Here is a 57671-nt window from a genome sequence, read left to right on the forward strand (position 1 = left end):
CCGTCATAATCGCCTCTTTGAACCCGTTTGAACCGGTAATCTCACAAATCTCGCTCTAAACCCTTCGCGCTGCCGAACTTTCGTTTCATAATGCGGGTCCTTATTTCTCCATCTTGTTATGTCTCTTTTGCTTCGATGTTGTCTAATGTCCCGCGGTGATTCTCAATCGGTTTCTGCTGACGCTGGTTCTGCCGGTGAGAGTGTAGATGCTGCGCTGTCGGAACTGCCGGCTTCGATTGAACAGGCGATGGCCGGCGATCAGTTTCGGTTTTCACAACGACTGCGGTCAATTCGACAGGCGAAAAAAAGCAAGAAGCCGTTCGATAAAAATTTGAAGCGGCTGCGCGACGAACTGAAAAAGTCCATGGACCGTCGCGCGGCGCGTTTGAAGCAGTGTCCGCAGATTACCTTTGACAAGAGCCTGCCGATTCATGAAGAATTGGAGACAATCAAACAAACGATTGAAGAGAATCAAGTCGTCATTGTTTGTGGCGAAACCGGGTCGGGAAAATCGACGCAACTTCCCAAGCTCTTGCTGTCAATGGGGCGTGGTATTGGTGGTTTGATTGGTCACACGCAACCCCGCCGCATCGCCGCTCGTTCGGTTTGTGCGCGGATCTCTGAAGAACTGGGACGCGAACAGGGAACCGCCTGCGGCTTTAAGATACGATTCACGGACACCACGAATCCGAATACCTATATTAAGTTGATGACCGACGGGATTCTGCTGGCGGAGACACAGACCGACCGATTCTTGAATCAATACGATACGATTATTATTGACGAAGCCCACGAACGTTCGTTGAACATTGATTTTCTACTCGGGTTTCTGAAACGTCTGCTTCCCAAACGTAAAGACCTGCGGGTGATTATCACCTCTGCCACCATCGACGCAGATCGCTTCAGCGAACATTTTTCGACAAGAGATAAGCCAGCGCCAATCCTGAATGTATCCGGCAGAACGTATCCGGTGGAAATTCGCTATCGTCCTCTTGATGTAGAACCGAAGGCACAAAATCAATCGAAGTCACAGGGGAATGGGGCCGACGAACAATCGTTGCTGGCAGAGGCGGTAAATGAGTTGGCGGCCATTGATGAGGGTGACATTCTGATCTTTGTGCCAACGGAATGGGATATCCGCGAGACGGCTAAGCTTCTGCGGGGGCGTTCAATCATTGGCGACGATGGGGCACGCCAAACAGAAATCGTGCCCTTATATGGCAGGCTGTCGACGGCGGAACAGAACAAGGTCTTCCGCCCCTCTTCGTATCGGCGGATTGTAATCGCGACCAACGTTGCCGAATCGTCGATCACAGTGCCCGGCATTCGGTATGTGATTGATACCGGCTTGGCGCGCATCAGTCGTTATTCGAGTCGCTCGCAAGTGCAGCGTCTGCCGATAGAAGCGGTCTCGCAAGCGTCAGCGAATCAGCGGGCGGGACGCTGTGGTCGCGTCGCACCTGGGATTTGTATTCGACTCTATAGTGAAACCGACTTTAACAGCCGCGACGAATTTACTCCACCGGAAATTCTGCGAACCAATCTGGCTTCCGTCATTCTGCAGACACTGACGATGAAACTGGGAGCCATTGAAGAGTTTCCCTTTATTGATCCACCCAAACCGGTCGCCATTCGCGATGGTTACAATACGTTATTTGAACTGGGGGCGATTGACTCACATCATCGATTGACTGACATCGGCAGGCAACTGAGTCGCTTACCCGTTGACCCTCGCATTGCCCGGATGATATTAGCGGCTCATGATGAAAATTGTCTACATGAAATCCTGATTATCGCAGCGGCCCTGGAGTTGCAAGACCCGCGCGAGCGACCGATTGACAAACAGCAGGCAGCCGATGAAGCACATTTGCAGTTCCGCGATCCTGATTCTGATTTTCTCAGTTATCTCAAACTCTGGGACTTTTATCACAAGTTGAAAGAGGATCTTTCGCAGAGTCGGCTGCGCAAGGCATGTGTGCAGAATTTTTTGTCCTACAATCGATTGCGGGAGTGGGCGGACATCTTTCGTCAGTTGAGACAGCTGGTGGAAGAGACAGGTTTAAAAATTCATCCTCGCAAGGATGATTCGGCATCCATCCACCGCGCTCTGTTACCCGGATTTCTTTCGAATATCGCCATGCGTTCCGATACGAACGAATACACGGGATCGGGTCAGCAAAAATATTTTCTCTGGCCCGGTTCGGGAGTCTTTGAGAAAAAGCCGAAATGGATTATCTCGGCGGAACTGATTGAGACCAGCAAACGCTATGCACGCACGGTCGCGAAGATTTCACCCAACTGGATCGAACCAGCGGCCGCTCATCTGGTGAAAAAAAGCTGGAGTGATCCACGTTGGAATGGAGACGCTGCCTCGGCAGTCGCAACAGAAAAAGTGACCCTGTTTGGACTGACGATTGTTCCCAGGCGATCGGTGCATTACGGAAAAATTAATCCCGATCAATCACGGACTTTAATGCTGCAATACGGACTCATCGAAGGGGACATCAATCTGAAGATCGATTTTCTGACTCACAATCAGAATTTTCTGGAAGCCCTCGAACAGCAGCAGGCTAAGTCGCGGCGTTACGATTTGATTCCCTCGCAGGAACAGCAGTTTGCGTTTTATGATGAGCGAATCCCCACGGATGTCTTCGATGGTGTCAGTTTAAAAAAGTGGTGGAAGGTCGCCAGCCGCAAAACGCCAACTCTGCTCAACATGCGACTGGAAGACTTCTTCGAAGAACAAGCTCAGGACGTCGACGAAACGGAATTTCCTAATGCACTCAACATGGGAAAAATGCAGTTTCCACTGGAATATCATCTGGAGCCCGGCGCTGAAGAAGATGGTGTTACGGTTTCGATACCGCAGGAGAGTTTGAATCAGCTTTCTCCGCATCGATTGGGGTGGCTGGTGCCCGGTCTGTTGGAAGAAAAAGTCGCCGCGATGATCAAGGCGTTACCGAAGTCGGTACGTCGTATGCTGGTACCGGCTCCAGAAACGGCACGACAGGTGGTTAGCAAGCTGGAGTTCGGCAAGGGGTCGTTTGAAGAGACGGTCGCCGAGATGCTGTCACAGATTTCGGGTGAACCGATCACGGCCGATCAGTTTGAAATTCAGCGTTTGCCGCATCACTTGCAGATGAATATTCGCGTGCTTGATCAGCAGGGTGAAACTATTGCCAGCAAGCGTAACCTGACAGAGTTGCGTCAGAAATTTGGTTCCAAGGCGGCCGACAGTTTTTCTTCGCTTTCCGATGATCACTGGAGTCAGAGTGGATTAACGGACTGGACGTTCGGCGACTTTCCGGCAGAGGTTCAAGTTCAGCACGATCGTCTTTCACTCACCGGTTTTCCGAGTTTACTGGATGAAGGCAAGTCGGTTGCCCTCTGTTTACGCGATGCCCCCGAGCGAGCCGCTTATGAAACACGCTTCGGGCTGAGGCGCCTGTTTGTTCTCGCTGAACATCGTAAGTTGAAATCGCAGGTGGATCACTTGCCCGGCCTAAGTCAGATGGCGCTGTATGCGACTTCTATTGGCGGGATCAATTTCAAAGAACAGTTAATCGAATTGCTGGCGGAACGCACATTATTTGGTCAGAAAGAACGGCTTCCGCGCAGCGAAGCGCAATATCGACAGTTGGTCAAAGAATGGCGTAATCAAATTCCCGTAGCGGCACAAGATTTAGCCAGCCTGTTGCCTGAATTGCTTGAAAAGTATCATCGCATCAAGGTGGCTTTGGATAAAACCAAAGTACCCGCCTGGAATGAACCGTTGCATGATATGCGGGCACAATTGAAAGCGATGATCAACGATCGCTTTCTGGTCAGCACACCTTATCCCTGGTTACAGCAGTTTCCTCGATACCTTGAGGGCATCGAGATTCGCCTGGGAAAACTGGGAGGCGCTGGTCTGAAACGCGATCTCGGTAATATCCGAAGTATTTCACGTTACTTCGAACAATATTCCCAACGTGCCCGACAACACCATGAACGCGAGATTATCGATCCGCAGTTAATTAAATTTCGTTGGATGCTGGAAGAATATCGTATCTCACTCTTTGCGCAGAAACTGGGAACGGCTCTTAAAATATCCCCCAAAATTCTGGACCAGCAATGGGCTGCTGTGCGAGATTGAGTCATTTATTCTTTCTTCACCTTTTCATGGCCTTTACGTTTTTCATTAATGAACTCACGGCGTTTACGAGATGACTCGCGCATCCTGTTCAGTTGCATGCGTTGTTGTTTGGAGAGCGGTCCCAGGCCAAGCTCTCGAATTTCTCCAGGCAACAGGCTGACGGATGCGCCGGGTATCGAGAAGCTTCCCCCGTCCTGACCGCTAAAACTACGAGAGATCGTTGTTCGATTGATCGGTGGAATCTGTTGATACTGAAAGCCCTCTGCTTGAACCGATTTGGGCAGGTCGCTCCAATATTGGTTAAAGATGATTTCCGGCCAGGCTTCTGTTGCCTCTATTTGTGTCCTGAGAGACACGGTTTGTGTTTCGTTCGGCACTTCATCTATATTTGTTTTTAATCCCGACCAGGGCAACAGCTTGAGTTTTTTGTCTGGCTGAATCCAATCGCTTCTGTTGAGAGAAAAACCTTCTTTGGGATGTAAGGCAACGATGTAATACCACGGGTTCTTTGGCGGATATAACTCAAACTGACCATTCGAGTCTGAAAGGGTCATAATATGCTCAAGTCGGTTGCGGATTCGTCCCTGTATGAGGGCCATATGATAAGATTTGTAAGAGATCGACTTGTCGACAGGTTTGATCAATACCACTTCGGCCCCTTCCACTGGTTCTCCTTTTGAGTTGAGAATTGTGCCCGTGAATTTCAGGGCAGTATCAGGTCGCAGATCGTCAACCGTTTTAATGTGGTCATATCGAAAATCGGTCCGTGGCCAAAGGCTCCCTTCGCTATGGCCACCGAGTTTAAATTTACGATGCAACTCCCAGATTTTTGCTTTTGTTGTCTTATATAGACCCGCTTCCGTGGCCCCTCTGGTAATGTAAAATGCGGGTCTGACTGATGAGGGATCAGGCATCGCTGCAAATTTCTGTTCGAGTTCTTTCCAAGTGATGATCTGATTTCCATTCAGTAACAAAACATGTTTTGCTACGACGATCGGTAACTTTTCGGGAGAAACATGCTTCACTGGAGTCGGTGTTTCGCTGTTTTCCTGAGTCGTTTTTTTCTCGGATAGCGTGTTAATAGTTTCCGAAGGGTAAAGTGGCAAGTCTTTCAACTCGACCCATTCGAATTCACGTTTCTGGAATTCAAAGTGGTCGAAGTTTTTCAGTTCAAGATTTCTGAAATACCATCTTGTCTGATGAACGGGTGCTGTACCACCTGCGTATTGTTGTGCAGATTTTGAAGCAGTATGAGTTTTACCCTGGGAATCAACGGCGATCACACGAACGTCACTTTTTTGTAAACTGTGTGTCACAACTGTGACGAGCTCTTCTTTTTTAGTGTTAGGATTTTTCTTAATAAATGCTCCCGAAAAAATAATGCCCTGGTTATCTCTTGTAGCGGTAGAACTGGCATTGGAGTTTGCTTCACTGACTGTCGTCCACTGACTACTGGCGACTCCGACACTCAGGTCAAATGATTTCGTTCCTTTGCGAGTGTTGAAGATCTGTGAACGATAGCCAGGTGGGCTTTCCACTCCATCGAGAACGACTTCACCGTTCGCGGATGAACCTGTGTTGAATAGTTTCCATTTGACAGAGGAACCGTCGGGGAGTTCAGAAATTCGAAATACTAGTTGTCTACCAATCTGGTTCTCGCTGACTGCGACTGTAGCTCCTTGTATGTGATAGGGAATAGAAGGTTGTAAAATGCCTTCAGAATTCCACCAGCGCTGTGGTTTTTCGTTATATGTGCCAATCGATAAAACTTCCACTTTACTGCCAAAGGAAAATGGCTTTGTGGATTTGTCAGTGGTTGCGATCTTATTTTTTTGCGGAATAGGTTCTGGAGACTGGTTAACTTTAGCGTAGGTGGACCAGAGTGCGGGGCCACATACAAATAACAAAGCTGTGGCGGCAATTGATAACGCCATGCTGCGAGAAAATCGAATGGGCTCTCGGAGTGGCTCCCCGAAGAGTCTTGCCACGCGACGCCGTACTTCGGATGGGGAGCGGCCACTGGCTGCCAGCGATGCAAGGTCAGGAATGATGACATCGTTGGGTTTTGAAAGTTCAACGACTCTTAACAGAGCCGTCGCGTATTGTACTCGCCGTTCAAGAGGGAGATGAGGTTCTTCCTGGCACGTGATTTCATCACAACAAAATTCACGTAACACGCTGATACGTCGGCTGAGGTACCAGAGGGCCGGATTGAAAAACAGGATGGTCTCTGCGAGCCGTTGCAGTAAATTGACCCACATGTCATAGCGTCTGATGTGAGCTAATTCATGAATCAGAATCATCTCCAGCTCATCCGTTGTCAGACCACTTAGGATGGAAGCCGGCATAAGGATCATTGGCCGAATCAGTCCGATGACGGTTGGGATCATGATTTGCTCAGTATAGGTCAATGTGGGAACGATTTTCATGGACCATTGATTGGCTAAGGATTGCAATGATTCGACAAGCGGTCCTTCTTTGATAACCATTGCTTGCGCACCAAGCTGATTTGCTTTGATCATTGCTAAACCTAATCGTGCCAGCATAATAACGACACCCGCAAGATAGAAGGCAACAACCCAGGGCATGTACTGCAACCATTCGAATAACAGCCCGTTTGATGAATGTGCAGCGAGTGAAGCCTCGCTGGTGGAAGTATTTTCTGTCGGTTTGTTATGTGCCAATGGTAGTCCACTTGCTTGTGATTTTGCGGGAGGAGCCAGGGCTGTCTTGTCAGGTGTCAGTCTAGGTGATGTTACTAGAGAATCTTCAGTTGCTTTTATGCTCACGGTAGATTGTTCAGGGACGTCAACAACATCCAGCACAAGAAACGTGATCGGTATTGCCAGCAGGCCAACAAGCAGCGCTGCTACATTCATGGTATAGCTGGTTTCAACTGTTCGGTTTTTCCAGATCAAGCCGCTGCACCAGACAATGAATAACAGACCCGCCATTTGCCAGACAGAATGTACTAACGTCAGACAAATTCTCGTACTCAATGCAGGATCGATGAAATTTTGCCAGATCATTTCGACTGCTCCTTTGCCTTGCGGGTAATCAGTTTTCGTAGCGCTGCGAGTTCGTTGGTATCGACCTCGGCTGTTTCGAGAAGATTGAGCATCATTGCGGAAGGTGAGCCATCAAATAATCGGGACAATAAATCTCCCATGATGTTGCTCGCAATATTTTCTTTTTGCACCTTTGGTGAGAATAAAAACGACTTACCTTGCTTTTGTCGTTTTAAATATCCTTTTTGGTGCATGATATTGAGGATCGTGATCACAGAACTATGCGCCAAAGGTCGTTGTGCCTCTGATTCCAACTTGGCTCGAACATCGCGAACCGGGAGAGGTGAATCATCCCACAAAATTTTAAGGATCTCGAGTTCAAGTGCTGTGGGGTGTTCTGATACGGGACGAGCCATTGTCTTTTCCTGTGATACTGTGAGGACGGTATGAATCGTCAAAAGGAAGCCCTCACTGGTCGAGTTTCAGCGGTTTCTGAAAAAGAACATTTAATTAATTAGATGAAACTAACATGAATGAAATTCGTTGTCAATAAAATCTTCTAATTAATTAAAAGAATGTTCGTTGAAATGACGCACGGATGTTTCTTTGTCGTCCACTCAATGTAACGATTAAATGGTCCGAGGTTTGAACTCTTGAGACGTCCACTAGGCCTTAAATGAAAAGATCCGGCGTTATTTTGACGTTTATTAATGAAAAGTGGCCGGGTAACTCATCTTACCCGTTCATCCTGTCTTCCTTTAGATGACGTTCGTATCAAGTCGGATAATGAGTTGGTCATTTTCTTTGCATGTCCCAAGTTCTATGACTGTCATGTAGTTAGGGTTCGACTTCAATCTTCGCTGTGCCTCATCGATATCTGAGTCATAATAGTCGTCTCGACACAAGAGTCGTCGAAATATTTGCATTTCCAAGATCGCGCCGCCTTCCCACGTACCATCAAATGGGTCGTTCGTCACATCCTCCCCTCCGTAATCAGTCCAGATCATATCGGATAAGCGTTCAACTTCACGTTTTAACGTAATTTGAGACACGCAATCGCAAATCAATTCATAACAAGTTCGCCATTTTTCGAGTTGTTCTAAACTAGGCAAGGATCTTCCTTTTAGACTGAATAATTCCACTTATGGTGATTATAAGTAATCGTACTTAACTGCTCTATTCTGCCACTAAAGAGGCTCCGTCAGTTGTTAAGTTTATGAAACAGTTATTAAATATGTACCCGAATCAATTGACTGGCTAATACGTGTTACCCGGTCACTTTTTTAAAGAGTATCTCTTGAGTGTCAATTTAGTAATAGGAAAAGATATGATTTGATGGGACAGCGCACGAGTAACGTTGATTTAAAATTCCACCACAACGACAATTTGGACATCTTATTTTTCTTTTCTGTCTGTTGCTGATTTAAGTGACTTCATCAGTTCAGCGTTTGACTCTCTATCCAAGGCAACATTAATCTCATTTTGTGAAACCGGCATTGACTCCGCAAGCTTATTGTCATGAAACACGCGACCACGGATGATAATGCGAATTCCATTAGGGATTGCGAATTTATCCAATTGATTTAAACTTTCACAATAAATATGTGTTCCACATGTGGGACAGGTAACTGACACAAACGAAGCCCCCATTATTTCACCTGTGCGATTTACAGTTCCTTCTATACAAACCCATTTTTCGTCGGTATTTTCTATTTCATGGAAACGATGAGTGTCCACAAAAGCGGCTCCTCTAATTGCAGTTGGTCGTGGTCCATCCGTAATTGATACAAGCTTCTCTCGTTTTGGGGCAGTGACCGGTGTTAGAGTGGGCGACTTTGACTGTGATTGTCCGCAACCAGTAAAGGAAGATACGGTGATCATCAATATGAGACATAGTATTTGATTGGTTGTGTTCATTCATAGTCCTCTCTTTTGTGGACTAACGCGTAGACAGTGAATTAACGTAAGGTATTGTAGCTGTAAGTGTTTCTCGAATATATCACTTCAATCCCAAAAAAGAAAAATGACCGGGTCATGTTCGTTTACCAGGCAAATCACAGTGATCCCATAAATGAAAAGTGTCTGGTAAATCATTATTTACCGCTCACTTTTAACATTCAATAAAAAGCTATAGCATCCAAGCTGCTTATAATATTGCGATTCTCAAATTGGATACACGTGTCTTGCTCAGGCCTGTGGCTCGCGTGCACCATTCATTGTCGCCCGTTGAGAATGTTGGGATCAGCGCCAAGCTCCGCTTCAGTTATCAGCGGCACTTTTGGGTAAGGCAGCAACGGGTTGCTAGCAACGCGATGGTATTTATCAGCGATCAACGATGATGCCTTTGCATAAACCCTATATATTTCGGCGTCATCAGGACGATTTTCGGCGATAGCCTTTTGTTGCTCGTTTTTGTGTTTGACAGAAAGTTGTCGATAGTGAGTACCCCATCCACAACAGAAGTCAGACTTGTTCCATAGTGTGAGTCCGATATAGCTCGCGTACATCACCGCTCCAAAAAGCGTAAGTATAATGACTCGGACTTGAAAGGTTGGCATAAAAAACCTGAGTGAATTATGTCGACTGAATTATCTAAACTGAGAATCCCTATTGTATTCGTTCAGATCTTCTATTGCCATTCAATTACCTCAATTTCCTGTGTCCGGTAAATTATCGGGCGTGTTGAAAAATCCCTACCTTTTACCGGACACTTTTTATGCGCGGCTGGGAGAAACTGTTATCCGAGTAACGAATATTGCCTGGGTATTGATTTTTATTCAGGTCTTAGTCGTATTAAAAACCTGCTGCTTAAATGAGTTAAGCGAATTTTGATTCTCGGGATGAATTTTTCATTCACATGAGAATCGAATTCCGGTAATCGATAGCGTTAATGTAAGCTCTTAGAAAAACGAACCTTTTCTGGCTTGATCCGCCTGTGCGGTTTTGTAACTCGGTTGATTTCACCGAAGCAGTTTTCGCGCAATCAATAACGTCCGTGGTGTTTCGGACTAACCCGCGCCGAATCTTCGCGCCGAAGGGCACAAGCCTAAATGTCAGCTCAATTCGGTTGAGATAGCATGGCTTGATGGGTTTTCAACAACCTTGTTTTATAAGTCAAAAAGCTCTCCAGAATAAATTCACCCTTCGGGTGATAAATGAGAGCCGACTCGAATTTCTGTATTCCGGTTCCTGCCTCCTCAGTCAATTCCGTGCGACATCCGGGAGAATTTTCAAGGATTGTTCGATCTCTATTCGTATTTGTTTTGGGAGATTTGGGAACAGCGACAAATTGTTTCTCTATGTATGTGAATAAAGGTTGTTGTATTCATACAGATCAATGCTTATTGTTGGAGTTAAAGTTTTGCAGTGCGTATAATATAGTGCTATCTCAAAAATACACGATTATTATAAATAGTAAACTGTATATTTCATTATTGAAATTTGGAGGAATCTGGCGAAATGACTGAAGACGTAATTGAGATTCCGTCTGATTCTTCAAGAAAAAAGACATCGCATTGGTTCATCAGATTACCAGCACTGGCGGCAGGTGTCGTAGCGGGCTACCTGTTGTATCTCTCGTTAGCAAACCACGGCCTTCCCGCCGGATGCGGTGAAGGTTCCGGCTGTGAAGAAGTTCTCACCAGTCGCTGGTCACAGGTATTCGGTATCCCGGTGAGTGGTCCGGCTGTTTTGATTTATTTGACTATTATCTCTACAACGTTTTTCATCGGTCCACATACTAAACCTGATTGTGCTTGGAAGGCGCAGTCATTGCTGCTTCTGCTTGCTGCGACTGTGATAATTGCAGCTGTTTGGTTCATCGGATTGCAATTGATTGTTGTTGGTTCGATTTGCCCCTGGTGCATGGCTGATCATACTCTCGGCCTGCTGACCGCAACGGCGATTTTCTGGAAAGTTCCAATTCGGACTGGAAGCGTCTCCGCGGGCGACTCGGCTCCTGCTTCGGCAATTCCTTTCGGGCATATTTTGCGTTTGGGCGGGATAGCTTTTCTGTTGGTTGGCGGGTTGATTGTTTCTCAGGCCTTTGGACCGTATGAAGGGCCGCAGTTACAGCGATTACCTCCGGGAGAAAACGCTGATACCGGACCGGGTGTCGACCGAATGATTTCGATTCTGGACGGAAAGTTGCAGTTTTCTCCACACAAAGCTCCCATGCTTGGTTCCCCGGACGCTCCAAAGTTACTTGTGTTACTGTTCGATTATTGTTGTCCGCATTGTCGGGCGACCCACGGGTATTTGAGGAACGGGATGCAAAGATATGAAGATCAGTTGGGTGTTGTTTTAATGCCGATGCCGCTCAACAGTGAGTGCAATCCATTCTGGGAGCATACAGAATCTCGGTTTGAGAATTCCTGTGAATTGGCAAAGCTGGCTTTGGCGGTTTGGAAAGCCGATCCGTTATCTTTTCACAGTTTCGACGTCTGGTTATTTGAATCCGAAATGCCACGCAATCCGGCTGAGGCACGAAAGAAAGCGGAAGAACTAGTATCACGGGAAGGGTTGCAAAATGCGCTTGCGGATCAGTGGATCGAAGACTGGATTCGACAGGATGTGACCGCCTATCACGACAGCCAGGCGGAGCGGATTCCTGTAATCATATCTCCCGGATTCACTACAATTGTGGGACGAACTGAAAGCCAGGAACAACTTTTTACGCTTCTCGAAAAGGAACTGGGGATTCAACCGGTCAATGAATCAACATTTTCAAACGACAAATTGAAAAAAATAAAATAAACTTTTGATCCGTTTTGATGTAAAAGACATAATGGTTGAGAAAGCAGGTTGATCTGTATTAAATCTCTCTCATGATACTAAGTTAGATACCACAGAAATGGATTGCTGAAATAATGCATAAAGAACTCACTCCACTTCCAGACAACGATCTGGAGCTTCTCGAAAAAGCCCATCAAACATATCGAGAATTGGAAGCGGAAATCGGAAAAGTCATCATTGGTCAGAATGAAACCGTACGCTCGATTCTGACGACCGTGTTCTCCCAGGGGCACACATTAATTATCGGCGTGCCGGGACTGGCAAAGACCCTACTGGTGAAAACATTGTCGCAGGTGTTATCGTGGAGTTTTAAACGTATTCAGTTCACTCCTGATATGATGCCCGCGGACATTATCGGGATGGAGTTGTTGCAGGAAGATCCGACAACGGGTACACGGACGATGAAGTTCGTTAGAGGTCCGTTGTTTGCACATGTTGTCCTGGCGGACGAGATCAACCGGACACCGCCGAAGACACAGTCGGCCTTGTTGGAAGCAATGCAGGAATATAAGGTAACCAGCATGGGCGAGCAGCACCAGTTGCAACGCCCATTTATCGTATTTGCCACACAAAACCCGATCGAACAGGAAGGAACATACCCGCTTCCAGAAGCGCAGCTTGACCGGTTTATGTTCAGTCTATGGATGGAGTACCCTTCAGTGGAGGAAGAGGAAAATATTGTGCTGTCCACGACGGAAGAGCATGAACCGACAGTCCAATCTGTCTGTTCACTGGAGGATGTGAAGTCCTATCAACAACTGGTTCGTCGAGTGCCCGTGTCACGTCATGTCGTGAGTTATGCCGTCGCCTTAGCTCGAAAAACGCGTCCCGAATTACCGGAAGCGGATCAATACGTTCGTGACTACATCTCCTGGGGTGCCGGTCCACGTGCCAGTCAGCACATGATTCTTGGAGCAAAAGCGCTTGCAGTCCTGGATGGAGAGCCGACGGTTTCAGCACAACACATCAGACAGGTCGCTCCTTTAGTGTTACGTCATCGCGTGATGCCTAACTATAACGCGAGTGGCGAGGGAATTGATTCCGATGCCATTGTCCGGCATGTTTTGGATCAGCCAGCGGAGCCGATTTATGTCGAGTAAATCATCCACCCCGCGAACGCAACGATCCAAAAAAATGAACCGTAAATATTTGCGTGTGCAGGATCTGCGCCGGTTCAGTCATCTGACGTTTTCCCCAAGAAAGATCATTGAAGGACAGTATTCGGGGCAGCATGCGACACCGCAGCGCGGCCAAAGCGTCGAGTTTCGCGACTATCGGCAATATATTCCCGGCGACGACGTCGGAAGTATCGATTGGAAGGTGTTCGGGCGCAGCGACAAGCTGTTTATTAAAATGTATGAACATCAGTCGGATCTGAGAGTTAATCTGCTTGTGGATGCCTCGGCGTCGATGGCTTACCACGGTGTGACCGCGCCTCAACAAATCATTCCTTCGCGCCGCTCGAAATCCGCTTCTTCAGTTACAAGCAAGTATGATTATGCGTGTTCTCTGGCTGGTGCGATTGCTTTCCTTCTGATCAAGCAACATGATCGGGTTTCGATTACTTTTGCTCGTGAGGGTCTGAAGAAATTTATGCGCGCCAATAATTCGATGCAGCATCTCTCCGAGATATTGACTTTGATGGAGAGTACCCGCCCACACGGAACCGGAAACCTTCCAGACGCGATTCGAGATCTTGTTGGTAAGGTGGGACGCCGCGATTTGCTGATTGTTTTCAGCGATCTCCTGGATGATCGGAATGAAATAATGAAAGCATTGTCTATGTGTTTGCATCGTGGGGGAGAAGTGATTCTGTTTCACGTTCTGCATGCTGACGAGCTTCGTTTGCCGGATGTTGAGCATGGCGTGTTTATCGATAGTGAATCGGGGGCAAAGCTTCGTCTCAACGTTTCGGATATCCGATCGGCTTACCAAAAGGAGATGAAAGAGTTCCTCGATGGATGGTCAAAAATGGTTAAGTCCAACGCGATTGATTACTCGTTGTGTTCGACCTCTGACCCGTACTGGAAATCTCTCGAGCGTTATTTGACCGGTCGGGCCGCGCGGGTCTGATACCGTTTGAAGGATGACGGGCCGAGTGAAATGTAATGGCAGGGTCTTATGGAGTTTCTTGCATTGATTGAGTTGACAACACCGGCCATGCTGGCCGGTCTCGGATTGCTATCACTACCGTTGATTGCGCATTTGATGAACCGTCACGCTCGCCGGCGTATTGTTTTTCCAACGTTGCAATTTTTGCGAAAGTCGGTGGCAACTCAGTCGAAGTTGTATCGTCTGCGCCGCTGGATTTTACTGGCGCTGCGGAGCCTGACGGTGGCGTTGATTGTGATGGCGTTTTCGCGTCCGGTCTGGCTGGACGCTGACTCAGATCAATTGTCCTCCAGTGATCGGGCAGCCGTTGTGCTTCTGATCGATACCAGTGCATCCACGGCTCAACAGACCGATGGCGTGTCTCTGATTCATAGTCTTCGCGTTTCGGCCGACCGGATCCTGGATTCGCTTAAGATGGAAACGGATGTGGCTAATATCGTTTATGCGGATGCGAAACCCAGTGCCACCTTCCCCCGGCTAAGTCCCAATTTCCCCGTGATGCGCGAGGAACTTAGCAAAATCGAGGCCACCTATGAGCGTGCCGATATGCAAGGTGCCATCGCGCTGGCGGGCGAAATGCTTGCGAAACATGAAGGAGAGCGACGGCTGATGATTTTATCCGATCTCCAGCAAACTAACTGGCAGGACGTTGTGCAGAGCGGAGATGCAGGAAAATCGTTACCTCCCAATACTCGCGTCACGGTCGTTGATGTGGAGGAAGCTCCTACCGAGAATATTTCGCTTTCTGATCCGCATTTTTATCCATCTCAACCACTAATCGGCCAGCGGGTTCAGTTGGTTGTGCATGTGCGAAATTCCTCGAAAAGGCAAAAGCAGGTTCGAATCGATGTCACCGTTGATGCGGTAGAGGTGTCCAACCAGACGGTGACGCTGGCTGCCGGTGAACATCGGGATGTGTTTTTTGAGACCATCCTGGACGGGGACGGCGATCATGAAATCTTGTTTGAGATTCCGGGTGACTCCTTATCGGTGGACAACCGCGCGTATTTGGTGGTTCGGACACGAAATCGACTACCGGTTGTGATTGTGAGTGATGACGATCACAACGAGATAGGAACGGCATCATATTTTCTCTCCCGCGCTTTGGCTCCGCACGATAACAGTCTGAACGACAGGTATGAGATTCGTCATTTCACGAGCCAGAGCTTGGTAAACGCGGAACTTTCCGATGCTGTGGCTGTGTTCGTAGCCTATCTCGGCTCATTGACGGATCGGTCAGCTCGAGGATTGATTTCATACGTAGAAAAGGGAGGTGGTGTTCTGTTCTTTTGTGGAGAAGGAAATGTACAGAAAAATCTGGAGTTGCTGAAGAGAAATACTGAAAATACCGGTATTCTTCCCTGGCAACCGGGTCCGAGGCGAAATTTTGCAAAGCTGGACGACGCGTTGTTTATTACTGCGGGAAAATGGCAGTCTCAATTGCTTCGAGAATTTGACGAGCAAAGCCAGATCGCGATCTCTCAGATTCGATTTCAGAAGAGCTGGTCTGCAAGATTGCCTGCTGCGGATGCGGAAGTTTTGTTGATGTTTTCAGACGATTCTCCTGCCTTGGCGATGCGTCGTCTTGGCGCGGGACGTTTTTTGCTGGCCAACTTCAGCCCGTCGTTGGATTCGAGTGATCTGGCGAAATATGGAGCGTTTGTTGCATTAATACAAATTATCGCCAAGCAGTTGCGCCCGGCGGATAACTCCGTGAGAGAAAACGTGGTTGGAGAAATATATCAGCATCCCGTTCGGCTTCCTCTGGAGATCTCTGGAGGGAATTTGGTGGCCAGCAATCCTGAGGAAAAAGAAATTGCGATCACGACATCGGTGGAAGCGGACCAACTGGCTCTTCGGATTCATCAAACAGAGATTCCCGGTTTCTATCGATTTAAGCTTAAAGGCAAAACTATCGCGAGAGCCTCCTTTAACGTCGATCATCGCGAAGGAGATCTAAGTAGAATTGATAAAAACACGCTGCTGAAAAGTTTTGACGGTGAAGGAACTACTGCCGACATTCAGTCAACGACTGGATGGGAGCCGATGCTGAATTTACGCGGTAGGCCTCTTTGGGGATGGTTTCTGGTTGCCGCGATGTGTGTCGTAGGGATCGAACTGGCGTGCCTGGGGATTTGGAAGCGATAGAGAGTTTTTTGATGATTGTCGTTCCGCTGGAATGCTCTGAGCATTGAATTGAAGAAGGTAAGCTTTTGGAGAGTCGAAGTTGGAAATTGTGATTTGCCAATTAGGAGCAACCGACTGGGTCTGGCAGCCGATGGGTTCGCTTTTGCATATCTATGCAGGTGCGGGCGTGCTGATTGTCCTGGCTCTGTTTGCCTATGCACGGACGATTTGGGAACGTCCGTTTGTCAGCAGCCTGCTGCTGCCGATGCGTATTGCATTTATTGCGGCTTTAGCAATTTTATTAATGGGGCCGAGTATGCTCCCTCCGCAATCGGAAAAAACGATTCGCCCGAAATTGCGCATCCTACTAGATACATCGGAGTCAATGTTGACCGAGGACTGCGAAGGGGTCTCGCGTTTTCAATTTGCGCAGGAGCATGTCGTCAGCGTCTCAAATCTGCGTCCTATTTACCGGGACTTTGATGTAGAGATCAGTGGTTTTGATGAAAAGATTCGGCCTCTGGGAATATCCCGGATGAATCAGGATGCTGATGAAGTTGCGACCGGACGAAGCACGTATCTTTCAGAATGTGTGTCCTCTGCTGTTGTGTCGATTCCCCAGGAAGACAGTGGATCTCTGGTTCTTCTGGTGAGTGATGGTCGCGATTCACGCGATGCACCGATTCAATCGGCAGCGATGCTGGCTAAATCTCGCAACGTACCGATTTATACAACCGCATTGGGAGGTCAGAGTGTGCAGTCTGATGTCGCAGTATTGGCAGTACCGATGCAGGATTACCTGCTGCCCGGAGAACCCGGCGCGATTATGGTAAAGATTTATCAGGCAGGTCTGAGTGGCCGGACGACAAAGTTACGGATTCAAAACGGCAACAAAGAACAGGAGATTCCAATCGCCTTCAATCAGCAGCGGAAGGTCGAATTGCAGTTGCCGATCAAGCAGGATGAACCGGGACGCTATGAGTACAAGATCTCGGTAGCACAGGTGGATGATGAAGTGGAAGTGAATAATAACGAGCAGACCGTTTTCTACGATGTTCAAAAAAGACGCGTTCGCGTGTTGATTCTGGAAGGACAGCCTTTCTGGGACAGTAAATTTCTGGCGCAATCGTTGCGAAAAGATGAGCGAATCGAACTGACTCAAATCACGCAATTATCAACAAAAAAACGTGAGACGATTGTAACGCGCGTGAAGGAGGCGACTCCGGGCGTTCCCGATACCCCCGAGGAATGGGCTGCTTATGACATTATTATTCTGGGACAGGCGATGGAAAATGTACTCGATGAAAAAACAGCGAAACAACTTGTCGACTTTGTTTCAGACCATGGTGGCAATGTGATTTTTGCTCGGGGAATGGCCTACGATCGGGCCACGAATGATGGTCAACAAGTGAAGAATTTTCTGTCAAAACTTGAACCGGTGATGTGGGACGCGGGAGAACTGGAAAATGTTACCATGACATTGACTCCCAGCGGTCGTACAAGCCAATGGTTTTCGACAGCGAAAATGGGAATGGATGTGGATCAGGCTTTGGCGCGATTGCCGGGATTTCAGGTGACCCCCTTGATCAAAAAAGAAAAAGCGGCGACAATTGTTCTCGCTCGAGCATCGACCGGTGGTTCAGCGAAAATCGATGTTTCAGGACAGCCGGCCATTGTGCGCATGCGATACGGACGCGGCTCCGTGGTGGGAGTACTAGGAGACGGGTTGTGGCAATGGAGTTTATTGCCTCCAGAAAAACATGATCTTGTCAGTTTTTACGACACCTTCTGGTCGAACCTTGTTCGCTGGATGGCAATGGGAAGTGACTTCCAACCCGGGCAACAGGTGGCGATGAATTTGAGCCGGACAAGCGTTCGTCTAGGAGACCCATTGATAGTGGAAGTTGTTTATAAGCATACTCCTGCTGCGGGGGCTCATCCAAAGCTGAAACTGACCGATCCGGAATCTGAGACTCGCGTTGTCCCACTGTTTCGTGTGGCCGGAAGAGAGCCGCGTTTTCGAACCGAGCTGAAACCAGACATCGTTGGTGTACATCGGCTTGTTGTGGACGCTCCCGGAATGCAGCCGGCACAACTGGACAACAATTTTAATGTTTACGACATCAATATAGAGCGATTATCCACCGCCGCCAATCCCATGACATTGCAGATTCTTGCTGAGCATTCCGGCGGAAAATTTCTGGAAGCGGATCAGCTGAGTGAATTGTCGGAGCATCTGCTACGTCACCGGTCAGCAGTAATGATTCCTCCGAAGCTCGAATTCATCTGGGATCAGTGGGTCATTATGGTTTTGCTGTTGCTGTGGTGTGGAACAGAATGGTTATTCCGGCGTTCGGCCGGCCTTTTATAGAGATTGAATCAGGATAAAACCTGTGTACAGATAGTGTTTTTAGTGGTACAATGATGCCAGTAGCAAGGAGTCAACTGTGATGAAAGAGGGACACCTCTCTCAGCTGTTGGAAAATACCTCTCAGCTGACAATGTTGGTCGAGATCGGCAGTGCTATCTGTCGGGCTGGTGGCGCCCTTCTGGCCATTGCGATGGTCGCTTTGGGTGTCGATGCACTTTTTGCCCTGACTCCCTGGGGATTGATTTTAGTCGATCTGTTCTTTGTGTGCCTGATCATATCGGCAGGATGTTTTACTCTTCGGCAGGCATGGCGGAATGCGTTTAATGCTCGCCGTGTTGCGCGTCAGATTGAAACGCATCTTGGCGTTGCTAACAGTCGGCTGATCAACTCTGTGGAGTTTCTTGAGAACCCGTCCAACTCATCAAGCCGCGAATTGATTGATCAATCAATTCGGGATGGAGAGGATATGGCCTCATCGCTTTCTTCTTTCGAAGTAGTAAAATTTCGAGGTTTTTTGAAAGCGTGTGGGCTTGCTTTGGGAGCGATTCTGTTTGTCATCGTGACTTTTGCCTCCGCGCCAAGATTAATCGCAATGGTTCTACCTCGTTACCTAGATCCGACCGGTGATCATCCTCCGTTTACGCTTCTGGACTTTGAAGTGACAGTGTCTCCGGAAACCGTTTACCACGGTCGTTCTGCAACGATTTCCGCGAAACTCAGCGGTCCCGAAGCTGTCGATCAGGCGAGTGTTGTCTTTGTGGAAGGGAACAGTCGAAAGCGACTGCCGATGTATCGCAATTCTGCTGGCGAATTCATACTGCCGATCGAGCAGGCGGACAAAACTCAGGAGTTTTATATCGATACTCCGAGTGGTCGAAGCCAGCGACTCACGTTCAGCGTGTTAAAGGTTCCGTATTTTGAATCTGTCAGTGTTCACTACGAATTTCCGAGGTACACCGGCTGGTCGTCTGTCAGTCATGCGCTCGATACACGAGGCATCCGAGGCCTTGAGGGTACGAAAGTGACCCTCTCTGCCACAGGCAACCTCCCTTTGAATTCGGCACAAATGGAACTGTTCGGACCTGAGTCGGAAGATGAAAAAGAAGATCGCATTCCTTATGATACAGTTACTCTCCATCCGACGGAAAAGGATGTCGCAACTGTTTCCGGTTCGTTTCAGCTTCAATCGAGCGGTTGGTATCGTCTGACTCTGGTTGGTGTCAACGGGGCACGCAGTGAAGAACAGTTAGAAGGGAAAATCATATCTGCTCCGGATCGGATGCCGCGGATTTCCTTTCTGGAGCCGGACCCGAACGTGATTGCCGTGGAAGGCTGGAAGATTCCCGTGCTCTTACAGGCGACAGATGATGTAGAAATTGATCGTATCATATTTCTGTGTGGCGTCAACGGCTGGGGACCGGATTCGACGTTGCTGCCGCTGCACAAGGATCAGACGACGATAGCCCGTGCCGATTACGAGTTTGATCTGAAGTCTTTGGGGGCACGAGCCGGTGATATCATCACATATTACGCTTCAGCCTATGATAATCACCCGAGCGGCGAACATGTTTCGGAAACTTCCAGATATGTGATTCAGGTCATTTCTGAAGAAGAATACCGGGAATATGCACGCCAGCAGTATCAGATGGAGCAACTGATTCAAGAGTTTGAAGATTTTCGAACAAGGATGGATGATCTGAAAGAGCAGCGAGAGGAGATTCTGAAAGAATTGAATGAGCTTCAGAAGAAACTCGAAAGTGGTGAGGAAATGAGCGGGGAGGAATTGAATCGCCTGGAGCAGCTTCAGAAAAAATTGGAACAGTTTGCAAAACAGGCTGAAGAACTCTCAAAAAAGATGCAGGAGCGATCCGATGATCCACAATTGTACGATTTGGAACAGCCATATCGCGAGATGTTAAAGACTCTCAGCCAGCAACTGGCGCAACAGTCGGAAAGTGCAAACGAGCTGAAAAAAACAAGTGCGTCCTATGGTAAACAACCGGGAAATACTGAGAAACGGAATGCGTTTCAGCAGGCGGCTGAAAATTTTATGAAAAAAAAGGATCCGTTCGGTAAGAAGACGGAGGAGACTCTGGATGAGACCGAACAGGACCTGGAGAAACTTCGGCTTGCGGACAGTCTGATTGCACAGGCGGAGCGATTACGGGCGGCAATTCTATATCAAAGAGATCTAGCGGATCGTTTGGGAGAATTTCGCGATCGGAAATCCTTCAATCCAGATGAAATGAAGAAAATGCAACGCATGGCCAAAGAGCAGGAATTGCTGCAGCAGGAAATAGAGGAAGTCAAAACCGCTCTGAAGGAAGCAGCCAAAGAAGCTGCGGAGAGCCTTCCGAAAATGTCCGGCAATGCGAAACAAATTTGCGATGCATTGGAAAAGATGCAAGTTGACCAGGATCAGGATGCGGCTGCACGGTCTGCACGAAAGGGTAACGGTCAGCAGGCTTATGATTCGGCAGATGAAGCTGCGAAAAAACTGGAATCACTACTTTCCGATTGCTGTTCTCCCAAGTCGGGGTCGGAGTCGGGTGATTTGGATGGATGCTTAAAGCTGCCCAAACAGAACCTGAAGAATTCACTGGAGCAACTAGCCCAGGGGCGTAAAATTCCCGGTATTGGTCAGAAAGGGAAATCCGGATCGGGATATGCTGGCTCCCGTGCTCAAAGGGCGATTTATGGTCCTTATCAGGCGTCACAGGGGAAAAGTGATGCGCGCCGGGCTGGATGGATGGGCAAACGCGGGCTGGGAGGGCGTGGACTAAGGGGAAGTAACAATGATCCTGTCAGTGCCGAGACCCTCACTCCAAATGACCATCATAAAACACGTGGAGCTTCTGGGAATATGCGTGGTGTACCGGTCGAGTATCGGGATCAGGCTGAAGCCTATTTTAAACGTCTTGAAGAAGGAAATTGAATCTTATAATGGGTTCGAACACTGTAATCGGAGGTATAACGTGCGAAAATATAAACACTTTCTGAAGATGTTCTGCATTTCGGCGGCAGTTGTCGGATTTTCATTCGCCTTGTGTGCGAGGTTGGCTGCTGAAGATAAGCGGCGCGGAATTGTCGAGTGTGCGAATTTAATTTATGCAAAGAACAAAAGCTCGGTTTGCTTTAGCCCAGAATTTCTGAAGCAGATTGAAAAAGAGACGAATATCTCGACGTCCAGCAAGTTCTCCAAGGTCAATATGGAATCAGTTAAGCTGTATCAGTATCCCTTTTCCGTCATGACGGGAGAAGGCGATTTCTCTCTCTCGAAGATACAGAGATCTAATCTGAGAACATACCTGATGAGCGGCGGATTTATCGTTGCTTCGGCAGGATGTAGCAGTGAAGAGTGGGCGAAATCGTTTCGACAGGAAATTGGCAGTATCTTTCCGGATGTCAAACTGCAGAAGATTGATTTCTCTCATCCCATTTTTCATACCGTCCATGATATTAATGGACTCGACCGTAAAAAGTCTTCCGGGCAGGCAACGCTGGAAGGGTTAGAAATTGACGGAAAAATCGTATTGATTTTCAGCAGTGATGGATTGAACGATTCCTCTAAGGCGGGAGGTAATTGTTGCTGCTGCGGTGGAAACGAAATTCGCAATGCACGTCAGATTAATGTCAATCTGTTGGCTTACACGGTGACCCACTAATTTCCTTGCTCTAAAACGAGATTATACTGATCTGGAACTGATGTCTCATGAATCCGAGAACGCACAAAACTCGATTTGTCATACTGGCAGTCAGCATTTTATTAGTAGCAAAGATTGTATCTGCCGATCCCATCCCGTTTCATAAAACTCTTGAAAATGCAATTCAGTCTGACGGGAAAAAACGTCCGGTTGTTGTCGTCTTCGGAGCCCCCTGGTGCGGATGGTGTCGCAAGATGGACGTTGATACGTTCACTGATTCGCGTGTGGAAGCGATTTCCAAAAAATATTTATGGGTAAAAGTTGATATCGATGAGGATAAGGAGACGGCGGCCCGATTTGGAGTCCACGGTGTTCCTCAAACATTTGTGTTAAATGATCAGGGATCGGTACTTGGCTCTCGTGGTGGATATATTCCGCCCCAGAAAATGGTCAATTTTATTACAGAGAGTTTAGATAACCCTCATCCGTCCGTTTTGTTACCTGATCTACTGAAGCGTTATGCGGTCGCAACAACAGAGGAGGAAATTCGCGATACGACTTTCAAACTGGTGGAACAACTGGCTCGTTCAGACCGGGTGGGACGCGAAGTGATTTTGGCGGCGATGAAGACCAAGGGAGCATCATCATGGCCGGTTTTATTGGAGTTGATGGCGGACGAACGGCTCTCGATTCGCGCGGCAGCAGTCGGCAGCCTGAAACATATGAGCAAAGCCGACATTGTTTTTCACCCTTTTGCAAAGCATGATCTCCGTCAGCAGCAAATCGCAGTCTGGCAACAATGGCTTGATAACGTTGTGAGCGTAAAATAACAAAACTGGATCGAGTTTTAAACACTATGATTCCGGAGACATGATCGACACAGAGTGCTGATTTTCGGCCGATGTTGGTATCTGATTTCATCGGCTCGGTCGGCATTTCTCACTGGAATTCTGCATTAGCTCCCCACTTCAGATCATGAGAGTGTGCTATCCATACCACATGATGAGCCATTTGAGAGAGCCTGGCAAGCTGCATGTGGCCACTTTTTTCAGAGCGGGCAGCCACCCAAGAGTGCGGTAATTCAGAGCTGAACCATCATACTTCGGTCACATCGTCATTCGCATATAAACGTAAGCCTAACCGAGTACAAGCAAGAATGCACGACGATCGCGCGGTTCAAACTGGTTTCATTTATCATGTTCTCAATCGGGCGAATGCTCGGATGACGATTTTTGAGAGTGATGAGGATTATGCCGCGTTTGAGCAAATCTTGTCTGAAGCGGTCGAACGATTTCAAATGCGATTGCTCAGCTATTGTATCATGCCAAATCATTGGCATCTGGTGGTCCATCCTAATGAAGACCGGCAACTATCTCGCTTTACAGTCTGACTCACGCTGATACACACCCAACTAAGGCAATTGGGGAAACAACAAACATTAAAGCGAGCAACAATTCCTTAAAAAACTTCATAGTAACTCCTGAGGCCATGAGAAACCTGATGTGTGACTAGAAAATGAAATTGTTTTGAAAGCAGATTCTACTCATGTATTCTCTCGAGTGTCAAACACCTGGTAACGAGTTATTTTTTTATGATTGTGATGTGAATTAGTGGCGACTATACGAAATTTCGAATTAGAAAAGGCGACTTTAGATTTAGTCATTCACAAACACCTGACTTCAAATCATGCGTTTCAAAATTTTTATGTTCAGGTAATTGAGTCCTGCAAAATGACCGGTAGATTCTAGTCAAGATTCATCGTAGACTTACAGAATTCATGAGCCGATGACTACGTTAGAGAGACATACTACTTGAGGAATTCGATATGCAAATTTGGGTCGACGCTGATGCCTGTCCTATTGAAATTAAGGAATTGTTGTTTCGTGCTGCAAAGCGAACAAAAATCAAAGTAACCCTGGTTGCCAATCAGCCTTTGCATACACCACGCTCAGAATTCATAGACAGTCTGCTCGTTCCTGCAGGATTGAATGTTGCCGATCAGCGGATTGTGGAGTTAACTCAGCCTGGAGATCTTGTGATTACCGCTGACATTCCCTTGGCTGCTGATGTGGTTGCCAAAGGTGGGCAGGCTCTTAATCCTCGTGGGACACTTTACACTGAGGCAAATATCGGGGAGCGGCTCGCGGTTCGTGACTTAATGGATGATCTGCGCGGGGAAGGCCAGATTACCGGGGGACCGGCCAATTTCAGCGCCAAAGATCGGCAAGCGTTTGCAAATCAATTGGATCGTTGGCTGACAGCAGCAAAAGGTTAACACTTTCATTCAGGTGTGGATTCTGTATTTCGTGGCAGTGTTGAGGTCGAGGATTCCTGTTTCAGAATGGCATCAAAAATACCTTTCCAATGATATTCCTCTGCTTCTGCTTCAACTTGTAATCCGACTTCTGATGCAGCTTGAGTCGTAACCGGGCTGATACTGGCTAACTTAATCTTTTTGCCAAGTTGCTCACGCGCCTTTTCTGTTAAAAGACGATTAAAATTCCGGGCGATCGAGGGGCTGCTCAGTCCAATCCAATCTAATTCTCCTGATTCCAGTAAGCCTATGCTTTCAGGGTCCCATTCTGTCATATCATGATTTTCATAAACCACAATTTTGTCTACGACTGCAGAAACTGTTGCCAGTTCGTTCTGTAAAACTTCGCGTCCCCGGTTGGCCCCCGCCCAGAGAATCCTTTGCTGACCGACCAGAGGTTTCATCGCTGCGGCTAGTGCTTCCGCTCGATACTGAGGGGGAACTAAGTCTGCACGCAGATGAAAGGCATTCAAAGCTTCGGCCGTTGAAGGGCCTATCGTGGCAATCTTCAGATGCGATAATTGTCTGGCATCAAAGCCCGTTTCCCATAAACGATTCAGAAAATATTGGACACCATTCGCACTCGTAAAGACTAGCCATTGATATTCTTCGAGCCGCGAAATCGCGTTGTCCACGGGAGCCCAGTCTGCTGGACCACTGATTTCGATGGTCGGTAATAGAATCGGTTGCGCGCCCATTTTGAGCGCCAGTTTGATTTCTGTCTCTGATTGTTCCCAGGGACGTGTAATCCCAATTCGTAGACCAAATAAAGGCTTTTGCTCAAACCAGGCAATTTGATCGCGCAGCGAAACACATTCTCCAATCACGATCAATGAAGGCGCGATCAGACCTGCTTTCTTCACAGAGTCTGGTAAATCGGAAAGCTGACCGCAGACTGTTTTTTGAAACGGGGTTGTTCCACGACTAATGACAGCCGCTGGAGTGCTTTCAGATTTTCCGGCCTGAATTAGTGAACTGACAATAGATTCAATTTTGTGCAAGCCCATATAAAATACGAGTGTTCCAGGAAATTTCGCCAGGACCTCATAATCTAAGGATGAGTCTGATTTGTCTGGATTCTCATGGCCGGTAATTAGCGCAACGGCAGAGGCATGTGCGCGGTGTGTGATCGAAATTCCGGCGTAACCAGCGGCCGCAGTTGCGGCAGTGATTCCGGGGATCACTTCAAAATCGATGCGTGCTTCTCTTAATGCGACCGCTTCTTCGCTTCCTCTACCAAAAATAAAGGGGTCCCCCCCCTTCAACCGGACAACAGTCTTGCCTTCTCGGGCGGCGGTGATCAATCGCTGGTTGATTTCATCCTGCTTCAAAATTCGTCGGTTATTACAACCTACGGCCACGCGGCATGTACGTTCGACTTCAGACGAAACATGTTGCAAGAGTAATGGATTGACCAGGCCATCGTAAAGAATTAAATCGGCTTGCTTAAGGCATTCAACTCCTTTAATAGTGATTAAACCGGGGTCGCCGGGGCCCGCACCAACTAGATAGACTTTCCCTTTCGCCATAGAAATTGTTTCTCTCCGCAACCACCGTTCACTGAAATTAAAAAGTAAACAGGTATTATAGCAGAGTTTGTCGAGATGGCGAATTAGTTAGCCTGTATCCCGGTTTATGAACTATTTGGATGAAGCAGAATCATATCGAAGCTGCAATGCTTAAAAGGGACACGGTCTAGAAGTCATACCAGGTACCAAACCCAAACATCTGCTCGGAATTCTGGAAGAACGAATATTGCATTGTTTTTCCGTTGAAGTACTGGAGACCAATTCGGAAGAGATGGTTGTTGCGGTCGCCACGCCATTGCCAACCAATCATCATATTGACATTTCCACCCCAGTTGACTTCCTCACGTAAATAACCGTTGACAGCCCAGAAGGGCGCACCTCGAAGTCCAGAATGTTCTGCCGGGCTGAATTCCGCTCCAAATTGTAATTCCCATGGCTCCGCACCACCATCAACATTGAAGGCGTATCCGATTTCTGCGTAGAGCCGTAAATCAGGGTCGGGAAAATATCCGCCCCCCAATACGAACGCATCGCGTACGTAATTGATCCTCTGGAAGCTCGGGTTACGTTCCAGGAATTCATCACCAACATGCGCGCTGGTGTGATAGTAAGCAAATTTTGCCTGATAGGCTCCCTGTCTCCAAGTCAGTGGGACACCGACTCGAAAATCTGCAGCATCCAGATCAAGTTCCTCTTCCATGTTTAAGCGTGGTGGACCAGCGCCTTCAACGTCAAGCTGCCATCCTTCCAGAACATTATCATTGAGTGAACCATAACGCAAAATTCCGACACGTGCCCCTGCTTCAAGCTCCATCTGCCAGCCAATGTCTTTTTCGTGCAAGATTGCGAGTGCCATACGTGGCTCTTTGGGACCTGCTAAATAAGATGTATAGAGCAGATCTGTCGGTAAAACAGTCCAGCCCCAACAACCCCCTCCACATAATTCGTCAATGGAATCTGTATAGCTGCCTTCGGACATTGGCATGCCACCCAGGTTCGAGAATTCAGAGTCGTCTGCAAGTGCTTCCAGAGCAGGAGGGTAAATTGGTTCTGTCGAACTGACTTGCTGAATTTGATTCAATTGGTTGCGTTGTTGTGGTCTATTCTGCGAATAGAGGGGAGGTAAACTTTGTGTGATGTTTTGATTGTATGCAGCTGATTGAACCGGCTCTGTTTGATGGAGTGGCATTCCCAGTTGTACCGGATTTCCCTGTCGAGGCGTGTATTGTTTTTGCAGGTAAGCCTGCGCTGAGCTGGAGGTTTGGGCACGGCGGTGTTGATTCATTCCATGCGGTGATGGCGCCATAAAGGGCTTGCTGCTCGATGCCTGTTGACCAAACTGCTGTGCTAATAAATTTCCGCTCAGAGTACAAAGCAGGAAACTAGAAAGCGTCAGCCGTACTGATATTAAAATAAATAACCTCACCTGTGAGGCTCCTTATGGTGAACCACAGCATCAAGATACTGAGATAACGTGATTAATTGTAATGGGTGAGAGAGTCAGATTATCTGGTGAAAGGGAGAGAGGATCATTCACAAATCGTGAAATAGAATTGAGGCGAGAGTATAACGGGATTTCTGAGAAGCGAAAAGGCGAGTTTCCATGGAGACGATGAGAAACAACAAAGAGGGCCTGTTTTCTCTAAGTGTTTTTCAGATAGATGTTTATGGTCGATGTTCAGAAGGGGAATTCAATAACCCACATTCAAATTAATGTGAGACATCACACAATTTTTGAGTGAATTTCAATTATTGATTGATATGTAGAGTGTTTTTGTCGTTTAACTGAAAAGTCTGACCAGGCGTCACACGTTTTTCGACAACTCCCTGGTCAGAAAAGAAACGGATTTGAGCGGAATAAAAGAATTCATGAGACTCTCCTACACGTAATCGGAATGGGCCGTTCCATGACATCGAAGGCCCTTTGATTTCATATACGACTGGCGCCTTTGATTGATTCGTGATCTTGACTGCGGAGGCTCGAGTTCCTTTTACGACAGTAAAGAAGAAAGAATCATGCAAAGGATTACGTTCATGAAACCAGTGATTTCGGACCCGCTTAAGCCAAGCTGCATCCGCTTTCTCTTCTTTTTCTTTTATCTGATCAAATCGATGGTATTCTTCCAGAATTAATTTTGCAATCTTTGCTGATTCCGATTTGGGGTAGAGGCGAATCACTTTTCGGGCGATCCGTTTCTGTTGTGTCAGTACCAGCTTTTCAACACCTTTTAATAATTCCTGAGCGGCTTCTTCCTGTTCTTGAGGCGTTAGTTCAGACTCTTTGTTATCTGTCGCAAACGGATCTTTTTGCGCTCGTGCGACTTGATGCAGTCCTGTCATATTGATGAACAATGCCAGAACAAAAATCGGGAAAATTTTACGAGAGTTGAACGAAAAAAAAGATTGGGAGCTCATTGATTGCACCTCAAGTACAGCAAAATTGGTAACGAATGACTCATTTCAATTTTACACGCCAAAGAGGAGTAAAGCGTTTTTCCTTCCGAATTAATGAATGTTTTTGAATTAGATTTCGGACTGAGCCTGATTCATTCCTGTGAGTGACAACACGGGGACATTCTTCATAAACCACTCATCTAAAATAAGTTAACACTCATTAGAGGTTTGATTTTTCTGATTTTACGGCTAGAGAAGACAACACAAGCTTAATCGAATAAAATGCAAACTCGTCTTGGATTAGAAATGACAGCCAGAGAATTTTACGTCAGTGCAGAAAGTGTTTCCTGATATGGCAAACTCCACCCGGCCTCAGTATGGGCGTGTTTGGATTACATTCCTGCGGAATTCGCTGATTCGCGAAATGACATTTCGTGGAAATTTGTTAATTACAATTGTCACTCGAGGATTCTGGTTTGCTGCTCAATTAATTCTATTCGATATTATTTATCGAAATGTCAATTCCATCAACGACTGGACGCGAGAAGAGTATTTTACTTTTATGGCAACAGGAATGTTGATTAATGCCTTCGTCGAAACATTCTTTATGCCCAACTGTGCAAATTTCAGCGAATTAATCAGAAATGGAAATCTTGATTTTGTACTTTTAAAGCCGATCGATACGCAGTTTCTGGTCTCATTCGAAAAAGTAAACCTGGCAATGTTGAATCAAGTATTGTTGGCAGGGGCACTTTTGTTCTATTCTCTCTTTGAACTGACACACATTGAAATGGCATTTTTAGACCTTCAAAACCTGGTGCTGTCAGGACAGTGGCTCTCACTGTTAACGATTTGTTGTCAGGGTACAGGGCAAATTTTGATGTATTGTCTCTTATTGGCGATCGGCGTCGCTTTCTTTTACAGCCTGATGATTACTCTGGCAAGCAGCAGTATCTGGTTTGGCCGCAATCAGGGGCTTTATGATTTCTGGTTTTATATTACGGTATTCGCGCGCTATCCCCGTAGTATTTACAGTGGATCGCCGACGGGGGAGTTACTTCGATTTGCATTTTCATATGTGATTCCAATTTTACTTGTTGTCACAGTTCCTGCACGTCTCTTGTTATCGAAAGCATTAGAACCATCGTGGATTACCCTGGTGGGAGTTTCTGTAACACTGGCTTCATTATTTATCTCGCGCAACATTTTTAACTGGTCATTAAACAGCTATCGAAGTGCAAGTAGCTGATGATCAAATCAGAATCTACAAACCAAATCAGTTTTCTATAGAGTCAATTATGAATATCGTCATTATGGGAGCGGGAACCGTTGGCACATTTGTCGCCGACACGCTCTGTGCCGCACAACACAATGTCACAATTATCGATCAGTCGCGGAGTGCCTTACAACAGGTCGAAGAACGGGTTGATGTTCAAACCATCTGCGGTTCAGCCTGCGATTCTGCTATTTTGTTTCAAGCTGGTGTCTTGGGAGCTGATATTTGTCTCGCAGTGACCAGCCAGGATGAAGTGAACATGGTTGGGGCCAGCCTTGCGAAGGCGATGGGGTCTCGTCGCTGTGTCGCACGTGTGTTTAATCATGCTTATTTAAATCTGAGCACATTCGACTATCAGCGACACTTTCATATTGATCGTTTATTGAGTCTCGAACATTTGACGGCCCTCGAGCTTGCAAAGGCAATTGGTGAACCAGGTTTGTTTGCTGTCGAGAATTTTGCCAGAGGAGAAGTTCTCATTCAGGTACTGAATGTACAATCGGGTGTCAAAGCAGATGGAGTACAATTACGGAACTTGAAACTTCCCAGCGGGGTACGAGTGGGGCTGATTTCAGATGGCCAGCATACTTCCATCGCGGGGGCAGATAATGTGATCAAGGCAGGGCAAATGGTGACTCTCATTGGTACGCAAGAGCATATTGATAAAGTTCATCGTATGTTTCAGCACAAACGCTCTGAAAGGTTTCGCGTGATTATTGCCGGTGGAGGAGATATTGGGTTTAATCTCGCGCGCATCTTACAGAAAAAAGAGTATTCTGTTGCGATTCTGGAATCTGATCCGGTCCGTTGCGACTTTCTCTCAAGAAATCTTGATTCGATCACAGTACTACATGGAGATGCAACAAGACGCACAGAAATGGAAGAAGCACGTGTTGGCAAGGCTGATGTGTTTATTGCGACAACTGGTCGAGACGAAGATAATATTGTGTGTGGTGTCGAAGCCAAGGAACTCGGAGCAAGCCGAATCATGAGTATTGTCCGGCGTCCCGACTATGCAAATGTACTTGAGAAACTGGGAATTGATTTTGCCGTCAGCCCCCGTGAAGTCATTACGCGGCAGATCATGGGGATGGTACAAACAGGCCCGATCATTAGCCATTCTGAAATTGGTGGAGGGAATTCGTCAATTTTAGAACTGGAAGTTTTTGAAGATTCACCGATTACGAAGGCACCTCTGAAAGACCTTAAGCTGAAACAAGCGCTGATCGCTGCCGTTGTTAAGGAAGATTGTGTGCGGGTTCCAGGTGCCGAAGATCTAATACAAGCGGGAGATACAGTCATTTTGCTTTGTGAACAGGAGAATCTGAATGAGATTATCCCACTGTTTAAGCCGCAAAATTGATACAAGTGGACGTGCTGGCCAAATCGTTTAAGATTCCACAACTCTTTCAGTCATAGCTGCGCATTCTGGCCTATACTTGATCTGCAGTGTGCTCACACTCTCTGAGCTAAGTAATACTGATGATTTTAGCTCAGTCACAATAATATCTGTAGCAGGTAGCGCTCATGAATGAACGTAGACAATCAACGAATCGACGTAGTGGGAATGAACGGCGCCAATATGGAAGAGTCAAAGCAACAACCGAAGTGAATTTAATGCGATCAGGTAGTGTCTCAGGGAACGAACCAATAAAGGGAACTCTCTATGACGTATCTTTGGATGGCATCCGCGTCCTGCTTGATACACCTCTTACCATTGGAGAATCTCTTCTGGTAGAAGTTCAAAACGCAGGCAAGCATCTCTTCAATTCCACTGCCAAAGTCATCTGGCAGAAACAAGAAGAGACTGGGAAATATGCTACAGGATGTGAATTGTGTGTTTTACTGACACAGAAACAGGAAAGAACACTCAGCGAAATTACTGAATGTGGTGCAAACATATCCAGTTTTGCTCAGAGTTAGATCAATCTAAAGCCGCTTCCTAGTCACATATGAAACGGCCGGATTGTATTTTTAAGTTAACACGTCAGAGCTCTAGCCTATTGTGTAACCACCGTCTACCACGATTTCTTGACCGTAAATAGTTCTGGCAGCATCTGATGCCAGGAAAACAGCGACTTCTGCAATTTCCTCCGGCTTACCAAAGGCTTGTGGAATCAGGCGGCTGTTAATACTCTTCGCTACAGTTTGTAGTTGATCAGCGTCCAAGCCCACGCTTTTCCAAAGTGGAGTCTCAACGGGACCGGGAGCAATCGAGTTCACACGGATTCCACGAGGTCCAAGTTCAGCAGCCAGTGTTTGGGCCAATGACTTCAATGCAGCTTTCGAAGCAGAATAGGCTGCCAATCCTGGAAAACCGACTTGAGTCAAAAAAGTTGTGATAAAGATGACCGCCGATGAATCACTCAATTGAGGTAACAATGTGCGAACGGTCTGTAAGGCACCATGGAAATTGACATCAAATGTTTCATTGATGGCATCACGCGACGATTCTTCAAAAGAGATCAAACGAGCGATACCCGCGTTAGGAACCAGAATATCCACTCTCCCAAACCGTCGCTCGGTGGAATCAGCTAATCGAATAAGATCGGCGTCATTTGTAACGTCCCCCTCGACGACCAGAGTTCGTGCCGGAAAACGAGCTTCTAAGTCTTCCAATGGTTCACTGCGTCTGGAAAAGACGACTACTTTTGCGCCTTCACTGAGATAAGACTCCGCGATGGAGAGGCCAATGCCACTACTGGCACCTGTGACAACGGCAACTTTATTGAACAAGCGATCGGTCATCAAAATACTCAACTCAGTTTGCTTAGGGGGTAACGATTGATAGACGTTACCTATAGCAGTTTGATAATCAAATCACAAGTTGATCTGGAAGGATTGCCTGTCTTATGAACAACGGACAATCAATGGATCAGAATAAATTCGTTGGAATTCAGATAAGCCCAGTAGATATCCTGATAGGTTCGTACGACCGCGGTTTGTGGAGGAACCTTACGAGCAATCAACTGTTTGGTGCGTTCCTTCACCAGACGTTTCAGTTCCGACAACTCGCGCGATGTGGGATAACGTGTGAGAGCAGCCATGCTGAGTTTTTTAAGTTTAGAATCAGGACTATGTTCCTTAAGTACCTGTCCTAAAATGCTCCCTTTCTGTTTGTAGTCGAGACTGTGTTTGACTAGGGGACCGTTCATCATCAGCAACGCTTGCGTGATTGTACCATCAAAGGTTGTGGTTTCGTCATTTTCTTCATTGTTGAGAGTATAAACAAATTGTTGCAACCATTGATCTCGTTTTTGCATTTTGTTCCATGCGATAGAATAATCGGTGATCACCACACGCGCGGGATTTGCAGTGACCTGTAAGGAGTCATAAAGCTGTTCTGCAGTCATCTGCTTCACATACATGCGACTGAAGTTGGGAGTACTACCATCATCGGGGTTGTCAGTAGCGTTCTCTGCAATAAAGCGACTGCTAAGTCGATAGGCGTCTGACAAACAAATCCACTCAATCAGTTTTTTTATATCGTATCCACTGTCGATGAATTGACTGGCTAACTGGTTCAACAATTCGGGATGCGTGGGTGAATTATGATAACCCATATCATCAATGGGTCTGGTAAATCCATAACCAAAGAAGTGTGCCCACATACGGTTTACCATTGCGCGGGCTAACTGGTCGTTTTTACCTGAAGTGATTAATCGTGCTAACTCCTGACGTCGATTCACATCAGGACCATCAGAAACTTTGACCCCTGCATATTTGGGGTAGGCCGGCTGCATTAAGCCATTACGAGTTTCATAAAAGGTGGCTCCCTTTGCCGGAAGAGAGACCAACTCCAACTTCTGGGTATTCTTTTTTCCGTCCTTCCCCATTTTTTGACTACGAACCACTTTGGTTTGTTTGAAGAAGCTGTTGATTTCCCAGAATTGGCTTTGTGTTGCATTATTAAAAGGATGATTATGACATTGGGTGCATTGGATTTGGGTTCCCAGAAAGAGCCGCGTGGTAATGGCGGTTGCAGGAACTGCCTGATTATTCAGGTGCGCCAATAGAAAGTTCGTCGCACCGTTCGTTTCTGAATCACCCTCAGCAGAAACAAGATCGTAAACGATATCATTCCATGATCGATTTTCAGCAAAGCTTTCAACCAGAAAGTCTTGCAATGCACGGCGGTTAATCTCCCGAGAAGTAGAGCGACCAATTAACAGGCGTGTCCAGATCGTCGACCAGTTGGTGACATAGGTAGGATTTTTTGTCAATTGGTGTATGAGCCGTTGATGTTTGTCAGGCTGAGACGATGTTAAAAACTGTTCCGCTTCTTTTGCAGTTGGAATACGGCCGATGACGTCAAGATAAACACGCCTGACCCATTCTTCATCAGTGGCAAATGCGGATGGCATTACTTGGGCCGCTTCCCATCCGTCTTGTATACGATGATTAATAAACGTCAAGATCGCTTCATCGGAGGCGCCCGGAGATAATTTTTCAGCGGGGGGTAACAGCCTTGGTTTGTTGGCTATCAAAGGACGATCATCGAACGGACTAACACGTTTATTATTCTGAGTACGCAGCATCGGATGTTTCAGAGTGTCAATCTGAAGGGAACGATTGGGGTTAGGCTGAGCGGTGATTTCATTATTTGTGTTTACGGTCAAATTTTCTGGCGACTCAGTTTCTCCGATTGGATTTTCAGCCAGTTCTGGATTTTCAGTCTGTGCGATGTACGAAATGAAGATGACAGCAAAAAATGCCAACAGGCAGGCCGTAACAAGCCTCGAACCAATTCGCGTTCGGCGAGAAGTCTCAGGAGCCTCAATCTGTTGCGGTAATTTCGTTTCAGTCACAGGCGTTGCAACAGGAATCATGTCATCTGAACCTAATGCCTGATCCCAATACAATGTTCCATGAAGATGAGAGTAGTTCAGATAGAATTGCATCGCATCCGGATCGGAGAGGACGATCTCTTCCAGACGCATTTTCTCCTCAACAGAGAGACGCTCCTCGCATAATGCTTCCATAAGCAAAGAAAGCTCAGCCAGTTTTACTTCTTTCTTACTCATGACTATAGGACTCGGCTGCTATATAACGATTAATACATTCGAATAAAGTACGTCTAACCCTGCCCAGAGACTGATAAACGGAATTCACTGGACGACCTAACTCATCGGCAAGGTCCATGCCCTGGTTGCTTCCCTGATATCGCTTTTGGATGAGCTCGCGATCTTTCTGGCGTAATTTATCGAGGCAGAACATTAACGCATTTCGACGTAACTCGAACACATCCTGGTTTTCTTTTACGGCCTCTGCCACTTGAGAAACAAACTCATCACTAAATTGGTGCTTATCACGACTTCGCTTTTTTCGAAATTTCAATATTTCATAATGCGCGATTTGACAGGCCCAGGCAAAAAAATTGGTGCCGACTTCAAACTGTTGTGCTTTTTTCCAGATGATCAGGTTGGCGTTTTGCAAAATCTCTTCAGCTTCGATCGGATGCGGAACCATGGATAGGATATACAAATAGAGGCGTCTTTGCGATTTTGTAAAGAGCGCAATAAACTCGCGTCCATTTTCAGAATCCGTATCCGGAAAAACAGGTTGATCGGTCGAACTTGTCAAGTATAGTTCCAATTCAATTCATCAATGCAGACAGGCTGGTTTTTTTATTCGCCTGCAGTAAAACAGCGGAAGAGCCTTTTGAGAACTTCCGCTGTTTTATCGTTTCATAATCACATGGATTCACTTGGGGCTCAGCCAATCAATTCCTTGATAGGAGTTCCGCCATTGGCCAATTTCATGGGGCGACCACGTTTCGATGTATGCACAATATCCAGAGGAATTCCCAATGAATGTGCAACTGTCGCCCAGAGGTCACCTGGCAGGTAGCTCTTGCCTTCGATGCCAATGCCATCACTGTCAGTCTTACCGATAGCCTGACCATTATTAAGTCCACCACCGCCCACTACAGCAGTCCAACTTGCTGCCCAGTGGTCACGACCAACATTCTGATTGATACGAGGAGTTCGTCCGAATTCGCCCATACAGACGATCGTGACATCATCCAGCATGGCTCGTTGTTTCAGGTCGGTAACAAGTGCAGAGATTCCTTTGTCTAGCTGAGGCAGGTTTCGATTCTTTAATGAATCAAAGACTCCCTGATGCAGGTCCCAGCTTCCAACCGAAGCGGAAACTTCAATAAAGGGTACTCCGACTTCAACCAGACGACGGGCCAGCAACAGTCCCTGTCCAAAATTACCAGTTCCATAAGCTTCTTTTAAAGCCGCTGGCTCCTGATCCACTTTGAATGCTTCCATTTGCTTGGAAGTCATGAGGTTGACCGCCTTTTTATAGATGTCCTTATGAGAACTCGCAGATTCACCCCGTTTCGACTTAATGAATCCTGATTCGAGAACTTGCAGCATATCAAGCCGTTGAGCTAACCGCTGTTGTTCTGACGTATCAACTTTGGCGTTTTGGATCGTTCCATCGCTGGAGACGACAAACGGTGAATGGGACATACCCAAAAATCCAGCACTACCACGGCTACCACCGATTGAAATGAAGGAGGGGATCTCCAATTCTTTACGGCGAGAACCTAACTCATAGCTCACGACTGAACCGAATGTAGGATGAACTACAGTCGGATTAGGCACATAAGCAGAGTGCATGTAGTAAGTCCCGCGAGCGTGGTCGGCTTCACGTGTGCTCATGGAACGAATCAGAGAAAGATCGCCCATTACTTTGGCGGTAGCAGGCATATGCTCTGAAATTTGCATATCACCTTGCGTGCTGATGGGCTTAAACTCTCCCCCATTTTTGGAGCCAGGTTTAAGGTCCCAGATGTCAATGGTCGGTGGTCCGCCTGGCATCCAGATGAGAATACAGGCTTTTTGCTGTTTCTTAACCTGATTCGCGTTGGCTTCAAGATGAGACAGAAAGTGCATCGTGGGAATTGCCGTTGCTGCTCCCGCGACATGCTTCATAAAGTGCCGACGCGTCATTCCATAAGGATTGAGAATAGTCATAGTGAATGCCCTCTTTTGATTCTATTGTGATTAAGATGGTTGATAGTTGTTATCGCTATTCGAAATACGGTTTCGATTTAGTGGTTGAAAATAAATTCATTCGAATTCAATAGTGCCCAATACAGATCTTGATAAGCGGCGAGTTTATTTTTCGAGCCAGCAAGTAATTTCTGAGCACTGGTTGTCTCTCGACGATCAGGATAACGACTTAAAGTTGCCAAAAACATTTTACGAATTTTGGCCTGATCGTTTCCCTTCTCGAGTAGTAATTGATTCAGGTAACTTCCCCTGTCGGCACTAATCGCATTTTTGGTCAGTTCCCCATTCATCATCATCAATGCCTGTGGAATCGTTCCATTAAATGTAGTGGAGTCGTCTCCCGAATCCGTATCAAAGGCCATCATGAATTGACGCATCCACTGACGACGCTGTGTTTCTGCACGTTCCCAGTTTGACTGTCCTGATTTGTGAGCACCGGTCGCTACAATTAACGAGTCATAAAGTTGCTCAGCGGTCATGTTTTTCACATACATATGTGAGAAGAGAGGAGTTTCGCCTCGCTCAGGACTGTCTATTTCATTCTTACGACCAAGCTGACTGGTCAGGTTGTACGCTTCGCTATTACAGATCCATCGTGCCAACTGTTTAAGGTCATATTTTTTCTTGACCAATTCTTCAGCCATCTTATCCAGCAGTTCCGGATGCGAGGCAGGGTTATGCGGACCCATGTCATCAACAGGACGAGTGAACCCGTATCCCATGAAATAGCCCCACATTCGGTTTACGATGGCAGTTGCGATTAAAGGCTTATCTCCCTGAACAATCAATTTGGAAAACTCTTTACGACGTTCTACACTTCCATCTGGATCAACTTTCACCTTATCGAAAATCGGGTAAGCGACCTGCATCAGTCCCGATCGTTTTTCAAAGTAGACCGGGCCATTGAATCCAGTAGCAATGACTTCCGAATAATCGTCAACCTGTCGACCTGTTTTAGGGTCTGTTTTACGGTGGTTGACACGTCGCATTTGGCGGAAGAAACTGTTGTATTCCCAGAATTGATTCTGTTTCCAGTCATTAAAGGGATGATTATGACACTGGGTACATTGTACCTGTATGCCCAGGAATAAACGTGTCGTTGCTGCGGTCACCTGAACCGCTTCATCATTATTCTGCATTTGTGCCAAAAGATAATTGACAGCACCATTTTCTTCAAAATGCCCTTCTGCAGTCACCAGATCCTGGACAATTTCGTCCCAGGCACGATTTTTGGCAAATGCTTCACGCAAAAACTTTTGCATACCGTTGCGGCTGACTCGTCGAGGAGTACGTCGACCGATGAGCAAGTTGGTCCAGACGTTCGTAAAATTTTGCACATAAGCGGGGTCGTCCAGTAGTTGATCAATCAGCTTGGACCGCTTGGCTGAATCACGATCCTTAACAAACTTTTCTACCGTTTCTGCGGAAGGGATTTGACCGATGAGATCTAAATGCACACGGCGTACCCATTCCTGGTCGGAAGCTATAGTTGAGGGCTCAACCTCATTGTCTACCCAGCCTTGTTGAATCTGCCCATTGATATAGTCAATGAATGGATCAAAGGCTCCAGTCGAAAATGCTTTTTTCCTGCTTTCTGGGGGAGCAGCATTCGCGAAGGACGCTAATGAACTGGCATAAACCGCCAAAATAAAAACAACACAGAGTTGTTTAGAAAAACGAAGCATTTTCTTGTTCTCCACGGTAATAAGAAGTAACAGGTGATACGCCCTGTAATGCATTGCATCGACAAGTCTTATCAGACAAATTGCTAAAAGAAGACCGCCTCGCTACTGTATAACTTCCTTGAAGCGCAAAACATTCGCGGCGACTCTCAAATAATATCAATAATATGTGAATTCATTCATTACATAGAATACTTGATTTTACACAAGATCCAATGTGAATATCAATCATTTCTGATGTAATCTGGGTATTATGTTCCCAATAGAAATGGTTGTAAGTTGTTTAATATATATGATTTATTGGGATTGTGACGCATTGTTTGAATCAAAAATTCAGGTCACGGAGTGCTTTTATCAAGTCCTCACCTCAGTTTTATACAATTGAACACTTTTGTTTTATGGGTTTTGTGCAGAAATAAGAACTATGACGAATCAATATGACTTTGAGAATCAGACAGTGGTCATTACCGGGGGGAGTAATGGTATAGGACGCGCCACCGCCATCATGATGGCTGAAGCCGGCGCGCATGTGTTTGTGGGTGATGTCAACCATCTCGAGGAAAATAAGGAAAGGTTCACCCAACTGGGGATTGTGGAGGTGACATGTGATGTCCGTCGGGAACCACAGGTACAAGCTTTGATTGAACGGGCCGTTGATCAACAAGGAACGATTAATATTCTAGTCAATAACGCTGGCATAGGATTAGTTAAGCAAATTCAAGATGTCACCGAAGCTGAATGGGATGCTTGTGTTGATACAAATCTCAAAGGTACATTTTTTGGATGTAAGCATGCGATCAAATATATGCTGGCAACAGGAGGCGGGTCTATTGTGAATACGGCCAGCAATGCCGGCCTGTTACCCCGTGCGCATGATCCAGTTTATTCGATCAGTAAACATGCGATTGTCGCGCTGACCGAAAGCCTGGGGCTTTGCCACGGAAAGAATAACATCCGCATTAATTGTGTTTGCCCCGGACCCGTTGGCGAAACAGGCATGATGAATGATGATCTCGATAAAGCAGATGATCGAGCAGGTTTGACTCAATCCATGATTCGCGCCAGTCCGATTGCTGCCGCGCATAATCGAATGATTCAACCTGAAGAAGTGGCCTCCGCGATCTGTTATTTAGCCAGCAAAGATGCATTAATGGTTTCTGGTACCGCACTTCGCATTGATGGTGGCAAGTCGCTGGGAGTCCCGCCACAAAGCAACTAGCAGGAATCATCCCGCATAGCAGGAGGGAGCGTGTTCTTTTAAGATCTCGAGTTGCTGGTCGGTCAGTGGAATGAGGAGCTTGCAGTCAATGCGCCAGAACTCATTATCAATGGGTTCAGCACGCACAACCGAAGCGATTAGATCAAGACCAAAATTCACATGGTGATCTTCAACATGCAGTTGTAGTTCATCACGTAATGGAAACTGAGATCGCGAGGCAAATGAAATCCCATTCTGACTGACGTTGATGGCGTAGCCTTTGCTTTCAGGATAGTCGCTGTCTTCAGAAAAATTACGTTCGTCTTTCGTGAACGCGAGCACAATGGCTTCACTGGAGTGACGAGGAAACTCGCGGCGTTCTACCGTTTTTTGTTCCTGTGGTTTTACCGGGACTGAAGGAGTTGCCGCCTTCGCCGAACGCGTCTGTGTTTGAGTCAGTACACGATTCCACGAGTAGTGAAGGTCGCGTTTATGAATTTTTAATGAACGGCCTGAATTCCTCAGATGCTGGCGAAATGAGATTGGCTGAACCAGGCTCGAAGAGGAAGAAGTGTTTTGTTCGGTATCTGCCGAAGAAACGGACTTTGGTTCGACATCCAATAATTGAGTCATTCGATTTAATCCTGATTATCAAAAATAAACATCTATTCCAATGAATAGTGTCTTGTGGGGAATGATTTGCAAATTTGCCTAACAAAACCTAGTTCACCCAAGAGAGCTTGTGGCCAAAAAACTCAGGATCCATACAAAAAAGAAGCAGATAAAATCATGGAAGTGCCCTTGAACACCATCATTTTGAGGCAGGAACAGAATTCATCGTCTTAGAATTCAGAATTATTGGATTCAAATTATTTTTGTAAGTGTATGATTCTAAATTGCTTATGGCCCTTCTTGTCTAGACTGACAAAATTCATCGGAATTCAAGATTGAGAGGAGAGTCACGAGCTTGAGAAACCGGTATCAGGGAATTATACTGCCACGTTTCCAATGACTCTTACGAATCGAATAAAGTTGAGTCGGTTCGATTATCTAAATAGGGGTTTCTCAATTTAAGCCGGTTTGACAACAACAGTATTCCTGGTGAGTTTCATCACAATTGATGAGCTGCTATTTTCCCGGTTTTCCTGATTACACCACCCTTCCTGACAGGTAGCGAGATAAAACAGACATGCGATTTTCGCTCGTCGATCAAATTTTGGAATTAGAAAAAGGTAAGTCGATTACGGCTGTCAAAAACCTTTCTCTGGCAGAAGAATACTTACAGGACCATTTCCCCGGGTTTGCCGTCATGCCCGGTGTTTTGATGGTGGAATCGATTGTACAAGCCGGTGCCTGGTTGATGCGTTACACAAACGATTTCCAATACAGCACGATTCTCCTGAAGCAAACCAAAGCGATCCGCTTCAATAGTTTTGTAACTCCAGGCAAACAGCTGCGAGTTTCATTAAGCATCCAAAAGTGGGATGGTGATTTGTGCACACTGAAAGCCTCCAGCGAAGTGGAAGGTGAAACTGCGGTAAGTGGACGAATTGTGCTGGAACAGTTTAACTTACGCGACAAAAACCCTTCGATGGCAGAAAAAGATACAGACAGAATCAAAGATTTACAGACACAATTTGGACAGCTTTGGAATCCGAATAAGCAAACGACCGCCTGAAATTGGGTTTGCCTGCAAAGTCAATTTCTGTCAAAGTAATCACGAAACATTCAAATAATTAGATTGGTAAAAGAATGAAACTGGAAGGAAGAGTAGCGTTGGTCACCGGAGGAAGCCGCGGTATTGGAAAAGCCGTTGTGCAGACCCTGGCCCGTGAAGGGGCAAAGGTTGCCTTTGTGTACCGATCCAGTGCCGAATCAGCAGAACAGATTGTGAAAAAACTGGCTGAAGAAGATTGTGAGGCGTTCGCAATTCAGGGAGACGTTGCCAATAAATCAGAGGCCGATGCAATCGTCGATCAGGTGATCGAAAAGTGGGAAAAGGTTGATATTCTGGTCAACAATGCCGGCATCATTCGAGATGGGCTTTTGGCAACAATGTCTGCAGAAGACTGGCAGGCAGTCATCGATACTAACTTGACCAGTGTTTTCAACTTCTGTCAGGCAATTACTCGTCCAATGATGTCGAAACGCTACGGACGCATTATTAATATGTCGAGTGTAGCCGCTCAGTTCGGTAATGCTGGTCAATCTAACTATGCTGCCAGTAAAGGGGGAATCATTGGTTTTACCCGCTGTCTGGCTACCGAACTGGCAAAACGCGGGATCACAGTCAATGCGGTTGCTCCCGGTTTTATTGAAACAGATATGACCGTAGACGTTCGCAATGCCGCCGGTGACCAGATCAAGAAGCATATCCCCGCGCGTCGTTTAGGGCTTCCGGAAGATATCGCGAACGCGGTACTATTTTTTGCGTGCGAACAATCATCCTACGTGACTGGTCAAACATTGTCCGTTGATGGTGGATTAACTTTAGGTGGAATTTGATTGAAATGAGTCCGAAACAGCTCGTTGCTGTTTCAGGTAAGACACATATATTGTGTTATCGATAAATTTTTGAAATGGGTCAATTTCGTTTATCGATATCGAAAACTGTCGAAACTATTCTTCCTGCCGAATGGTTTCTTAATCAGGCTGGGTCGGCGGGACTAATCGGCCAGTATCAGGTCGAATCAAGGAGTAATTAGAGATGCCAACAAGAGATGAAATCTTCGATTCAGTTCGTGAAACACTTGTAGATGCACTCGGGCTGGATGACGATGAAGTCGTACCTGAAGCCACCCTCATGGGTGACCTGGGAGCTGAATCCATCGACTTTCTGGATATCGCGTTTCGGCTGGAAAAAGCCTTCGATATCAAAATTCCACGTGGTGAGCTCTTCCCTGAAAACATTGCCTCTTCAGATTCTGGTTTTGTTAAAGATGGTGTTTTCACTGAAGCAGGTATTGCGGAACTCCGCGAAAAGATGCCACATGCAGATGTGGAATCATTTACCGCAGATCCCAAAGTAGAAAAAATGCAGGATTTGTTTACGGTTGAAATGCTGGTCAACTTCTTAGAAGCACGCCTCCCCTGATACACAGTAAAAGGGGCTGGTCAACATAAATCAGCGATGTCGCCACAGCTCGCTTTCGCGGGCTGTGGGCTCTGTCAATTCTTGATGACTGTCAGAAACAGCAGCCAGAGTTTGACCAGTTCACTTGGTACGTATTAGGAATTACCAACTAAAGGGCTCATCAAAATGCGATGGTTCTGGATAGATCGCTTTATCGAATTTGAGAGTGGTTCTTATGCGAAGAGTGTAAAAAACATTACACTTGCAGAAGAACATTTGCATGATCACTTTCCTGGATTTCCCGTAATGCCTGGTTCTCTGATGATCGAAGGCATGGCGCAAACCGGTGGCATTTTACTGGGTGAGATCAACGATTTTGAGCATGTTGTGATTCTGGCAAAAGTTCCCAAAATGACATTTCATAGTTGGGCCAGTCCAGGAGATCAACTGATTTATACGGCAAAAATCACTAATGCCGGTGATGAGGGGGGAGCAGTCGATGTGACTGCCATGGCCGGTGATCGACTGGTTGCAGAAGGTAGTATCATCTTTGTTCACCTCGATCAGAGCGATTCGGAATTCGGAGCAATCAATCAGAAAAACTTCGTTTTTTCTATGAATCTGTTGGGAATTCTAGATGTCGGGAAAGCGGGAACTGGCGAAGATTAAGCATGAGTAGCCTATTTTTAAGGCCTTGGTCTGGAGGCCTTGATTCGAATTCAGCTACAATCATAATTCCAGCATGTAAGAGCCGAGTATACTTTCTGGCAGCGAATTACTTCTCTTTGAGTTAAAGAGCGCTGTAATTCGTCTGCTGTTACCAAATTCAATTTAAAACAAGAACTCGAAGTTATGAACCGCCGTGTTGTTATTACAGGAATTGGCGCAATCACTCCCCTGGGAAAAACTGTGGAAGATACCTGGAAAGCACTCCAGGAGTCCCAGTGTGGGGTTTCCGAGATCACGCATTTTGATGCCTCGAATTTTCCGACGCGCTTTGCCGCTGAAGTTCAGGACTTCCATCTGGAAGACTATGTAGACAACCCGGATCGCTTTGAACATTCCGGACGCAACATTCGCTACGCCATTGGTGCAGCAACGCAGGCTGTTAAAGATTCCGGAATTCTAGATGACGATTTTGACCCTGCGACCTTCGGTGTTTACCTGGGAGCAGGCGAAGGACAACAAGATTTTTATCAGTTTATGAAAATCATCGCGCAGGCTCAAAATGATGGCGAAGTTGATCTGGAAAAATTTACCAAGGTCGGACTGGAACAGCTTAATCCGCTTTTCGAACTTGAGCAGGAACCAAACATGCCAGCCGGGCACTTGGCCAGCTTGTTCAACGCACAAGGCCCGAACTTGAATTGTTTGACTGCTTGTGCCGCTTCCAGTCAGGCAATTGGTGAAGCATCTGAACTGATTCGACGTGGTGATGTCGATATCATGCTCTCAGGTGGTGCACACAGCATGATTCACCCCTTTGGAGTCACCGGCTTCAGTCTGCTGACAGCGCTTTCTACACATAACGAAGCTCCTGCTAAAGCATCACGGCCCTTCGATCGCAACCGAGATGGATTCGTTCTAGGTGAAGGGGCAGGCATGATGATTCTGGAAGATCTGGAACGAGCCCAAAAACGAGGTGCCAAAATTTACGGTGAGCTTGTTGGCTATGGTTCCAGTGCAGACGCTTATCGAGTAACCGATATTCATCCTGACGGGCGTGGTGCCATTAAATGTATCAACATGGCCATGAAACATGCGAATGCCAATCCTGAAGATATCCACTATATCAACGCGCATGGTACGAGTACCGCGGTCAACGATAAAGTAGAAACGAAAGCCATCAAGGGCGCATTAGGCGAAACGGCTTATCAAGTTCCTGTCTCCAGCATCAAGAGTATGATGGGACATTTAATCGCTGCTGCCGGAAGTGTGGAAGCGATCACCTGCCTGATGGCGATTCGGGACAATGTGATCCCGCCTACGATTAATTATGAAACGCCCGATCCAGATTGTGACTTGGATTACATTCCCAATGAAGCACGTCAAAAGGAAGTAAAAACAACGCTTTCAAATAGCTTTGGATTTGGGGGACAAAATATTTCGCTGATTTTCTCAGAGTTTGAAGGCTAAGACTGAACCCGGAAAATTGGCAATGACGATCGGCCGCAAAACAATTACACTATGATCTGAATGCTGAAGATCAACAAGATTTCCAATATTAGTTAATACGTTGAATCGAGATTTCGAACATCACCCATAAACAAATGGAGCTTGTCAAGGAACGAGACAAGCGAGATCACTTCCATGGAGTAGGCTGTGAGTTGGTTGTTTTGGTGCATAGTAATTGTCATTCTTTTAGAGCTGGTGATACAGTATTGCATTATGCGCGCTGCCTATCCAGTACTCTTCGCTCCTATGCCAGGACGACTTGATCTTGCTGGATCGACCGATGATCTTTTGAAACAGAATCACACGGTTCAGATTGAACATGTCGAGATTCCAACTACGAACGGATTGATCTTACGTGGTTTCATTGCAACTCCGAAAAAATCGGATCCTCAAGGACTAATTCTTTTTTGTCATCCTTTTAAATCGAGTGGAGCAATTGCGCTGAGTCAATGTCGTGCTTTGTTGCAGGCAGGCTTTGCTGTTTTCTCATTTGATTTTCGAAATCATGGTGAAAGTGATATCGATCTGAACTACCAGGCAATTCATTGGTTATCCAAACACGAGATCAATGATGTCAAATCAGCGATTCATTTTATTCGTACCCAATCCAAATGGGCTCACTTACAACTTGGCTTATTAGGTATGAGTCGTGGCGCCGGTGCGGCATTAGTTGTCGCCGCACAATCCTCACAGATTCAATTTGTCGCATGCGAAGGAGCTTTTGCAAACGAAGATCTTTTTCTGGATCATGCCATTCGCTGGGGAGAACGATTTGTACCAAGGTGGTTTATTCAATTAGTGCCAACCTGGGAAGTCGTTTTCGCATTTCGCATCATGCTCTGGTATTCTCAAAAACGTCAAGGGTGCCAATACGTGAATCTGAAACCATATCTTTCATCCTTGAGAGACCGGGATTTATTATTTCTTGTGGGAGAAAAAGATCAAAGTGTTGTGCCTCGCATGACTGAGTTAATCACAAGAAAAATTCACGATTCCCGGATCACAGTCTGTTCAGTTCCTGACGCCATTCATAACGCCGGTCGCAATGCGCAACCTCAACAGTATGATAGCGCTTTGCTTCATTTCTTTTCACAAATGTCGGTAGGGGATTCACCGCAACCAGCAAGTAATTCTGAGAAACAAACGAAGACGGAACCAGAGCTGGTGTCGGGAGATATTTCGAGCTCAATTTATTAGTGCTGCCTTTTTGACAGCGATTGTGCTTTGTTTACTGAAAAATAGATCGTATCACAATCAGAAATGAATCGTCCATCAGTCAGTGTTTGATTTAACGTATTTAAAACATAAGACTTACAACGACTCGTATATTTAAGCCTGACAATGGTATCTGATTTGCTTATCTTAGGGGTATCGAATCGATATTTGCACGAGTTGATTTTTAGGCTAGGCTTAGTACAAGCTTCTCCTGGTATATTAGCCTTCCGAAATTATTTGATGAGATCAATTATGGTCATTGCCAAATCTCAGACTCCTTATCAATTACTGATCGCTGATGATGACCCTGGTTTCCGTGATGTCCTGAAAGAACTCCTGAATCCCTATTTCAAATTATTTGAAGCGGAATCGGGAGAAGAGGCTGTGGAACTTGTGGAACATGGGCAGGTCGACATCGTTTTGCTCGACATGCACATGGACGTTTTAACAGGATTGGAAGCGGTGCGGATCATGAAAGAGATCAACGCGATCTTACCCTGTATTCTTATCACGGCTGATGCAACCGATGAACTGCGACAGGATGCCACTGCTGCAAATGCTTATGATGTTCTGTCTAAACCAGTCAAACGGCAGGAGTTAGTAACGACGGTATCTCACGCATTGCTAGACACTTACCAAGATCCGGATATTCCTTCCTGGTTAGGAAATTAGATTGGTTGCTCTCTGGTCTGAAGCCACTTTTCTACCATCTCGCATTTCACTCCTTTTATCTTTGTTCCCGATAGCATCTACTTACTTTTCCCGTAGACTCGACTTTCCATAAACTGGCTGGTGAAGTACACTTCCAGTCCAAAAAATATTTCTCAAAAGCACACCTGAATCCTGCCTCAAATGTAGTGATGCAGATCATCAATTGAAGAGGTTGTGCGGCGGAAAGGAGTCTGCCATGTCATTCGTACCGACCCGGTTCATTCACGCAAGTAACCTGCATCTTGACCATCAACCCCAGGGGATAGGTAAGGTTGACAGCGAATCACAAATGATTCTCGAAGATTGTACGCTGACAACCTTCGAGCAGGTGATTAAGGCTGCTCTCGAACATGAAATTGATTTTCTGTTGCTGACAGGTAATACCTTGATCGAAGAAGATCACAGCATTCGCGCTAAAATTTCATTCGTAGAAGGCTTGCAGCAACTGGCATCTGAAAATATTCAGGTCTTTATACTTCCAGGTCAGCACGATCCGCTGAGTGTCTGGCACTCTCAATTTCATTGGCCAGGCAACGTCACATTTCTCTCGCCGCATGATCACGACATTATTGACATCATGCGTGCTGATGAAACCATCGCGACGTTGCAAGTTCTGGAATCCGCTCATTATAAAACAGAGCAACCCTTAAAGCTGAATCAGAGAAATCAACTGTTCAATCAGCACGATCAACGCGCCATTTCCATTGGTATTCTTCCCGCCAACGTAACACAGGAAAAGACTGATCATAATTGTGAATTAGAGCATTCACCCTCGCAAGTTTTATCCGATCAATTTGAAGAAGTCAGTTTTGATTACATTGCATTGTGTAAAGGAACTCAGCGGCATACGTTTGAAATGCAACCAGGCATTGCTCACCATCCCGGCGTAGCTCAGGGACTGAATTTCAACGAATGCGATAATAATGGTGTTACTTTAGTCACAATCAAACCAGAGAAGCAGCTGGAACTTCACTTGTTGAATCTTGCCACCGTTCGCTGGTTAGTGATCGAATTACAGATAGATCCAGAATGCTCCCGAAAACAACTCAAGCATCTTATGCGCGAAGCTCTCTTTTCTTATAAAAATGCTGTTTTTGAAAAAGTCTGGATGGTGCGTTGGCAGTGGGAAGGCTCAGGCGAGCTATTTCAGTCTCTGAAAATAGCCAAGAATCAAAGTGATTTAGGTTTAGAAATCGCGAGCGAACTCAGAGACCATCTGCCTGTTCGAATTGAACAATGCTTTGAACTGCAAGCCGATATTCGGAAATTCTCCAGCAGGTCAGCATCTTTAGTAAAACGTTATCATGATCAGCTTGAAGCATTCCAAACAGATACAGACACACCACTGAAACAATTAGTCACACATACTGCTCATCTTGACCAAACCTGGTCTCACCGCATGGATTCATTGATTCATGAAATGGTTGAGCAACGTATCTTTAATACAGCCATCCGAAACGGACACAATTGGCTTAACATCTCTTCGGATGAGGAAGTGCACTTATGAAAATCACCAGAATCCATATCGACGAATTTGGAAATTGGAACGATCTGAACCTTGCGCCCCTCAACGCAGGGGTGAATGTTTTTTATGGCCCTAACGAAACCGGTAAATCGACTTTAATGCGAATGATTCGTAGTGTCCTTTATGGATTTCAGACTGAGGGAATTCGTGATCAGTCACGAGTACCGGATTCGACTCATTGGTCTGCCTTACTGGATATTAAACATCAAGGACAAGTCTACGAAATTCGTCGTCAGACAAATTCCAGAGGCAAAGGTCCCTTTTCATTTCAAGGAGAAACGCGGGGGCTCTCGAACCAGGACCTGCTCGCCTCTCTGCATGCTGGTGTAAATGAAAGCGTATTCGAAAACGTATTTGCGATTGGCTTAAATGAATTACAGGAGTTGGGAACACTACACGGCGATCAAGTTGCGCAACACATTTATGGACTCTCTCTGGGGCCAGAAGGCCAGGCGATACTTGATGCTTCCAGCAAGATAGTGAAATCAAGACAGCAACTATTGAGTTCCGACTTTAAGACCGGAAAGCTGGTCGATCTTTATCAAAAACTCGATGACGTGAATGCGAAACTTGCGGACTTAGAACTACAAACACAGCAGTTTTTCAGTCTATCCGATGATTTACAGAAGTTACGCGCGGAATCAGATAGTCTTAAAAAACGAAGGGAAGGTTTGCAATATCAAATTCGAGGACATCGTTTTCTCGAACGTGTATGGAGGCCCTGGCAGGAAGTACAAGCTTTGCATCAGAAATTGAGACAACTTCCAGTCGTCAACGACTTTCCAGAAGATGGCGTCGCACTGCTGAATGATTACGATCAGGAATTAAAACAAGTTGAAGAAAAACTGACCGAACTAAAGGTGGATCTGAAACGAGTAAGTGCAGAAGCAGAAAAATATAAAATTGACAATGACCTGCTCAATTTTGTGCCAAACATACAAAGTCTGGTTGATCAGAAAAACTGGATCATCGATCTGGAACGCCAGTACAAAGCAGGAGAAACCCGGGCACGTGATGCTGAACTCACATTACAAAAATATCTCGGCCCGAATCAGACTCTTGACGAGATCAATCATATTAAAACGACCCCCGACAACAACCAACGCCTCATCGATGCAGCACATCAGTATCGAATCGCGTTAAGAAAACGCAAGAATACACATCAGCGATACAAAAAAGTTTCGCGAAAATACCAGCAAACGCTAGCTCAACTTCAGGAACAATCGAATCGTTTATTAAATGGGCATTCGATCGATGAAGAACTAAAGAGAGCCCGCGAACGAATGAAACATCTGGAACGTCTTAGCCAGTTACGGATGCGAGAGTCAGAATGTGTGTTTCAACAAGAAGCCGTCAACGAGCAGTTGGCACGGCTCCAAACGCATTCCCGCATTCCCAGTTGGGCCAAAAAGACGCTGTTTGGTTTTGCATTAGCAGGAATACTATTACTTATTGCCGGTGCTTGGCGCGGAGTAACCGATGTCATTTATATCGGCTTGATTTACTGTCTCACAGGATTGTTCCTGGGTGGGACGACATGGGCGATCAAAAAACATTTTGAGGTCGATGTCGATGGTCAAGTAGAGGATTTGCAGGATAAGAGTTGGGCCTTAGACGTTCATCTAAGAGAAACGCGACAGGAGATCGAACGCCTGCTGGAAGATGAATATTTTTCCTTAAAGCTCATTACCGAAGGGCATTCGCTGACGACAGACCGATATCGAGAAAAGATTCCCGAGTTGAATTTCAATGATGAAAACATTTTACGCACGGACCTGCTGCATGAACTGGCTTTCAAGATTGGTGAACTGGAACAATTACAAGTTGCACAAGAACAGACACAGAAAACACGCCAGTTACTGGTGAAATTGAGAAACCGTTCTCAAGAAATTCAACGTGAGTTTAGCAGCAAACGGCATGAATGGTGTGAATGTCTCAAAGATCTAGGATTAACTGAAACACTGAAAATCAATGAAGCATTTCAGATGTGGCAGCATGTTTCTAACGTTCATTTACACGCGGATCAATTTCAGCAGGAAAAAAAACGTATCCAGCCTCTGGGTGAAATTGTCAAAGCGTATTCCTCTCGAGTACGTGATCTGGGCCAGCGTATGGGGCGCACTCAGCATGCGTTTGATAAACCATTCGAAGTGGTTTCCCAATGGGAACGCGAGATTGAATCATTTGCTGAACATCAAAAAGAACTTTCTCGCTTGGGCAAAGAAGAGCAAAAATTATCGCAGGAATCAGATGTTCTGGAATTAAAACTCGAAGAACTAAATCACAAATGCTCGAGATTATTGATCCGTGGGGGAGCGGCAAATCGAGACGAGTTTATCCAACGAGCCGTTTCACTCGAAGAACGTAGTCAGCTTGAGAGTGTACTGGAAGATGCACAAGCCGAATTGGAAAAGGCCAGTCGATCCGAAAAAGAGCTTGCGATAGTTGAAGAAGATCTTATGGATTTTAATTCAGATGAAAATGCTGAGCATCTGGAAATGCTGAATTTAGAACTGGAAGACATTGAAAGTGATCTGGTGACAACTGCGGAAAATATGGGACGCCTGAAACAAGATTATCAGAACGCCAAAAACGACCGTAGTTCAGCCCATTTACGTTTTGAGCGGGAACAGATTCTTGAACAAATCCGACAGGCTAGTGAAAAATGGTTTTCAGCTGAAGCTTCCTCGGTAGGTTTGAGTAAGTTGCGTTCAGAATACGAACGCACCTGCCAGCCTGAGACCCTTGCAATCGCTTCTGAATACCTTAGTCAATTAACCAATGGGAAATACAAAAACATTTGGACTCCTTTGGGAGAACAGTTTCCCAAAATTGACGATCAACAGGGACAAACATTAACCGTCAGTGAACTCAGTAGTGGAACGCGAGAGCAACTGTTTTTGGCGATCCGGCTGGCAATGGTAGAACGCTTTCGAAATAACGGCGTTGAACTACCTATGATTCTGGATGATGTACTTGTGAATTTCGATCAAAGCCGGACAGTCGCTGCGATAGAAACATTAAATACTGTTGCAAAGAAAGGGCAGCAATTTTTGTTATTTACCTGCCATCTGCATTTGGCTCGATTGTTTGAAGAACACGGTTGTCCTCCGGTCATGTTACCGGACTCAAATTCACAAGCAGTAAATTCTCCGAACCAGTTTCCTCCTCAAAATGACGAGACTGAACAAAAAAAAGAACGAGAGTCTTCATTAGTCAGGCGAGACTACCGTAGGGACCACTCGCATGTTTCCTCGACCGTTCACAGTCAACTCATTCCCCCGTTCTATTTAGATCGTTCAATGCCTGTCGAGGAAGCACCTTCCATTGGTGTCAAAACTGCAAATCGACTGGGAAAAATTGACATTTTAACGGTCAACGATTTTCTGGAATGTAATCCAGAAGTAGTCTCAAAGAAATTAAAGGTTTCGCATATCAACCAAAATACGATCCGCGAATGGAAAAAGCAGGCCAAGCTTGCTTGTTGTATTCCTGGACTACGAGGTCATGACGCTCAAATATTGGTTTCTTGTGGATTTTTTGAACCGGAAACAATCGCCCATACTTCACCCCAGGTACTCTTCGGAAGAGTGAAATCGTTTATCAAAACGAATGAAGGACGAAAAATTATTCGGAATGGTAAAAAACCGAATTTTAAGGAAGTCTCTAATTGGATTCTCTGGGCTCAGAAAGCACGAAAGCTAAGAGCAGCCTAGCGAGTCTGAAGTACTTTCACTCAATTGTGGTCGAGATCAGATGCCGTCTCAGTAAATTGAGCGCTACCTTTGTGACTCGACTTTTGGCTATCGCTCGATTTACAGTTAAGCCAATCTCTTCTACCAATTCAATTCCATCAGCTACCACAGCCACAAAAGCCTGTGGAATATTTTCCGTATCTTGCCAGGATTGATCTATGTCTAAAACAACTGAAATCGCAAAATCACAGGCATGTTGGTTTCGCGATTCTTGGGCCAGCGAAATGGCTGCATCTGCATTAAACGCAGAGTTGTCGTTGTCTGATTCATTCGCCTGTAGAGTTTCAAGGTTATGCTTTGCGAAAATCATTCCCCCTGCATAACAACCATTTGAACCTGCTACTTCTGTCAAACGGTAAGACAGCAGTCCTCCGGTACCGCACTCACTAGTCGCCAGGGAGAGACGTCGTTCATTGAGCATGGTTACAACGACATGCTCTAGTTCTTCATCTTCATAGCCATAAATGTAGTCTCCCAGTCGTTCATGGATGATAGCATCCGTCTCAGCAATTTTCTGTTCACAAACCTCAACAGACTCACCAACGGCTTTGATTCGTAAGGTGATTGTCGCCTCATGTGCTGTGATTCCAACCTCCGGGTCCCGCCCCCGACTGGTAATCTCTCCCAGAAGTTCTTCGGTTTTCGATTCACCGACACCAAAACAGTTAATACGAACAAATCGAATCACATTCGATCCTTGAGTGAGACGGGGCAATACCGACTGATGAAACATCGGTTTCATTTCTGAAGGGACGCCCGGCATTGCCACGATACAACAATTCGTTTTTGAATCTGTGCGTGGGACAACCATCCAGATTCCAGGAGCGGTTCCATGTAGATTCTGGATTGGTTCAGAGCCTTTAGGAAACATGGCTTGAATCCGATTTCTTTCAGGCATCTCGCGAAAGCGCTTTTGAAACATGTTTTCAATAATCTGAAGAGAGTTTTCATCCAAAATCAGATCAACTTCCATTAGTTCGGCCATCGCCTGTCGTGTCAAATCGTCCAATGTAGGCCCTAGTCCTCCTGTGATCAATATGACGTCAGAGCGTTGCGTGGCAAGTCGGAGTTGGTCTACAATTTCATCGATATGATCAGCGATTGTTGAATGGAATTGTGTTGAAATGCCAATCGAAGCTAATTGCGTACTTAACCATTGGCTATTGGTATCCAGCTTCTCTCCGTTTGTCAGTTCGCTACCTATGGCAATAATTTCTGCTCGCATTAATTCTTCCAGTTTGGAGAAAAACGGCTTTACACATAAGTTATGAAGTCTATATTCCGATAGGTCAAGACGCAATTGGTAGCGCCAGTTTATATTGCTCAACTGTTTTTTCGACCATCGTTTTCACATGAAAGTCATGTCTGACTAATTCTCGAGCTGCTTCACCCATGTTCCGGGCTTTAAGGGGGTCTTCCAGAAGCTTGAGGATGCTGTTCGCAAGCGCTTCACTATTCGAAGGAGGAACCACTAGCCCTGTTTCTCCATCTCGTATGACGGAATAGATTCCTCCGACGCCGGTTGCAATCACCGGTTTTGCTAATGCCATTGCTTCCAGCATGATCGTTCCCAGTCCCTGCCTGAGTGAAGCCAGACAGAACATATCCATGGCGGCCAGTGAAATCGAAAAGTCGTAGAGGTTGGGAACAAAAGTGACGTTCTCCGATATTTCTAAATCACGGGCTAAGTAACGCAAGTTACCTTCTTCAGGGCCAGCACCAGAAATCAAAAATTGCACGTTTGGATTGACGTCCAAGACTCGGCTGGCCGCTCCCAGGAAATAGGGTAGTCCTTTAATTGCCTCTAATGGTCCGGCTGTTCCGACCACGGGCTGATGGTCATGAGTTAGAACAGGCGAAAGTTCTGCATAGTCGGGAACGTCCACACCGCCGGGGATGACTAAAACAAAGTCTTCCGGTAAACCTGTCCGGGCAATTAAATCTTTTTTAACTGAATCGCTTACTGTGATAATTCCTCGGCACCAGCGCATATCGATACGGAGCCGTTCGTCGCTTTGCAAGTAATCATTGACTGTGAGAAGAAAAGGACGTTTGATTTGTCTGGCAAGCCACTGCCCTTGTGGAAGCACGTGCCGCGACTGAATATGAATTAAATCTGGTGGATGCTTTAATAGTTCCTGTTTTACCAGTCGTAATACAAGTTGTCCGAGAAATGGAACATTCAAGTTCCGATATTCTGCGATGTCTAACTTCAATCGCATACTGGGGTCAACTTTTGCCGCGTCAGGACAAACGACACGAGCTTGAATATCGAAGTCGGTGATGTATTGGGCTAAGCGCAGCGTATAAGCAGAAGTGCCTCTGACCTCAAAAGGACCGGCAAACAACAATACTTCAATTGGAGAATCTGTTTTACTCATTCTCTTATTCTCAACTTTGATTTCTGTCAGACAAAATCAAAGCAACGTCCTGGAACAAGCCCATAATCAGGAACGACGAAGTGCTTTAGGTGGGGAAAGAATTTCATTTAATATGATTGCTTGTCGTAATGATTTCGGATCTCTTAACAAAGACCGGTTAATTTTAACTTCTGATTGTTTGGAAGCGCGACTTTTAGGTTCATCAGATCGGGAGCCAAATTTCTCTGAGAGACGTTTGCTAACGTTTCCACCGATATTTGTTTGTATGCTTGTTTGGACGTGCGTTTGCTGCTTCTCTTGAATCCGCTCACGCAAGGATCCGCCGAGACGCTCCTGCCGCTCACGCGCTTCAATTTCAGCACGTTTGCGAAGTGATTTTTGAGAGTCGTCAGATGCTTTGACTGGTTTACTATCAGGTTGTTTTTTTGGTTTGGACTGTTGGGGTTGTCTGCGTTGAGGCTGCGGCTTGTTTTGATGTCGCCTGCGGCGCTGAGGCGCTTGTTGGACGGGAGCCGCTACTTCGAAATCATCTTCTTCAAAAAAATCAACTTCAACAGGTTTTTGCTTTTTTTGTGGCTTGGGATTAACGGCTTCTTGCAGAAATTTTTCTAATTCATTCTGGAGTGCTGCTTTTTGTTTGATCTTGCCGGGCTGTGGTTTGTTCTTTTCCTTGGCAATATTACTGATTGCACTTACCGCACTGATCACCAGGAAGAGGATCCCTAATAGAACTCCAACAATGTCGTCTGCTAAGATTGGAACAACCATCAATTAGCCTCGGTCTTTCATGCTCATCTCACGTTTCTGTTATGAGTCGTATTTTCCTGATCAATTATTGTGGGGTCGAGGTGACTTCTCTTTCAGGAGTTCCGATGGAGTCTCTCATTTTGGTGTCGGCCTGAATATTCTTTAACTCATAATAATCAATCAAACCAATTTTTTTCGTGCGAAATGATTGGGCAATTGCTTCAGGCACCTTGGCTTCTGCCAGAACAACTTGTGCTCGATTTTCTTGAGTCAGCGCCACCATTTCCTGTTCGCGAGCCTGTTGATCCGCACGTCGTTGCTCTGCTTTCGCTTGAGCAACACGCATTTCCGCTTCTGCATGGTCTGCCTGTAACCGTGCTCCAATATTTTCGCCGACATCAATGTCAGCGATATCAATCGAAACGATTGTGTACGCCGTTTGTTTCTCAAGGCCTTCATCCAGCACGATCTGCGAAATTTTATCTGGGTTCTCGAGTACATCTTTATAAGTTTCTGTTGAGCCTATAGCCTGCACAATCCCCTGCCCGACACGGGCAATCACAGTTTCTTCTGTGGCACCACCGACCAACTGTTTTAAATTGGTTCGTACGGTCACTCTGGCACGTACATTTAACTGAATTCCATCACCGGCCACCGCGTCTAACGTACTATTATTTTTTCGTGGGTCGGGGCAATCAATGACTTTGGGATAGACGCTGGTTCGAACCGCATCCAGAATATCTCTCCCAGCCAGGTCAATAGCCTGAGCAGCCTGCCAGTCGAGTTCAATCTTGGCTCTCTGAGAAGCAATTAAGGCACGAATCACATTTGGCACGTTTCCGCCCGCTAAATAATGGGCTTCCAGATCGCGAGTGGAGATATCGAAGTGCCGGGTGATGCCTGACTGTATGGCCATAATTTTACTGCGGACGATAATCGTTGGATTCACTTTACGAATGGTCATCATCACCAGATTTGGAAATGAAATTTTGGCATTCGTCATCTTACACTGAACCCACAATCCAGCAAATCGGGCGAAGACAGCAAAAAACACCAGCACACCGAGAAAAATTACGACTCCCACAATCCAGGCGATTGTTGAGCTGTTGTCGGCAGCCAGAATGTTCAAGGCGCTCATAGTTGCATTCCTGTCCTAAGAATAAGGGATATCCATGTGTTGTTGATAGCCAGTGGAATCAGTCTGTGAAAACCAATCCATTTCCTGTATTTGCATTTACTAATTGTAAGGTAATTTTTGAAAGCCAGCTAGAGACTACCGAAATAATTAGCTTTCAGGTACTTCGAAATCGAGAGTGTCATTAGCGACTGAGTCACCAAATGGAGGTTTTTCCAAATCTGATTGAGGAGTCTCAGCCGGGGTTTGTTTTGCCATTTTTACCACTAGTCTTGCGCCTTCCACAGCGATTATCTCTACATCCATCTGAGGATCAATAATCATTCCCTGACTCTCACAGTTAAGTCTCTCATTATCAACGAGTACAAACCCGCTGGGGTTCAAAAGAGTTTGAGTTTTCCCGATTTTCCCGATTAGTGAACGCAGATGTTCAGTTTCTTCTCGAAATCCGGTCACTTCTTCCAGTGTGGGAACCTCATGAATGATTTTTTTGCCCCAGGTTGTATTAGGAAAGAATTTGACGGCAAAACCGAGGGTAGAGGGAATTAATATCAAAACACTGGCAATATAAGTCCACCAGATAGAAGGGCTTGTATCCCACCAGGCCATCCAGGCAGACCAGACTGAAGCGGCCAGGCATAAGAGTGCCATTACAGCGATCAGCCCTGCAGAGGGAACAAAAATCTCAGCGACAAACAGCATCAATGTGACTGCTAATGCGAGAATTGCAATAAATGAATAATCCATCAGATTTTCCCTGTGTTGTTCCTCTCCAGTTTGTCTTGACCAGACAAAGTACAACAACTGGAATGAATCAAATATGACTCTCTCAGCGCATGCCTAGTGGCGGTAGCACTTTAAGAAACGCCACTCTTATTGTAGCTGCTTTGAAAAACAAGGCAAGACGCGAACACAAATATCGGTCTCGGAATGTCTTATCTCAATTTTGGGGTCGAGTTAGAGCTACACCTGACTGGTGTTTCTCTAATAGCAACTGCCTTCACAGAGCAGAGACTGGCAGGGAAAACAATATTCGGGATCGGGTTGGTCGCTGAGATCAACGATCCAGATATTTCGAAAACGAACCGGGTTACTGTGGTCCTGGAGCTTGATCGGGAATAGCTCGGCCCCTTCCTGCTTGCCCCCTCCTGTTTTCGCAATAATCGAATAATCTTGATGAATGGGAACGCCATTGTGTAATACAGTAATGTAGGCGTTTTTGATTTTTTTGCCGGCTTCATCAAACCGAGGTGCGACAAAAGCAATGTCGTATGTTTGCCACGAAAGGGGCGGAAAACACATATTCACATCGGCACGCTTTTGTTTATAAAGCCCTCCACAT

44 protein-coding genes (1 of these 44 running past the window's edge) are annotated in these 57671 nt (G+C 46.1%); 24 read left to right on the forward strand and 20 right to left on the reverse strand.

The window, feature by feature from the left end; genetic code table 11:
* Positions 1-145: 145 nt before the first annotated feature.
* Entirely contained in the window at positions 146-4135 is a 3990-nt protein-coding gene (hrpA, locus tag V144x_RS01885) for an ATP-dependent RNA helicase HrpA (protein ID WP_144980567.1), read from the forward strand.
* 5 nt (positions 4136-4140) lie between these two features.
* Here the strand turns inward: hrpA and V144x_RS01890 are convergent, their stop codons facing one another.
* The 5 genes from V144x_RS01890 to V144x_RS01910 all read right to left on the reverse strand — a co-directional run bounded on the left by V144x_RS01890 (position 4141) and on the right by V144x_RS01910 (position 9650).
* Positions 4141-7164 carry a M56 family metallopeptidase gene (locus V144x_RS01890; RefSeq protein ID WP_144980570.1) on the reverse strand — a complete coding sequence of 1008 codons (3024 nt, stop codon included), beginning with the start codon at positions 7162-7164 and terminating at the stop codon, positions 4141-4143.
* Positions 7161-7559, reverse strand: coding sequence for a BlaI/MecI/CopY family transcriptional regulator (locus V144x_RS01895; protein ID WP_144980573.1), 399 nt, complete (start codon positions 7557-7559; stop codon positions 7161-7163). The genes V144x_RS01890 and V144x_RS01895 overlap by 4 nt, the downstream gene beginning before the upstream one ends.
* 342 nt (positions 7560-7901) lie before the next feature.
* The gene (locus V144x_RS01900; RefSeq protein WP_144980576.1) at positions 7902-8255 is read right to left on the reverse strand and encodes a hypothetical protein; all 354 of its coding nucleotides are present in this window, start codon (positions 8253-8255) and stop codon (positions 7902-7904) included.
* A 283-nt stretch (positions 8256-8538) separates the two neighbouring features.
* Entirely contained in the window at positions 8539-8880 is a 342-nt protein-coding gene (locus tag V144x_RS01905) for a hypothetical protein (RefSeq protein ID WP_144980579.1), read from the reverse strand.
* Positions 8881-9356: 476 nt separating this feature from the next.
* Positions 9357-9650: a hypothetical protein gene (locus tag V144x_RS01910; protein WP_144980582.1), complete on the reverse strand. Its 294-nt coding sequence runs from the start codon at positions 9648-9650 to the stop codon at positions 9357-9359.
* A gap of 952 nt (positions 9651-10602) precedes the next feature.
* Between V144x_RS01910 and V144x_RS01915 the strand changes: the two genes are divergently transcribed.
* From V144x_RS01915 to V144x_RS01955, 10 genes are all read left to right on the forward strand, one after another.
* Positions 10603-11898 (forward strand): vitamin K epoxide reductase family protein, encoded by a 1296-nt coding sequence (locus V144x_RS01915; RefSeq protein WP_144980585.1) that lies wholly within the window; start codon positions 10603-10605, stop codon positions 11896-11898.
* Positions 11899-12011: 113 nt separating this feature from the next.
* Complete coding sequence (locus tag V144x_RS01920) at positions 12012-13037, forward strand: AAA family ATPase (protein ID WP_144980588.1); 1026 nt, start codon at positions 12012-12014, stop codon at positions 13035-13037.
* Entirely contained in the window at positions 13027-14010 is a 984-nt protein-coding gene (locus tag V144x_RS01925) for a DUF58 domain-containing protein (RefSeq protein ID WP_197998720.1), read from the forward strand. The genes V144x_RS01920 and V144x_RS01925 overlap by 11 nt, the downstream gene beginning before the upstream one ends.
* Positions 14011-14058: 48 nt before the next feature.
* Complete coding sequence (locus tag V144x_RS01930) at positions 14059-16197, forward strand: vWA domain-containing protein (RefSeq protein ID WP_144980594.1); 2139 nt, start codon at positions 14059-14061, stop codon at positions 16195-16197.
* A gap of 79 nt (positions 16198-16276) precedes the next feature.
* On the forward strand, positions 16277-18547 hold the full coding sequence (locus V144x_RS01935; protein WP_144980597.1) for a vWA domain-containing protein: 2271 nt from the start codon (positions 16277-16279) through the stop codon (positions 18545-18547).
* 79 nt (positions 18548-18626) lie between these two features.
* Positions 18627-21482: an ATP-binding protein gene (locus tag V144x_RS28245; protein ID WP_197998721.1), complete on the forward strand. Its 2856-nt coding sequence runs from the start codon at positions 18627-18629 to the stop codon at positions 21480-21482.
* Positions 21483-21522: 40 nt separating this feature from the next.
* Positions 21523-22212 carry a DUF4159 domain-containing protein gene (locus V144x_RS01940; RefSeq protein ID WP_197998722.1) on the forward strand — a complete coding sequence of 230 codons (690 nt, stop codon included), beginning with the start codon at positions 21523-21525 and terminating at the stop codon, positions 22210-22212.
* A 47-nt stretch (positions 22213-22259) separates the two neighbouring features.
* A complete protein-coding gene (locus V144x_RS01945) occupies positions 22260-23021 on the forward strand; it encodes a thioredoxin family protein (protein WP_144980603.1) in 762 nt (253 codons plus the stop codon).
* Between the two features lie 203 nt (positions 23022-23224).
* The gene (locus V144x_RS28605; RefSeq protein WP_232102685.1) at positions 23225-23581 is read left to right on the forward strand and encodes a transposase; all 357 of its coding nucleotides are present in this window, start codon (positions 23225-23227) and stop codon (positions 23579-23581) included.
* Between the two features lie 435 nt (positions 23582-24016).
* Complete coding sequence (locus tag V144x_RS01955) at positions 24017-24466, forward strand: YaiI/YqxD family protein (protein WP_144980607.1); 450 nt, start codon at positions 24017-24019, stop codon at positions 24464-24466.
* A gap of 5 nt (positions 24467-24471) precedes the next feature.
* Here V144x_RS01955 and cobA read toward each other — a convergent pair whose 3' ends face one another.
* From cobA to V144x_RS01970, 3 genes are all read right to left on the reverse strand, one after another.
* Positions 24472-26034: a uroporphyrinogen-III C-methyltransferase gene (gene cobA / locus V144x_RS01960; protein WP_144980610.1), complete on the reverse strand. Its 1563-nt coding sequence runs from the start codon at positions 26032-26034 to the stop codon at positions 24472-24474.
* 166 nt (positions 26035-26200) lie between these two features.
* Entirely contained in the window at positions 26201-27460 is a 1260-nt protein-coding gene (locus V144x_RS01965) for a DUF1207 domain-containing protein (protein WP_144980614.1), read from the reverse strand.
* A 323-nt stretch (positions 27461-27783) separates the two neighbouring features.
* Positions 27784-28449 carry a hypothetical protein gene (locus V144x_RS01970; protein WP_144980617.1) on the reverse strand — a complete coding sequence of 222 codons (666 nt, stop codon included), beginning with the start codon at positions 28447-28449 and terminating at the stop codon, positions 27784-27786.
* Positions 28450-28780: 331 nt separating this feature from the next.
* On the opposite strand from V144x_RS01970, the gene V144x_RS01975 reads away from it, so the two are divergent.
* From V144x_RS01975 to V144x_RS01985, 3 genes are all read left to right on the forward strand, one after another.
* Positions 28781-29677, forward strand: a complete 897-nt coding sequence (locus V144x_RS01975; protein WP_144980619.1) for an ABC transporter permease — start codon at positions 28781-28783, stop codon at positions 29675-29677.
* A gap of 49 nt (positions 29678-29726) precedes the next feature.
* Positions 29727-31067, forward strand: coding sequence for a Trk system potassium transporter TrkA (gene trkA / locus V144x_RS01980; RefSeq protein ID WP_144980622.1), 1341 nt, complete (start codon positions 29727-29729; stop codon positions 31065-31067).
* 164 nt (positions 31068-31231) lie between these two features.
* Positions 31232-31627, forward strand: a complete 396-nt coding sequence (locus V144x_RS01985; protein ID WP_144980625.1) for a PilZ domain-containing protein — start codon at positions 31232-31234, stop codon at positions 31625-31627.
* A gap of 72 nt (positions 31628-31699) precedes the next feature.
* Here V144x_RS01985 and V144x_RS01990 read toward each other — a convergent pair whose 3' ends face one another.
* The 5 genes from V144x_RS01990 to V144x_RS02010 all read right to left on the reverse strand — a co-directional run bounded on the left by V144x_RS01990 (position 31700) and on the right by V144x_RS02010 (position 38417).
* A complete protein-coding gene (locus V144x_RS01990) occupies positions 31700-32452 on the reverse strand; it encodes an SDR family NAD(P)-dependent oxidoreductase (protein ID WP_144980628.1) in 753 nt (250 codons plus the stop codon).
* 119 nt (positions 32453-32571) lie between these two features.
* Positions 32572-34728, reverse strand: a complete 2157-nt coding sequence (locus tag V144x_RS01995; RefSeq protein WP_144980631.1) for a DUF1549 and DUF1553 domain-containing protein — start codon at positions 34726-34728, stop codon at positions 32572-32574.
* Positions 34721-35287, reverse strand: a complete 567-nt coding sequence (locus tag V144x_RS02000) for a sigma-70 family RNA polymerase sigma factor (RefSeq protein WP_144980637.1) — start codon at positions 35285-35287, stop codon at positions 34721-34723. The genes V144x_RS01995 and V144x_RS02000 overlap by 8 nt, the downstream gene beginning before the upstream one ends.
* A gap of 131 nt (positions 35288-35418) precedes the next feature.
* Positions 35419-36693 carry a DUF1501 domain-containing protein gene (locus tag V144x_RS02005; protein WP_144980641.1) on the reverse strand — a complete coding sequence of 425 codons (1275 nt, stop codon included), beginning with the start codon at positions 36691-36693 and terminating at the stop codon, positions 35419-35421.
* A 77-nt stretch (positions 36694-36770) separates the two neighbouring features.
* Complete coding sequence (locus tag V144x_RS02010; RefSeq protein ID WP_144980644.1) at positions 36771-38417, reverse strand: DUF1549 and DUF1553 domain-containing protein; 1647 nt, start codon at positions 38415-38417, stop codon at positions 36771-36773.
* Between the two features lie 421 nt (positions 38418-38838).
* Here V144x_RS02010 and V144x_RS02015 point away from each other — a divergent pair, with 421 nt between their 5' ends.
* A complete protein-coding gene (locus tag V144x_RS02015; protein WP_144980647.1) occupies positions 38839-39633 on the forward strand; it encodes an SDR family NAD(P)-dependent oxidoreductase in 795 nt (264 codons plus the stop codon).
* A 6-nt stretch (positions 39634-39639) separates the two neighbouring features.
* Here V144x_RS02015 and V144x_RS02020 read toward each other — a convergent pair whose 3' ends face one another.
* Positions 39640-40245: a PilZ domain-containing protein gene (locus V144x_RS02020; protein ID WP_144980650.1), complete on the reverse strand. Its 606-nt coding sequence runs from the start codon at positions 40243-40245 to the stop codon at positions 39640-39642.
* A 556-nt stretch (positions 40246-40801) separates the two neighbouring features.
* Here V144x_RS02020 and V144x_RS02025 point away from each other — a divergent pair.
* From V144x_RS02025 to V144x_RS02065, 9 genes are all read left to right on the forward strand, one after another.
* Positions 40802-41290, forward strand: coding sequence for a 3-hydroxyacyl-ACP dehydratase FabZ family protein (locus tag V144x_RS02025; RefSeq protein ID WP_144980653.1), 489 nt, complete (start codon positions 40802-40804; stop codon positions 41288-41290).
* 74 nt (positions 41291-41364) lie between these two features.
* Positions 41365-42117, forward strand: a complete 753-nt coding sequence (fabG, locus tag V144x_RS02030) for a 3-oxoacyl-[acyl-carrier-protein] reductase (protein WP_144980656.1) — start codon at positions 41365-41367, stop codon at positions 42115-42117.
* A gap of 202 nt (positions 42118-42319) precedes the next feature.
* Complete coding sequence (locus V144x_RS02035) at positions 42320-42706, forward strand: acyl carrier protein (protein ID WP_144980659.1); 387 nt, start codon at positions 42320-42322, stop codon at positions 42704-42706.
* Positions 42707-42871: 165 nt separating this feature from the next.
* Positions 42872-43354: a 3-hydroxyacyl-ACP dehydratase FabZ family protein gene (locus tag V144x_RS02040; RefSeq protein ID WP_144980662.1), complete on the forward strand. Its 483-nt coding sequence runs from the start codon at positions 42872-42874 to the stop codon at positions 43352-43354.
* A gap of 183 nt (positions 43355-43537) precedes the next feature.
* Entirely contained in the window at positions 43538-44821 is a 1284-nt protein-coding gene (gene fabF / locus V144x_RS02045; RefSeq protein WP_144980665.1) for a beta-ketoacyl-ACP synthase II, read from the forward strand.
* A gap of 186 nt (positions 44822-45007) precedes the next feature.
* Positions 45008-46057, forward strand: coding sequence for an alpha/beta hydrolase (locus V144x_RS02050; protein WP_144980668.1), 1050 nt, complete (start codon positions 45008-45010; stop codon positions 46055-46057).
* 258 nt (positions 46058-46315) lie between these two features.
* Positions 46316-46747: a response regulator gene (locus V144x_RS02055; protein ID WP_232102686.1), complete on the forward strand. Its 432-nt coding sequence runs from the start codon at positions 46316-46318 to the stop codon at positions 46745-46747.
* 235 nt (positions 46748-46982) lie between these two features.
* Complete coding sequence (locus V144x_RS02060; protein WP_144980671.1) at positions 46983-48293, forward strand: metallophosphoesterase family protein; 1311 nt, start codon at positions 46983-46985, stop codon at positions 48291-48293.
* On the forward strand, positions 48290-52027 hold the full coding sequence (locus V144x_RS02065; protein ID WP_144980674.1) for a DUF4332 domain-containing protein: 3738 nt from the start codon (positions 48290-48292) through the stop codon (positions 52025-52027). Before V144x_RS02060 ends, V144x_RS02065 begins: the two co-directional genes overlap by 4 nt.
* Positions 52028-52043: 16 nt before the next feature.
* Here the strand turns inward: V144x_RS02065 and V144x_RS02070 are convergent, their stop codons facing one another.
* The 6 genes from V144x_RS02070 to V144x_RS02095 form a co-directional block, all read right to left on the reverse strand.
* Positions 52044-53291, reverse strand: a complete 1248-nt coding sequence (locus V144x_RS02070) for a CinA family nicotinamide mononucleotide deamidase-related protein (protein WP_144980677.1) — start codon at positions 53289-53291, stop codon at positions 52044-52046.
* Positions 53292-53355: 64 nt separating this feature from the next.
* Positions 53356-54447: a glycosyltransferase family 4 protein gene (locus tag V144x_RS02075; protein WP_144980680.1), complete on the reverse strand. Its 1092-nt coding sequence runs from the start codon at positions 54445-54447 to the stop codon at positions 53356-53358.
* Between the two features lie 66 nt (positions 54448-54513).
* The gene (locus tag V144x_RS02080) at positions 54514-55215 is read right to left on the reverse strand and encodes a hypothetical protein (protein WP_144980683.1); all 702 of its coding nucleotides are present in this window, start codon (positions 55213-55215) and stop codon (positions 54514-54516) included.
* A gap of 64 nt (positions 55216-55279) precedes the next feature.
* Positions 55280-56332 (reverse strand): flotillin-like protein FloA, encoded by a 1053-nt coding sequence (gene floA, locus V144x_RS02085; protein ID WP_144980686.1) that lies wholly within the window; start codon positions 56330-56332, stop codon positions 55280-55282.
* 147 nt (positions 56333-56479) lie between these two features.
* Positions 56480-57076, reverse strand: coding sequence for an NfeD family protein (locus V144x_RS02090; protein WP_144980689.1), 597 nt, complete (start codon positions 57074-57076; stop codon positions 56480-56482).
* A gap of 237 nt (positions 57077-57313) precedes the next feature.
* A protein-coding gene (locus V144x_RS02095) for a 3-keto-disaccharide hydrolase (RefSeq protein ID WP_232102687.1) crosses the window boundary here: on the reverse strand, positions 57314-57671 show its final stretch. Its footprint extends 719 nt past the window's final position; 358 of the gene's 1077 nt are visible here — the last part of the coding sequence; its start codon lies beyond the right edge, outside the window; it ends in the stop codon at positions 57314-57316.

Origin of the sequence: Gimesia aquarii, assembly GCF_007748195.1 — a bacterium.
GTDB classification, from domain to species: domain Bacteria; phylum Planctomycetota; class Planctomycetia; order Planctomycetales; family Planctomycetaceae; genus Gimesia; species Gimesia aquarii.

Excerpts from the sequence above, each read along its gene's own strand:
- V144x_RS02055 (WP_232102686.1), top strand. The coding sequence starts at position 46,316 with ATGAGATCAATTATGGTCATTGCCAAATCTCAGACTCCTTATCAATTA.
- V144x_RS01915 (WP_144980585.1), top strand. The coding sequence starts at position 10,603 with ATGACTGAAGACGTAATTGAGATTCCGTCTGATTCTTCAAGAAAAAAG.
- V144x_RS02010 (WP_144980644.1), bottom strand. The coding sequence starts at position 38,417 with ATGCTTCGTTTTTCTAAACAACTCTGTGTTGTTTTTATTTTGGCGGTT.
- V144x_RS28605 (WP_232102685.1), top strand. The coding sequence starts at position 23,225 with ATGTGGCCACTTTTTTCAGAGCGGGCAGCCACCCAAGAGTGCGGTAAT.
- V144x_RS02040 (WP_144980662.1), top strand. The coding sequence starts at position 42,872 with ATGCGATGGTTCTGGATAGATCGCTTTATCGAATTTGAGAGTGGTTCT.
- V144x_RS01995 (WP_144980631.1), bottom strand. The coding sequence starts at position 34,728 with ATGAGTAAGAAAGAAGTAAAACTGGCTGAGCTTTCTTTGCTTATGGAA.
- V144x_RS02020 (WP_144980650.1), bottom strand. The coding sequence starts at position 40,245 with ATGACTCAATTATTGGATGTCGAACCAAAGTCCGTTTCTTCGGCAGAT.
- hrpA (WP_144980567.1), top strand. The coding sequence starts at position 146 with ATGTCCCGCGGTGATTCTCAATCGGTTTCTGCTGACGCTGGTTCTGCC.
- V144x_RS02035 (WP_144980659.1), top strand. The coding sequence starts at position 42,320 with ATGCCAACAAGAGATGAAATCTTCGATTCAGTTCGTGAAACACTTGTA.
- trkA (WP_144980622.1), top strand. The coding sequence starts at position 29,727 with ATGAATATCGTCATTATGGGAGCGGGAACCGTTGGCACATTTGTCGCC.
- fabF (WP_144980665.1), top strand. The coding sequence starts at position 43,538 with ATGAACCGCCGTGTTGTTATTACAGGAATTGGCGCAATCACTCCCCTG.
- V144x_RS02015 (WP_144980647.1), top strand. The coding sequence starts at position 38,839 with ATGACGAATCAATATGACTTTGAGAATCAGACAGTGGTCATTACCGGG.
- V144x_RS28245 (WP_197998721.1), top strand. The coding sequence starts at position 18,627 with ATGAAAGAGGGACACCTCTCTCAGCTGTTGGAAAATACCTCTCAGCTG.
- V144x_RS01930 (WP_144980594.1), top strand. The coding sequence starts at position 14,059 with ATGGAGTTTCTTGCATTGATTGAGTTGACAACACCGGCCATGCTGGCC.
- V144x_RS02025 (WP_144980653.1), top strand. The coding sequence starts at position 40,802 with ATGCGATTTTCGCTCGTCGATCAAATTTTGGAATTAGAAAAAGGTAAG.
- V144x_RS01895 (WP_144980573.1), bottom strand. The coding sequence starts at position 7,559 with ATGGCTCGTCCCGTATCAGAACACCCCACAGCACTTGAACTCGAGATC.
- floA (WP_144980686.1), bottom strand. The coding sequence starts at position 56,332 with ATGAGCGCCTTGAACATTCTGGCTGCCGACAACAGCTCAACAATCGCC.
- V144x_RS02005 (WP_144980641.1), bottom strand. The coding sequence starts at position 36,693 with ATGACTATTCTCAATCCTTATGGAATGACGCGTCGGCACTTTATGAAG.
- V144x_RS01920 (WP_144980588.1), top strand. The coding sequence starts at position 12,012 with ATGCATAAAGAACTCACTCCACTTCCAGACAACGATCTGGAGCTTCTC.
- V144x_RS01990 (WP_144980628.1), bottom strand. The coding sequence starts at position 32,452 with ATGACCGATCGCTTGTTCAATAAAGTTGCCGTTGTCACAGGTGCCAGT.
- V144x_RS01890 (WP_144980570.1), bottom strand. The coding sequence starts at position 7,164 with ATGATCTGGCAAAATTTCATCGATCCTGCATTGAGTACGAGAATTTGT.
- cobA (WP_144980610.1), bottom strand. The coding sequence starts at position 26,034 with ATGGCGAAAGGGAAAGTCTATCTAGTTGGTGCGGGCCCCGGCGACCCC.
- V144x_RS02060 (WP_144980671.1), top strand. The coding sequence starts at position 46,983 with ATGTCATTCGTACCGACCCGGTTCATTCACGCAAGTAACCTGCATCTT.
- fabG (WP_144980656.1), top strand. The coding sequence starts at position 41,365 with ATGAAACTGGAAGGAAGAGTAGCGTTGGTCACCGGAGGAAGCCGCGGT.
- V144x_RS01955 (WP_144980607.1), top strand. The coding sequence starts at position 24,017 with ATGCAAATTTGGGTCGACGCTGATGCCTGTCCTATTGAAATTAAGGAA.
- V144x_RS01925 (WP_197998720.1), top strand. The coding sequence starts at position 13,027 with ATGTCGAGTAAATCATCCACCCCGCGAACGCAACGATCCAAAAAAATG.
- V144x_RS01910 (WP_144980582.1), bottom strand. The coding sequence starts at position 9,650 with ATGTACGCGAGCTATATCGGACTCACACTATGGAACAAGTCTGACTTC.
- V144x_RS02090 (WP_144980689.1), bottom strand. The coding sequence starts at position 57,076 with ATGGATTATTCATTTATTGCAATTCTCGCATTAGCAGTCACATTGATG.
- V144x_RS02070 (WP_144980677.1), bottom strand. The coding sequence starts at position 53,291 with ATGCGAGCAGAAATTATTGCCATAGGTAGCGAACTGACAAACGGAGAG.
- V144x_RS01970 (WP_144980617.1), bottom strand. The coding sequence starts at position 28,449 with ATGAGCTCCCAATCTTTTTTTTCGTTCAACTCTCGTAAAATTTTCCCG.
- V144x_RS01985 (WP_144980625.1), top strand. The coding sequence starts at position 31,232 with ATGAATGAACGTAGACAATCAACGAATCGACGTAGTGGGAATGAACGG.
- V144x_RS02075 (WP_144980680.1), bottom strand. The coding sequence starts at position 54,447 with ATGAGTAAAACAGATTCTCCAATTGAAGTATTGTTGTTTGCCGGTCCT.
- V144x_RS01975 (WP_144980619.1), top strand. The coding sequence starts at position 28,781 with ATGGCAAACTCCACCCGGCCTCAGTATGGGCGTGTTTGGATTACATTC.
- V144x_RS02065 (WP_144980674.1), top strand. The coding sequence starts at position 48,290 with ATGAAAATCACCAGAATCCATATCGACGAATTTGGAAATTGGAACGAT.
- V144x_RS02080 (WP_144980683.1), bottom strand. The coding sequence starts at position 55,215 with ATGGTTGTTCCAATCTTAGCAGACGACATTGTTGGAGTTCTATTAGGG.
- V144x_RS01945 (WP_144980603.1), top strand. The coding sequence starts at position 22,260 with ATGAATCCGAGAACGCACAAAACTCGATTTGTCATACTGGCAGTCAGC.